The organism is Paenibacillus pinihumi DSM 23905 = JCM 16419 (assembly GCF_000422505.1).
GTDB classification, from domain to species: Bacteria; Bacillota; Bacilli; order Paenibacillales; family Paenibacillaceae; genus Paenibacillus_D; species Paenibacillus_D pinihumi.
This window is the reverse complement of the sequence record NZ_AULX01000024.1, coordinates 57672-114348: the sequence shown is the minus strand read 5'-3', so window position 1 is coordinate 114348 and position 56677 is coordinate 57672. Positions and strand designations below refer to the sequence as shown.

Annotated in this window: 66 protein-coding genes (2 of these 66 only partly in view); 11 read left to right on the top strand and 55 right to left on the bottom strand. The window is 49.3% G+C overall.

All coding sequences use genetic code 11. From position 1 onward, the window contains the following. The 8 genes from H583_RS0108145 to H583_RS0108110 all read right to left on the bottom strand — a co-directional run. Positions 1 to 603, bottom strand: the 5' portion of a protein-coding gene (locus H583_RS0108145; protein ID WP_028560036.1) for a 2-oxoacid:acceptor oxidoreductase subunit alpha. Its footprint begins 1146 nt before the window's first position; the window shows 603 of its 1749 coding nt (coding positions 1-603); its start codon is at positions 601 to 603; its stop codon lies beyond the left edge, outside the window. A 363-nt stretch (positions 604 to 966) separates the two neighbouring features. Then, positions 967 to 1914, bottom strand: coding sequence for a dipeptidase (locus H583_RS0108140; RefSeq protein WP_028560035.1), 948 nt, complete (start codon positions 1912 to 1914; stop codon positions 967 to 969). A 232-nt stretch (positions 1915 to 2146) separates the two neighbouring features. Then, positions 2147 to 2407: a stage V sporulation protein S gene (locus H583_RS0108135; RefSeq protein ID WP_005550495.1), complete on the bottom strand. Its 261-nt coding sequence runs from the start codon at positions 2405 to 2407 to the stop codon at positions 2147 to 2149. Positions 2408 to 2616: 209 nt separating this feature from the next. Beyond that, positions 2617 to 3411 carry a TIGR00282 family metallophosphoesterase gene (locus H583_RS0108130; protein ID WP_028560034.1) on the bottom strand — a complete coding sequence of 265 codons (795 nt, stop codon included), beginning with the start codon at positions 3409 to 3411 and terminating at the stop codon, positions 2617 to 2619. 252 nt (positions 3412 to 3663) lie between these two features. Next, the gene (gene rny, locus H583_RS0108125; protein ID WP_028560033.1) at positions 3664 to 5208 is read right to left on the bottom strand and encodes a ribonuclease Y; all 1545 of its coding nucleotides are present in this window, start codon (positions 5206 to 5208) and stop codon (positions 3664 to 3666) included. Between the two features lie 350 nt (positions 5209 to 5558). Beyond that, positions 5559 to 6260 (bottom strand): RecX family transcriptional regulator, encoded by a 702-nt coding sequence (locus tag H583_RS0108120; protein WP_028560032.1) that lies wholly within the window; start codon positions 6258 to 6260, stop codon positions 5559 to 5561. Between the two features lie 202 nt (positions 6261 to 6462). Further along, entirely contained in the window at positions 6463 to 7521 is a 1059-nt protein-coding gene (gene recA, locus H583_RS0108115; protein ID WP_028560031.1) for a recombinase RecA, read from the bottom strand. Between the two features lie 198 nt (positions 7522 to 7719). After that, the gene (locus tag H583_RS0108110) at positions 7720 to 8853 is read right to left on the bottom strand and encodes a M20/M25/M40 family metallo-hydrolase (protein ID WP_028560030.1); all 1134 of its coding nucleotides are present in this window, start codon (positions 8851 to 8853) and stop codon (positions 7720 to 7722) included. Between the two features lie 78 nt (positions 8854 to 8931). On the opposite strand from H583_RS0108110, the gene prli42 reads away from it, so the two are divergent. Beyond that, the gene (gene prli42, locus H583_RS36555; RefSeq protein ID WP_154665833.1) at positions 8932 to 9030 is read left to right on the top strand and encodes a stressosome-associated protein Prli42; all 99 of its coding nucleotides are present in this window, start codon (positions 8932 to 8934) and stop codon (positions 9028 to 9030) included. Positions 9031 to 9040: 10 nt separating this feature from the next. On the opposite strand, the gene lipB is transcribed toward prli42, so the two are convergent. The 5 genes from lipB to lpdA all read right to left on the bottom strand — a co-directional run bounded on the left by lipB (position 9041) and on the right by lpdA (position 14882). Beyond that, entirely contained in the window at positions 9041 to 9733 is a 693-nt protein-coding gene (lipB, locus tag H583_RS0108100; RefSeq protein ID WP_028560029.1) for a lipoyl(octanoyl) transferase LipB, read from the bottom strand. A gap of 28 nt (positions 9734 to 9761) precedes the next feature. Continuing rightward, on the bottom strand, positions 9762 to 11048 hold the full coding sequence (locus H583_RS0108095) for a dihydrolipoamide acetyltransferase family protein (RefSeq protein ID WP_036708901.1): 1287 nt from the start codon (positions 11046 to 11048) through the stop codon (positions 9762 to 9764). A 216-nt stretch (positions 11049 to 11264) separates the two neighbouring features. After that, positions 11265 to 12251, bottom strand: a complete 987-nt coding sequence (locus H583_RS0108090; protein ID WP_028560027.1) for an alpha-ketoacid dehydrogenase subunit beta — start codon at positions 12249 to 12251, stop codon at positions 11265 to 11267. Between the two features lie 2 nt (positions 12252 to 12253). Beyond that, on the bottom strand, positions 12254 to 13285 hold the full coding sequence (locus H583_RS0108085; RefSeq protein WP_028560026.1) for a thiamine pyrophosphate-dependent dehydrogenase E1 component subunit alpha: 1032 nt from the start codon (positions 13283 to 13285) through the stop codon (positions 12254 to 12256). A 172-nt stretch (positions 13286 to 13457) separates the two neighbouring features. Then, positions 13458 to 14882: a dihydrolipoyl dehydrogenase gene (gene lpdA, locus H583_RS0108080; protein WP_028560025.1), complete on the bottom strand. Its 1425-nt coding sequence runs from the start codon at positions 14880 to 14882 to the stop codon at positions 13458 to 13460. A gap of 172 nt (positions 14883 to 15054) precedes the next feature. Here lpdA and H583_RS0108075 point away from each other — a divergent pair, with 172 nt between their 5' ends. Then, positions 15055 to 15354: a DUF2627 domain-containing protein gene (locus H583_RS0108075; RefSeq protein WP_028560024.1), complete on the top strand. Its 300-nt coding sequence runs from the start codon at positions 15055 to 15057 to the stop codon at positions 15352 to 15354. 234 nt (positions 15355 to 15588) lie between these two features. Here H583_RS0108075 and spo0A read toward each other — a convergent pair whose 3' ends face one another. The 26 genes from spo0A to H583_RS0107945 all read right to left on the bottom strand — a co-directional run bounded on the left by spo0A (position 15589) and on the right by H583_RS0107945 (position 37352). Beyond that, a complete protein-coding gene (gene spo0A / locus H583_RS0108070; protein ID WP_028560023.1) occupies positions 15589 to 16401 on the bottom strand; it encodes a sporulation transcription factor Spo0A in 813 nt (270 codons plus the stop codon). A gap of 212 nt (positions 16402 to 16613) precedes the next feature. Then, positions 16614 to 17933 (bottom strand): SpoIVB peptidase, encoded by a 1320-nt coding sequence (gene spoIVB / locus H583_RS0108065; RefSeq protein WP_028560022.1) that lies wholly within the window; start codon positions 17931 to 17933, stop codon positions 16614 to 16616. 115 nt (positions 17934 to 18048) lie between these two features. After that, a complete protein-coding gene (gene recN / locus H583_RS0108060; protein WP_028560021.1) occupies positions 18049 to 19752 on the bottom strand; it encodes a DNA repair protein RecN in 1704 nt (567 codons plus the stop codon). A gap of 18 nt (positions 19753 to 19770) precedes the next feature. Further along, positions 19771 to 20220, bottom strand: coding sequence for a transcriptional regulator AhrC/ArgR (ahrC, locus tag H583_RS0108055; protein WP_028560020.1), 450 nt, complete (start codon positions 20218 to 20220; stop codon positions 19771 to 19773). A 22-nt stretch (positions 20221 to 20242) separates the two neighbouring features. Beyond that, a complete protein-coding gene (locus H583_RS0108050) occupies positions 20243 to 20713 on the bottom strand; it encodes a hypothetical protein (protein ID WP_028560019.1) in 471 nt (156 codons plus the stop codon). Positions 20714 to 21015: 302 nt separating this feature from the next. Beyond that, on the bottom strand, positions 21016 to 21840 hold the full coding sequence (locus H583_RS32280; protein WP_036708853.1) for a TlyA family RNA methyltransferase: 825 nt from the start codon (positions 21838 to 21840) through the stop codon (positions 21016 to 21018). A gap of 6 nt (positions 21841 to 21846) precedes the next feature. Continuing rightward, the gene (gene dxs, locus H583_RS32275) at positions 21847 to 23748 is read right to left on the bottom strand and encodes a 1-deoxy-D-xylulose-5-phosphate synthase (protein WP_036708850.1); all 1902 of its coding nucleotides are present in this window, start codon (positions 23746 to 23748) and stop codon (positions 21847 to 21849) included. A 112-nt stretch (positions 23749 to 23860) separates the two neighbouring features. Beyond that, the gene (locus H583_RS0108035; protein ID WP_028560018.1) at positions 23861 to 24778 is read right to left on the bottom strand and encodes a polyprenyl synthetase family protein; all 918 of its coding nucleotides are present in this window, start codon (positions 24776 to 24778) and stop codon (positions 23861 to 23863) included. Between the two features lie 2 nt (positions 24779 to 24780). Continuing rightward, positions 24781 to 25032, bottom strand: a complete 252-nt coding sequence (gene xseB, locus H583_RS0108030) for an exodeoxyribonuclease VII small subunit (RefSeq protein WP_028560017.1) — start codon at positions 25030 to 25032, stop codon at positions 24781 to 24783. Between the two features lie 6 nt (positions 25033 to 25038). Continuing rightward, complete coding sequence (gene xseA, locus H583_RS0108025) at positions 25039 to 26385, bottom strand: exodeoxyribonuclease VII large subunit (protein WP_028560016.1); 1347 nt, start codon at positions 26383 to 26385, stop codon at positions 25039 to 25041. A gap of 5 nt (positions 26386 to 26390) precedes the next feature. Next, positions 26391 to 27251, bottom strand: coding sequence for a bifunctional methylenetetrahydrofolate dehydrogenase/methenyltetrahydrofolate cyclohydrolase FolD (gene folD / locus H583_RS0108020; RefSeq protein WP_028560015.1), 861 nt, complete (start codon positions 27249 to 27251; stop codon positions 26391 to 26393). 23 nt (positions 27252 to 27274) lie between these two features. Then, the gene (gene nusB, locus H583_RS0108015; protein ID WP_028560014.1) at positions 27275 to 27724 is read right to left on the bottom strand and encodes a transcription antitermination factor NusB; all 450 of its coding nucleotides are present in this window, start codon (positions 27722 to 27724) and stop codon (positions 27275 to 27277) included. Positions 27725 to 27880: 156 nt separating this feature from the next. Continuing rightward, complete coding sequence (locus tag H583_RS0108010; protein WP_028560013.1) at positions 27881 to 28111, bottom strand: DUF2273 domain-containing protein; 231 nt, start codon at positions 28109 to 28111, stop codon at positions 27881 to 27883. A gap of 15 nt (positions 28112 to 28126) precedes the next feature. Then, positions 28127 to 28684 (bottom strand): alkaline shock response membrane anchor protein AmaP, encoded by a 558-nt coding sequence (amaP, locus tag H583_RS0108005; RefSeq protein ID WP_028560012.1) that lies wholly within the window; start codon positions 28682 to 28684, stop codon positions 28127 to 28129. 124 nt (positions 28685 to 28808) lie between these two features. Then, a complete protein-coding gene (locus H583_RS0108000; protein WP_028560011.1) occupies positions 28809 to 29222 on the bottom strand; it encodes an Asp23/Gls24 family envelope stress response protein in 414 nt (137 codons plus the stop codon). A 138-nt stretch (positions 29223 to 29360) separates the two neighbouring features. Beyond that, complete coding sequence (gene accC, locus H583_RS0107995) at positions 29361 to 30719, bottom strand: acetyl-CoA carboxylase biotin carboxylase subunit (RefSeq protein ID WP_028560010.1); 1359 nt, start codon at positions 30717 to 30719, stop codon at positions 29361 to 29363. Between the two features lie 25 nt (positions 30720 to 30744). After that, positions 30745 to 31239 carry an acetyl-CoA carboxylase biotin carboxyl carrier protein gene (gene accB, locus H583_RS0107990; RefSeq protein ID WP_028560009.1) on the bottom strand — a complete coding sequence of 165 codons (495 nt, stop codon included), beginning with the start codon at positions 31237 to 31239 and terminating at the stop codon, positions 30745 to 30747. A 198-nt stretch (positions 31240 to 31437) separates the two neighbouring features. Then, positions 31438 to 32061, bottom strand: a complete 624-nt coding sequence (locus H583_RS0107985; protein WP_028560008.1) for a SpoIIIAH-like family protein — start codon at positions 32059 to 32061, stop codon at positions 31438 to 31440. Positions 32062 to 32121: 60 nt separating this feature from the next. Continuing rightward, positions 32122 to 32757, bottom strand: a complete 636-nt coding sequence (gene spoIIIAG, locus H583_RS0107980; RefSeq protein WP_028560007.1) for a stage III sporulation protein AG — start codon at positions 32755 to 32757, stop codon at positions 32122 to 32124. Between the two features lie 50 nt (positions 32758 to 32807). After that, positions 32808 to 33533, bottom strand: coding sequence for a stage III sporulation protein AF (spoIIIAF, locus tag H583_RS0107975; RefSeq protein ID WP_028560006.1), 726 nt, complete (start codon positions 33531 to 33533; stop codon positions 32808 to 32810). Between the two features lie 28 nt (positions 33534 to 33561). Beyond that, a complete protein-coding gene (spoIIIAE, locus tag H583_RS0107970) occupies positions 33562 to 34794 on the bottom strand; it encodes a stage III sporulation protein AE (protein WP_028560005.1) in 1233 nt (410 codons plus the stop codon). Positions 34795 to 34798: 4 nt separating this feature from the next. Further along, entirely contained in the window at positions 34799 to 35194 is a 396-nt protein-coding gene (gene spoIIIAD, locus H583_RS0107965) for a stage III sporulation protein AD (RefSeq protein WP_028560004.1), read from the bottom strand. A gap of 43 nt (positions 35195 to 35237) precedes the next feature. Then, positions 35238 to 35441: a stage III sporulation protein AC gene (spoIIIAC, locus tag H583_RS0107960; RefSeq protein WP_028560003.1), complete on the bottom strand. Its 204-nt coding sequence runs from the start codon at positions 35439 to 35441 to the stop codon at positions 35238 to 35240. A 15-nt stretch (positions 35442 to 35456) separates the two neighbouring features. After that, positions 35457 to 35975, bottom strand: coding sequence for a stage III sporulation protein SpoIIIAB (gene spoIIIAB / locus H583_RS0107955; protein ID WP_028560002.1), 519 nt, complete (start codon positions 35973 to 35975; stop codon positions 35457 to 35459). After that, the gene (gene spoIIIAA, locus H583_RS32270) at positions 35975 to 37000 is read right to left on the bottom strand and encodes a stage III sporulation protein AA (RefSeq protein ID WP_051236163.1); all 1026 of its coding nucleotides are present in this window, start codon (positions 36998 to 37000) and stop codon (positions 35975 to 35977) included. The genes spoIIIAB and spoIIIAA overlap by 1 nt, the downstream gene beginning before the upstream one ends. 85 nt (positions 37001 to 37085) lie before the next feature. Further along, a complete protein-coding gene (locus tag H583_RS0107945) occupies positions 37086 to 37352 on the bottom strand; it encodes a YqhV family protein (RefSeq protein WP_028560001.1) in 267 nt (88 codons plus the stop codon). A 184-nt stretch (positions 37353 to 37536) separates the two neighbouring features. Between H583_RS0107945 and comA the strand changes: the two genes are divergently transcribed. After that, a complete protein-coding gene (comA, locus tag H583_RS0107940; RefSeq protein ID WP_028560000.1) occupies positions 37537 to 38397 on the top strand; it encodes a phosphosulfolactate synthase in 861 nt (286 codons plus the stop codon). 113 nt (positions 38398 to 38510) lie between these two features. Then, positions 38511 to 38975, top strand: coding sequence for a DUF441 domain-containing protein (locus H583_RS0107935; protein ID WP_028559999.1), 465 nt, complete (start codon positions 38511 to 38513; stop codon positions 38973 to 38975). A 142-nt stretch (positions 38976 to 39117) separates the two neighbouring features. Here the strand turns inward: H583_RS0107935 and H583_RS0107930 are convergent, their stop codons facing one another. The 5 genes from H583_RS0107930 to H583_RS32265 form a co-directional block, all read right to left on the bottom strand. Continuing rightward, a complete protein-coding gene (locus H583_RS0107930) occupies positions 39118 to 40374 on the bottom strand; it encodes an aspartate kinase (RefSeq protein WP_028559998.1) in 1257 nt (418 codons plus the stop codon). Positions 40375 to 40628: 254 nt separating this feature from the next. Continuing rightward, positions 40629 to 41186, bottom strand: a complete 558-nt coding sequence (gene efp / locus H583_RS0107925) for an elongation factor P (protein ID WP_028559997.1) — start codon at positions 41184 to 41186, stop codon at positions 40629 to 40631. A gap of 33 nt (positions 41187 to 41219) precedes the next feature. After that, positions 41220 to 42293: a M24 family metallopeptidase gene (locus tag H583_RS0107920; RefSeq protein WP_028559996.1), complete on the bottom strand. Its 1074-nt coding sequence runs from the start codon at positions 42291 to 42293 to the stop codon at positions 41220 to 41222. A 29-nt stretch (positions 42294 to 42322) separates the two neighbouring features. After that, positions 42323 to 42760 (bottom strand): type II 3-dehydroquinate dehydratase, encoded by a 438-nt coding sequence (aroQ, locus tag H583_RS0107915; RefSeq protein ID WP_028559995.1) that lies wholly within the window; start codon positions 42758 to 42760, stop codon positions 42323 to 42325. A gap of 104 nt (positions 42761 to 42864) precedes the next feature. Beyond that, a complete protein-coding gene (locus H583_RS32265; protein WP_036708846.1) occupies positions 42865 to 43362 on the bottom strand; it encodes a YqhR family membrane protein in 498 nt (165 codons plus the stop codon). Positions 43363 to 43604: 242 nt separating this feature from the next. Here H583_RS32265 and H583_RS0107905 point away from each other — a divergent pair, with 242 nt between their 5' ends. Continuing rightward, positions 43605 to 44537, top strand: coding sequence for a DUF1385 domain-containing protein (locus H583_RS0107905; protein ID WP_051236182.1), 933 nt, complete (start codon positions 43605 to 43607; stop codon positions 44535 to 44537). Positions 44538 to 44552: 15 nt separating this feature from the next. Further along, a complete protein-coding gene (locus H583_RS0107900; RefSeq protein WP_028559993.1) occupies positions 44553 to 44849 on the top strand; it encodes a hypothetical protein in 297 nt (98 codons plus the stop codon). A gap of 5 nt (positions 44850 to 44854) precedes the next feature. On the opposite strand, the gene H583_RS32260 is transcribed toward H583_RS0107900, so the two are convergent. Both H583_RS32260 and mntR read right to left on the bottom strand, forming a co-directional pair. Next, positions 44855 to 45793, bottom strand: coding sequence for a patatin-like phospholipase family protein (locus tag H583_RS32260; RefSeq protein ID WP_036708879.1), 939 nt, complete (start codon positions 45791 to 45793; stop codon positions 44855 to 44857). Positions 45794 to 46032: 239 nt separating this feature from the next. Continuing rightward, a complete protein-coding gene (gene mntR / locus H583_RS0107890; RefSeq protein WP_028559992.1) occupies positions 46033 to 46461 on the bottom strand; it encodes a transcriptional regulator MntR in 429 nt (142 codons plus the stop codon). Between the two features lie 290 nt (positions 46462 to 46751). Between mntR and splB the strand changes: the two genes are divergently transcribed. Beyond that, positions 46752 to 47825, top strand: coding sequence for a spore photoproduct lyase (gene splB / locus H583_RS0107885; protein WP_028559991.1), 1074 nt, complete (start codon positions 46752 to 46754; stop codon positions 47823 to 47825). A gap of 8 nt (positions 47826 to 47833) precedes the next feature. Here splB and H583_RS0107880 read toward each other — a convergent pair whose 3' ends face one another. The 7 genes from H583_RS0107880 to H583_RS0107845 all read right to left on the bottom strand — a co-directional run bounded on the left by H583_RS0107880 (position 47834) and on the right by H583_RS0107845 (position 54289). Continuing rightward, positions 47834 to 48541 (bottom strand): cytochrome c biogenesis CcdA family protein, encoded by a 708-nt coding sequence (locus tag H583_RS0107880; protein ID WP_028559990.1) that lies wholly within the window; start codon positions 48539 to 48541, stop codon positions 47834 to 47836. Between the two features lie 22 nt (positions 48542 to 48563). Further along, on the bottom strand, positions 48564 to 49367 hold the full coding sequence (locus H583_RS0107875) for a metal ABC transporter permease (protein WP_028559989.1): 804 nt from the start codon (positions 49365 to 49367) through the stop codon (positions 48564 to 48566). 32 nt (positions 49368 to 49399) lie between these two features. Beyond that, the gene (locus H583_RS0107870) at positions 49400 to 50212 is read right to left on the bottom strand and encodes a metal ABC transporter ATP-binding protein (protein WP_036708843.1); all 813 of its coding nucleotides are present in this window, start codon (positions 50210 to 50212) and stop codon (positions 49400 to 49402) included. 32 nt (positions 50213 to 50244) lie between these two features. Then, positions 50245 to 51252, bottom strand: a complete 1008-nt coding sequence (locus tag H583_RS0107865) for a metal ABC transporter substrate-binding protein (RefSeq protein ID WP_051236160.1) — start codon at positions 51250 to 51252, stop codon at positions 50245 to 50247. Between the two features lie 183 nt (positions 51253 to 51435). Continuing rightward, the gene (gene metG, locus H583_RS0107860) at positions 51436 to 53427 is read right to left on the bottom strand and encodes a methionine--tRNA ligase (RefSeq protein WP_028559986.1); all 1992 of its coding nucleotides are present in this window, start codon (positions 53425 to 53427) and stop codon (positions 51436 to 51438) included. 403 nt (positions 53428 to 53830) lie between these two features. Further along, positions 53831 to 54064 (bottom strand): membrane protein insertion efficiency factor YidD, encoded by a 234-nt coding sequence (yidD, locus tag H583_RS0107850; protein WP_028559985.1) that lies wholly within the window; start codon positions 54062 to 54064, stop codon positions 53831 to 53833. A 6-nt stretch (positions 54065 to 54070) separates the two neighbouring features. Next, on the bottom strand, positions 54071 to 54289 hold the full coding sequence (locus H583_RS0107845; RefSeq protein ID WP_028559984.1) for a hypothetical protein: 219 nt from the start codon (positions 54287 to 54289) through the stop codon (positions 54071 to 54073). Between the two features lie 268 nt (positions 54290 to 54557). Here H583_RS0107845 and H583_RS0107840 point away from each other — a divergent pair, with 268 nt between their 5' ends. After that, entirely contained in the window at positions 54558 to 55073 is a 516-nt protein-coding gene (locus H583_RS0107840) for a PCYCGC motif-containing (lipo)protein (RefSeq protein WP_028559983.1), read from the top strand. Between the two features lie 61 nt (positions 55074 to 55134). Here the strand turns inward: H583_RS0107840 and H583_RS0107835 are convergent, their stop codons facing one another. Together H583_RS0107835 and H583_RS0107830 are read right to left on the bottom strand one after the other, a co-directional pair. Then, complete coding sequence (locus H583_RS0107835) at positions 55135 to 55335, bottom strand: hypothetical protein (RefSeq protein WP_028559982.1); 201 nt, start codon at positions 55333 to 55335, stop codon at positions 55135 to 55137. A gap of 106 nt (positions 55336 to 55441) precedes the next feature. Further along, positions 55442 to 55897 (bottom strand): CS domain-containing protein, encoded by a 456-nt coding sequence (locus H583_RS0107830; RefSeq protein WP_028559981.1) that lies wholly within the window; start codon positions 55895 to 55897, stop codon positions 55442 to 55444. Positions 55898 to 56114: 217 nt separating this feature from the next. Here H583_RS0107830 and H583_RS0107825 point away from each other — a divergent pair, with 217 nt between their 5' ends. The 3 genes in view from H583_RS0107825 to gerPC are tightly spaced (at most 17 nt apart) and all read left to right on the top strand, a layout consistent with a single transcriptional unit that may run on beyond the window. Continuing rightward, a complete protein-coding gene (locus H583_RS0107825) occupies positions 56115 to 56354 on the top strand; it encodes a spore germination protein (RefSeq protein ID WP_028559980.1) in 240 nt (79 codons plus the stop codon). Further along, positions 56351 to 56554, top strand: a complete 204-nt coding sequence (locus tag H583_RS0107820; protein WP_028559979.1) for a spore germination protein GerPB — start codon at positions 56351 to 56353, stop codon at positions 56552 to 56554. The genes H583_RS0107825 and H583_RS0107820 overlap by 4 nt, the downstream gene beginning before the upstream one ends. 17 nt (positions 56555 to 56571) lie before the next feature. Next, a protein-coding gene (gerPC, locus tag H583_RS35195; RefSeq protein ID WP_028559978.1) for a spore germination protein GerPC crosses the window boundary here: on the top strand, positions 56572 to 56677 show its 5' portion. The gene runs 692 nt beyond the window's last position; the window shows 106 of its 798 coding nt (coding positions 1-106); its start codon is at positions 56572 to 56574; the stop codon falls past the right edge of the window.

The following is a 56677-nucleotide window of genomic DNA, read 5'->3' as shown; positions in this document are numbered from 1 at the left end:
CATGAACAGTTTTTGCTTACCGTCAGCCGCCTCCAGCCTGAATTCCTCAAGCGGTCCTCCTGCCAGCTCCAGCACGAATTCCGATCCGCGCTTGACTGCCTCTACGTTTTTCTCTACAATCGCAGGGCCTTTGCGTCCGAATTCTTCTTCCACCGCTTTATTGAATACTTCCAGCGGCAAGCCCAGCAAGGCCCAGGATGCCCCGGAAGCAACCATATTCTTCATAAGCGAAGTTCCAAGCTCCTCGGCAATCGAAGTAATCGGAACCGGGAACAGTCTTGCATTTACGCCCTCCGGCAATGCGGGATTGAACTTAGCATCCGCAACTACGACACCGCCGCAACGAAGCTCATGGGCATTCAGATCGATGCTTTCCTGGTCGAAAGCGACCAGAATATCCAGATCATCGGATATCGCTCTTTGAGGGGTCGTGCTAATCCGGATTTTATTGTTCGTATGTCCGCCTTTAATACGGGAGGAAAAGTGACGGTAGCCATATAGATAATAGCCCAGCCGGTTCAACGCGGTTGAAAAAATACGGTCGGTACTTTCAACCCCCTCCCCTTGTTGTCCCCCAATCTTCCAAGACAATTGACTAATCAAAATGCCCAACTCCTCTTTTTGGTCAACATTCACTGGTAATTTTGCTTCATAATTTCAGATGCGGCGTTTTACTCTCATAGTCATGATCGTATTTCCTGCCAGCCTCTATCAACTTGACCTCTCTCCACACCACGCTGCAGCCCATTTTTCCAACAAAACCATAACTGCATAACTGAATGAGTGCCGGATGTGATGCCTGCCGGTTTTCTTTCCAAATAAAGTTCGCGTTTTGAATAAATCACACTTCTTAATGGTCACATAAAATTTTATGTCCCCTTCCAGTAAAATGCAAGGCTTTTCAGCGTATTTCGTATAGAACTTTTAGATGAAATTGATTCTGCAAACAGATTGATGCCTAAAAGTCTATCCGGGCAGATTGTCTTTCAGAAATTGCAGCGCGTTTTCCCCGAAAAATCCGGCAATCTGTTCATTCGTGTAGTAGGGTTGAAGCGCTTCAGCAAGTCTTGGCGTCTCCCCCGGATGGGCCAGTCCGGCAATATGGGAATCGATGCCGTCATAATCCGAGCCCAACATCAGATTGGACACACCTCCCAGTTCACATACTTTTTCAATATGAGAGATGACATCTGACACCACGGCCTCCCCTGACTTTTTCACAAACCACGGCACAAATGTAATTCCGATCCTTCCGTCCACGGCAATAATCGCCCTGATCTGTTCATCTGTCAGATTGCGGGGATGGTCGCATATGGACCGGGAATTGGAGTGCGAGGCGATAAACGGCTTTGTACTCAAATCTGCAAGTTCCCAGAACCCTTTATCCGTCAAATGAGAAACATCAAGCAGCATCCCAAGCTCGTTGCACAGCCTGATGAGCCGGCGTCCTTTGGCGGTCAATCCGCCCTGCCGCGGCTCCATAACTCCGTCAGCTGCCCAGTTTGCATGATTCCAGGTTAGCCCTACCGAACGGACACCAAGATGGAATAGTATCCGAAGCGCGCTGAAGTCTTCCTGCAGACCGTCCAGCCCTTCCAGTGTGAGCAATGCTCCGAGTTTTCCCGATTGCCCTATCTCCTGCACATCTTGAGGACTGCGAATCAACTTGATTTCAGGATGCGAAAGAATACAGCGGTAGAACAGATCGACACTGCGCAGCACAGGACGCAGACCGCGCTCCATCCGCTCCGGTATGTAGATCGCAAAAGCCTGAATAAGCGCCCCTGCCTGCGTCAGGCGCTCATAGGTAACATCCAGCTTTCCGGCCGGGTCATTGTTAAAGGACAGGCTCTCGTCCTCCAGAAGCTTGCTGAGCACATCACAATGAAAATCAACCAGCGGGTAAGGTTTCATTTAAATCCTCCTCATACATGAAATGAATACACCTCGCTTCAGGCAGGAGAATCCTATCTTCCAGCACATTCAAACCACACAAAAAAACCTGCCTACGGAAATGTAAACAGGTTCGCATCCCCTGCATAACGATTGCAGCCGTCATAGTCACGACTTCGCCCGCGCACAGAAATATAAGCCTCTATCATGATCAATTTTATGTTTGCATGCATAGCAAGCCGATCTACCAACTCTATCGCGGCTCGACAATCAGCTTGATTGCGGTACGGTCTTCCCCGTCGATCACAATGTCCGTAAACGCAGGGACACAAATCAGGTCCACTCCGCTTGGAGCCACAAATCCCCGGGCAATAGCTACCGCTTTAATTGCTTGATTCAATGCACCAGCCCCGATTGCCTGCAATTCAGCAGCGCCGCGTTCACGTAATACGCCAGCCAGCGCACCAGCAACAGAATTTGGATTGGACTTTGCTGAAACTTTTAATACTTCCATGAAAAGTACCTCCTCGGGAATGATGGATGAATTCCACTACTTATTTCTATTCGAGAGAGGAGGAAAAATTCCTTCTTTTCACGGCGAACCTTTCAAACTGTTCTGAATTTTTGGACGATTCAGAGATCAATATCCGGCTAGTACTAAAAAAGTCCGTCTCCCGTGGCATAGCCCAGGAAACGGACGAGTATATTCAGTGCCCATATAGACTAGAGCATCAGCAAATCTTCTTCCACCCATCTGATCTTGCTGAAAGCTTTGGCTCTGCCTGTCGCGTCATCCAGATCGGCCAATACCGCATGGAAGTGCCAGTGGCCCTCATCCGCAACGAAACGGCTTGGCATCTGGGTTAAAAACTTGTACTCAACCGCTTGGCGCTCCATACCGAGCACACCCTCACGGGAGCCCACCATGCCCACATCCGTCAAATATGCAGTACCCTGCGGCAAAATCGTATCATCATTCGTCTGAACATGCGTATGTGTACCAACGACGATGGACGCTCTGCCATCCAGATACCATCCCATGGCAATCTTCTCCGAGGTAGCCTCCGCATGAAAATCGACAAGAATATGTTTGGTCTTCGTCTTCAACTGATCCAAAATTTCATCCGCTTTGCGGAACGGACAGTCGATCGGAGGCAAAAATACACGGCCCTGCAAGTTGACCAGACCAAGCTCCTTGCCATTTGCCTTAATGATGGTGTACCCAAGGCCAGGCGCCTCCGGCGCGTAATTAGCAGGACGAATCAGCCTCGGCTCATCATCAATCCATTCGAATATATCCTTGTTATCCCATGTATGATTACCCATTGTAATGCCATGAACGCCCCAGCTAAAAAAATCTCTGGCAATGGCGCCCGTAATTCCGCGGCCCCCTGCAGCATTCTCACCGTTGGCAATAATAATGTCAGGGTTATACTTGGATTTCAAAGCAGGAAGCACTTTCTTTAATGCATTCCTGCCTGCATTGCCAACAATATCTCCGATAAACAAAACCTTCATTCCGTACCTTCTTTCTACTCTGTACCTTCACGGTATGCTGGTATGCAGCATGCTTCAGCAATTTCGGCTAAAAATTTAAAAAGTGGCTGATGATCAGCCACTTTCTCAAGAAATATAAGTTGTATAGTTGTTCATGCTGCATCCGTTGCTTATATCTCTTTGTTAGATTGTGGCTGCCGCCGCGTTAGCGACAGCAGCTCGTACATTCTGTATCTTGTTGAAAAGACAGTCAAACAACCTGTCAGATGTTCATTATTTGGCGTATTCAACAGCCCTGGTTTCCCGGATGACCGTCACTTTGATATGACCCGGATAATCAAGCTCGCCTTCGATTTTCTTCGTAATGTCGCGAGCCAAACGGAAGGCTTCCGTATCATCAATTTTTTCTGGCTGAACCATTACGCGAACCTCGCGGCCTGCTTGAATCGCATAGGATTTTTCCACACCTTCAAACGATTCCGAAATTTCTTCCAGCTTCTCCAGACGTTTGATGTACGTCTCCAGTGTCTCTCTTCTTGCCCCGGGACGAGCAGCGGACAAGGCGTCAGCCGCGCCAACCAACATTGCAATAACGGAGGTGGCTTCACAATCACCATGGTGGGAAGCAATACTATTGATAACAACCGGATGTTCCTTATACTTCTTCGCGAGCTCCACGCCAATCTCAACGTGAGAGCCCTCAACCTCATGGTCCAGCGCTTTGCCGATATCATGCAACAATCCTGCACGTCTGGCTAGCGTAATGTCCTCACCCAGCTCTGCAGCCATGAGGCCTGTCAAGTAAGCAACCTCCATGGAGTGCTTCAGAACATTCTGGCCATAGCTTGTACGGTACTTCAGACGACCCAGAATCTTGATAAGATCCGGATGGAGTCCATGTACACCAACTTCAAAGGTAGCCTGCTCACCGTATTCACGGATACGCTCGTCCACTTCTCTGCGGGATTTCTCCACCATCTCTTCGATACGGGCCGGATGAATCCGACCGTCAGCAACCAGCTTCTCCAATGAAGTACGGGCAATTTCACGGCGGATCGGGTCGAAGCCAGACAAAATGACCGCTTCCGGTGTATCGTCAATAATCAGATCGATACCGGTCAATGTTTCCAGTGCTCGGATGTTGCGTCCTTCACGGCCGATAATCCGGCCCTTCATTTCCTCATTCGGCAGAGAAACGACGGAGACAGTCGTCTCTGCAACATGATCAGCTGCACAACGCTGAATGGCCAACGAGATAATGTCGCGTGCCTTCTTGTCAGCTTCCTCTTTGGCCTGCTGCTCAATTTCCTTGATCAATTGCGCTGTTTCATGCCGCACTTCCTGCTCCACATTCGTCAGGATTAACTGTTTGGCATCCTCCATTGTGAGGCTGGAAATACGCTCTAATTCAGAAATTTGCTGCTTGTAAATCGAGTCAATCTGATCTTGGGTTTCCTCGATTCGTTTCTCTTTGTTGGCAACTTGTTCTTCCTTGCGTTCCAGCGCTTCTATCTTCTTATCCAGCGACTCCTCTTTCTGCAACAGACGTCTTTCTAAACGTTGTATTTCATTACGACGCTCACGAATGTCTTTTTCAGCTTCGGACCGGAGTTTGTGGACCTCGTCTTTTGCCTCAAGTACCGTTTCTTTCTTTTGCGCTTCCGCTTCCTTCTTCGCATTTTCAACGATTTGAACAGCAGCTTGCTCAGCGCTTGAAATCTTGGCCTCGGCAATTGACTTTCGAATAAAATAACCAATCGCAACCCCTAAGAATATTGCGCCAACAACGAGAACGATCGTGATCAAGATATCCCCCATCTTTCTCACCTCCTCGTTGCATTCACCAAGGCAAACGCTTGGGATGTTATTGGGTTTTCAAAGCCGGTGTTCACACCGTTCATCGACATACATAAGGTATTGACGAAATAATCCATTCAAATCAATTTTTGGAAGGAAAACTGATTTAAATTAGAAAGGAATACAAGCTTATTTTATCTTTTGATAAATTCAATTGTCAAGCATTACCCCGACTTCAGACGGGGATTTGCCCCGTATCGCTCTAAAGAATGGTGCAAATGCAAATTCTATGCAGCCGGGAAACAATAAGCCTATTGTCCTGATGATCCGTTTCAGATTCCGTACTATGCTTCCGCAGCACAGGCTTTCACTTAATCCGTCCATTCCTCTTCATATTCGTCTTCCTCGTTCAGCGGCTCTGTTGCAGCTGCCTTAACGGCTTCTCTGACGACCCCGGACGGGTATCCTTTGCGCATGAGAAACATCGCCAGTTTCCTCTTCCTGTCACGGAATTCTCCCTTAAGAAACCCCCATTTTCTGCTGGCGGCTCTGACCGCCGCTGCCAGCTCCGTCTCCTCATCAAGCTCAGAGACAGCCTGGGACGCAGCTGCCTTCGAAACACCCCGCTGCTGCAGCTCCTGCTTGATCGCCAGCCTGCCCTTCGCATTGTTGCGCAAGCGCTGACTTGCATACCTCCGGGCATATTCCCCGTCATCAATCGTCTTCTCCGCCTCCAGCCGGTCGGCAACCTGCTCAATCAGCTCCGGCTCGAGCTGCTTGCGATTCAAATAACGCTCAATTTCCTTGCGTGTACGCGGCTTGGTGCCCAGATAGGCAATTGCCAGCGCGTAGGCGCTCTGCTTCTGGTCCCCCCGTCCAACTTCTTCGAGCTCAGCCTCAGTAAGCGTGCGCCCCTTCATCAAGCGGTACTGGACCAGCACATCTTCGTGAACAGAGAGCAGCGGCTCCTCACGGTCTGCCGTGCAAATCAGAAAACGCCCCTTTTGCAGGACATCCTTGCGGACGGCATCAATTTGGTAGACCTCCTGTTCACTTTTACCACTTGGCTTCACGATTCTCATCTCCTTGCTATGAACAAAATGGCTCCCTCTGTCCGTTAATAGGCAAAGTCATGCTCAAACCAGCCATCTTTTCCTATGTATATCTTCATCCACCTCCGGATGAATAGAAAAGCACCCGGTTAAGGTGCTTTTCTCAAATGATAGTATTCTATTGCCAATAACAGATTATAAAATTACTGCTTCCGTGTCATGATTAAAACAATTCTTTTTCAATATCTTCATCGTCTTCCTGTTCGCCACCGAGCGATGCGGCAGTAACAGCAGCCTCTGACAGCGAGCTCGCATTGCGCACCTCGCGCTCAATCACTTCAGCAACATCAGGATGATCCTTCAAATACTGCTTGGCATTCTCGCGTCCTTGTCCGAGACGCTCCCCATTATAGGAGAACCATGCACCGCTCTTCTGAACAATATCCATATCCGTCCCGATATCAATCAGACTGCCCTCACGGGAAATCCCTTCCCCGTACATAATGTCGATCTCCGCCTGCTTGAATGGAGGCGCCACCTTGTTCTTCACGACTTTAATCCGTGTCCGGTTACCTACCATGTCATTGCCCTGCTTGAGCGTCTCAATCCGCCGTACATCCAGTCTGACACTGGAGTAGAACTTGAGCGCGCGTCCGCCCGGTGTCGTCTCCGGGTTACCAAACATGACGCCGACCTTCTCACGAAGCTGGTTAATGAAGATCGCAATCGTCTTGGACTTATTAATAGCTCCAGACAGCTTGCGAAGTGCCTGAGACATCAGACGAGCCTGCAGACCAACGTGTGAATCCCCCATCTCGCCTTCGATTTCCGCCTTCGGAACGAGTGCTGCTACGGAGTCAACGACGATGATGTCGACCGCACCACTGCGAACCAACGCCTCAGCAATCTCCAGCGCCTGCTCACCTGTATCCGGCTGGGACAGCAGGAGCTCGTCAATATTAATGCCAAGCTTTCTCGCATAGAGCGGGTCAAGCGCATGCTCGGCGTCGATAAAGGCAGCTTGTCCGCCAATACGCTGAACCTCTGCAATCGCATGAAGCGCGACTGTTGTCTTACCGGAAGATTCCGGTCCATAAACTTCAATAATTCTGCCGCGGGGATATCCGCCAATTCCTAGTGCAATATCTAAAGCAAGTGAACCGCTCGGCACAGTCTCGACCTGCATGCCGGCGTTCTCGCCCAATTTCATAATGGAGCCTTTACCGAATTGTTTCTCTATTTGGCGTAGTGCCATCTCAAGAGCTGCGCGACGATCTGACAAACAACTCACACCCTTCACGATTTATAATCTAATTTTACCTTGTTTGTTCCCCTTTGCCAAGCTTTTTTTCGAACATACATTCGTTTTTTTTGTTCCGGCCTCCTCCGGAACGCGAAAAACCGCAGCAAAGCAAGGCTTCACTGCGGTTCTTCCGACTGATTCAATTGTACATCAAAACCAAGCATTGACGCAATCCCGTTATGCCTTCAGCTTGCCTGCTTCAGTGATGAGCTCGACAACAAGACGGGAGGTTTTAACAAGATCCTCGACCTTGATCTGCTCCTTCGTTGTGTGAATATGCTCATAGCCGACAGCCAAATTTACAGTAGGAACGCCAAACCCGTTGAAAATATTGGCATCGCTGCCTCCGCCGGACGGGAACAGGCGAGGTGTTTCCCCGATTTGGGAAATCGCTTTTTTAGCGACTTCGACAACCTGGTCCCCGTCAGAGAAATTAAACGCCGGATATATAATTTCGCTCTCAAATACCGATTCCGCGCCATAGTCCTTCGCTGCGCTCTCCAGCGCCTGCTTCATGGACTCAATCTGTCTGTCCAGCTTATCCTGAACGATGCTGCGCGCCTCAGCGTCGAGACGTACATGATCACATACGATATTGGTTGCACCACCGCCCTCAAAGCGTCCGATATTGGCAGTCGTCTCTTTATCGATCCGGCCAAGCGACATGCGCGAGATAGCTTTAGCCGCTACCTGAATCGCGCTGATGCCGTCTTCCGGATTGACGCCGGCGTGTGCGGATTTGCCGATGACCTGCATCGTGATCTTCGCCTGGGTTGGCGCGGCAACTGCGATGTCACCGATCTTGCCGTTGGAGTCCAGCGCATAGCCGAAGACCGCTTCAAGACGGGCAGGGTCCATTGCTCTTGCACCATACAGTCCCGCTTCCTCACCGACCGTAATAACAAACTGCACCTGACCGTGCGAAAGCTTCTGCTCCTGAATCACTCTGATTGCCTCAAGCATCGCTGCAATGCCAGCTTTGTCATCACTGCCCAAAATGGTTGTGCCGTCGCTGCGGATATAGCCGTCGGCATCCAACTGCGGCTTGATGCCGTTACCAGGCGTTACGGTATCCATATGCGACGTAAAGAAGATCGGCGGAGCGCCCTCTACGCCGTTCGCTGCAAGTTTAATGATCAGATTGCCGGCCCCGTGGCCGGTTACGGCTGCAGTATCGTCTTCCTCGACCTGAAGACCGAGCGCACCGAACTTTTCTTTAAGCACCCGACAAATTTCCTGTTCATGAAGCGTCTCGCTGTCGACGCGTACCAGCTCCATGAATTCTTCTACCAAACGTTTTTCTATAATCATCGACTTTCCTCCGTCCGTGTACATCGTATACAATAGTAAAATAGTTGTCCTTATTATAACCGAAAGGAGACCGCAGCAATGCAAAACAACAAATGGGTGAAAGTAGTGGTCTACCTGATCATTGCTTCCATGCTGTTATCTACATTGGTCATGAGCCTTGGAATGCTGTTTTACTAATCGCGGGTTTTCAAGCTTTCACAAGCTCCGGCAGCGCAAAACCGAAATTCCGGCAAAAATGGGGGAGCAGTTCCCCCGCCGCCCGTTCCAGGGGCATCTCCTGCCCTGACAGATCGGCAAATGAAGTGACACCGTAGGTCTGGATTCCACAAGGAATAATACCCGCAAAGCCTTCTGAAGATATGCCTGCCTTCAGATTTAGTGCAAAACCATGACTTGTCACAAAGCCGCGGCGCTGCCTGCACTTGTTGAATTTGACGCCAATGGCGGCAATTTTCAAATCTCCAACCCATACACCGGTGTATTCCTGCTTCCGGCTGCCCTCAATGCCGTAATCGGACAACCAGTCAATAATGACCTGCTCTAGCGTCCGCAAATAAGCATGCAAATCCAAGCCTACAGCATCCAGATAAAGCAGCGGGTAGCCAACCAGTTGACCGGGACCGTGATAAGTAATATCGCCGCCCCGGTCAATTTGATACAATGCAATGCCCTGCTTCTCCAACTCTTCCTTGCTTAACAGAAGATGCTCGGGATGCTGCTGGGAGCCCATTGTATATGTCGGCGGATGCTCGAGCAACAGCAGTCTGTCGCTGCTCTCCCCTTTGTCTATACTTTTGACGATCCCTTTTTGGAGCTGCCAGGCTTCCCCATAATCCAGGAACGGAATGAACCTTGCATCCAGCGATTTCATCTCTTCCATGGCTGTCCCGTCCTTTTTCGGCTTTATGTTAGTACAAAGTTGTTTCTGAATTATAGCTCTCCAGATTATCCTTCACACGCTGCAGGAAACGGCCGCAAATAACACCGTCCAAAATCCGGTGATCCAGTGAGAGGCAAATGTTCGCCATCGACCGCACTGCAATCATATCGTTAATAACGACAGGACGCTTCACAATCGATTCGAAGGTCAGAATCGCTGCCTGCGGATAATTAATAATTGGATAAGACAAAATGGAACCGAAGGAACCGGTATTATTAACGGTAAAAGTTCCGCCTTGCATATCATTGAGCGTCAGTTTGCCTTCACGAGTCTTGCGGGCAAGATCGTCGATTTCCCGGGCCAGGCCAGCGATATTCTTCTGATCTGCATTTTTGATGACCGGCGTCAAGACAGAATCTTCGGTACCTACTGCGAGAGAAATGTTGATGTCCCGCTTCACGATGATCTTGTCCACTGCCCAGACGGAGTTCATCATCGGGAAGTCCTTGATCGCGTTGACGACAGCCTTCATCAGGAAAGCCAGGTACGTCAAGTTTACACCTTCACGCTTCACAAATTCATCCTTGAGCTTGTTGCGCAATACAACAATGTTCGTCACGTCAACTTCGATCGTCGTCCAGGCATGGGGGATTTCTGTGACGCTCTGACGCATATTCCGTGCAATTGCGTTACGCATCGGAGTAACATCGATGAAATATTCACCGCGTCCCGGAATCGTTTGCTCAATCTCAATTTTCGGTATTTTTGGCGTTTCAGCCAAATGCAAACCAGATGTCCGAACAGCCAGTTTCGGGTCCATATTTACAGACTGGGGAACTGATACAACCCCCGATTTTTTGACAGATTCTACATAAGCCAGAATATCCTTGCGGGTAATTCTTCCACCCAGACCGCTGCCCGGAACCTGAGTCAAATCCACCCCGTGCTCGGCAGCAAGCTGCTGAACAGCAGGAGAAAGACGGTTGCGCATGCTGCGATCAGCAGATGAATCACCGTCGGGGCTACCCGAAGCATGATTGCTGCTTGATTGTTGAATGGTATCCGCAACGATCTGTGGAACGTCCTCATCGCTGCCAGCCGTCTCAATGATACAGACGGGGGTGCCTACATCAACCTTCTCCCCGTTCCCAACCAAAATTTTAACCAGTTTGCCTGCAACCGTTGAAGGCAGCTCCGCATTGACTTTATCGGTCAAAATTTCACAAATCGGCTCGTATACTTCCACTTCGTCGCCCGGCTGCTTGAGCCACTTGTCAATTGTGGCTGACACAAGTGATTCCGCCAGTTGCGGCATTACGATTTCCGTTAATTTACTCAAAACCTTCACATCTCCTAACCTTCAGCTGGAAGACACGCATGGCCCCGGATAATGCGAAATCGCCTGCTTGTCTTTGCATCAGTTACAACAAGACAAGCGTATCGCAGTGAAATTCAAGACTTGTACAGCTCTTGAAGCGGCTGTATATGCCCGGAATTTCCATTAATGGAGTATGCGCAGCCTTAAACTGTTTTAGTACATTGCCAAATTGCGCATGGCTTCTTTTGCTTTTTCTTTATTAAGCATGAAAAATTTCTCGCTCGGCGGATTAATTGGCATGGCCGGTACATCCGGACCGCAAAGCCGCATAATCGGAGCGTCCAGTTCGTACAGCAGTTCCTCAGCAATAATAGCCGATACTTCCGCTCCGACACCGCCTGTTTTATTATCCTCATGAACAATAAGCACCTTGCCAGTCTTTTTCACTGCTTCGCGAATGGCATCCTTGTCAAGCGGCTGAAGTGTGCGCAAATCAAGCACATGGGCGAAAATGCCCTCCTCCTGCTCCAGCTCCGCTGCGGCTTCCATTACATAATGAAGCGGGAGACTGTATCCGATGACCGTAATATCGTCACCCTCACGCAATACATTTGCCTTGCCGATCGGAACGATATAATCGTCGTCCGGCACTTCGCCTGTTACAAGCTTATAGCATTTTTTATGTTCAAAGAACAGAACCGGATCAGGGTCCCGCACTGCCGCTTTTAATAGCCCTTTGGCATCATAAGCGGAATATGGAGCTACAATTTTAAGTCCGGGTGTTCCGAAAAATACAGATTCTGTACATTGCGAATGATAGAGCCCCCCGAAGATCCCGCCGCCAATCGGAGCGCGGATAACAACCGGACAGGACCAGTCATTGTTGGAACGATAGCGGATTTTGGCCGCTTCACTAATAATCTGGTTTGTAGCCGGGAACATAAAATCCGAATATTGCATTTCGGCAATTGGCTTCATTCCATACATGGCCGCGCCAATAGCTACACCAGCAATCGCAGACTCAGCGAGCGGCGTATCGAGTACACGAAGCTCTCCGAACTGCTCCATCAAGCCCTTGGTTGTTGTAAATACACCGCCCTTGCGGCCGACATCCTCCCCAAGTACAAAGACATCTTCGTCACGCTGCATTTCTTCCTTCATCGCCAATCGAATAGCATCAATATATTCCATTACCGGCATTCTTACTGTCCCCCTTGACCTTCAGAGTCGGCATAGACATGGAGTAGAGTATCTTCAGGAGCAGGGAACGACGCTTTATCGCCATAGGAGGTCGCATCATCAAGCTGCTCGCGAAGCTGCTTCAACAAGGCCTGGTTTTGCTCCTCATCCCAAATACCGCAATCCATCAAATATTGCTTGAAGAACAAAATCCCGTCCTTGCTGCGATGCTCATCAACCTCTTCCTTCGTACGGTATGCCAAATCATTATCGGAAGTGGAATGCGGAGAAATCCGGTAAGTCAGCGCATCAATTAAAGTTGGGCCTTCTCCGCGCATCGCACGCTCACGCGCTTCCTTCACGACACGATATACCTCCAGCACATCATTGCCGTCGACTTCAACGCCCGGGAATCCGTATCCGAGGGCACGGTCGCTGATTTTGCCTGCACTTTGTTTATGAAACGGGGTGGAAATGGCATAACGGTTATTTTCGCACATGAAAATAACCGGGAGATTATGTACCCCAGCAAAGTTGCAGCCTTCATGGAAATCTCCCTGGTTGCTCGATCCATCCCCGAATGTGACGAATGAAACAAACGGCTTCTTCTTCATCTTCGCTGCAAGCGCCAGTCCGACAGCATGTGGAACCTGGGTCGTAACCGGACTTGAGCCTGTCACAATGCGCAGCTTCTTGCTGCCGAAATGCCCCGGCATCTGGCGGCCCCCGCTGTTAGGGTCCTCTGCCTTAGCAAATACAGAAAGCATCAGCTCACGAAGCGTCATGCCCACCGAAAGCACGAATCCGTAATCCCGGTAATAAGGTAAGAAATAATCCTGCTCCCGGTCAAGCGCAAAAGCTGCACCTACCTGCGCCGCTTCCTGTCCGATACCGGAAACGTGGAAATTAATTTTGCCTGCACGTTGCAGCAGCATGCACCGTTCATCGAATACTCGGGCCATCTGCATCATGGTGTACATCTCTATAACTTGCGAATCGCTTAGTCCAAGTTCATGATGTTTGAAGGTTTGACCTACTGATCCGGAATATGTCATGGAGCAACCTCCTATCCGTAGTAAGAGACGAAAGCTTCACCGTCTCAGAATCGTCTTATAAGTCAGGTGTTATAACCTGGTACTAAGACTTGGTTATATCAATTATAACGCGTTTGTCGCAAAAAAGAAACATAGCCTCTTTTGACTTCAAAAGGATGCCGGTTTGCAGGTTTTAGAAAACGAATGATCCGCCATCCACAGCAAGTGCAGCTTCACCAAGCGCTTCCGAGAGCGTCGGGTGCGGATGAATAGCCTGCCCAATTTCCCACGGGGTTGCTTCCAGTACCTGGGCAAGCACCGCTTCTGCGATCATATCTGTAGCATGAGGACCAATCATATGAACACCCAGCACATCGTTCGTCACTTCATCAGCTACCACTTTTACAAAACCATCGCTTGCGCCCAGCACTCTGGCTTTTCCAAGCGCGGAGAAAGGAATCTTTCCGATACGAACATTGAACCCTTGCTTGCGTGCTTCATGCTCAGTCAGACCGACAGATGCAATTTCAGGGCGGGAATATACACATCTTGGCACACGAGTCGCTGCTAATGGAGAAGGCTTCTGTCCACAGGCATGCTCTACTGCAATAATACCTTCATGAGCTGCTGCATGGGCAAGCTGAAGCCCGCCGACGACATCTCCAATAGCGTAAATATGCGGTTCCGTTGTTTGCATCATCCCGTTTATTTTAACGAATCCATTCACGAGCTGGATATCTGTATTCTCAAGACCGATCTGGTCGGCATTAGCTTCTCTTCCAACGGATACGAGCATTTTCTCCGCCTCAAGCAAAACAGCGCCATCTGTTGTCTCCGCAGATAGGCTAACAGTTGAATTATCAGTGTAACTGCAAGAATTCAGGTCAAGCTTGACGCTGGTCAATACCCTTACCCCGCGTTTGCGAAGAATTCGCTCCAGTTCAACCGAGATGTCCAAATCCTCCCCGGGGAGCAGCCGCGCTGCCGCTTCCACCAGCGTAACGTCAACGCCGAAATCATTCATCATCGAAGCCCATTCTACCCCGATGACACCCCCGCCGATTATCAATAACGAAGATGGGAGAGCATCCAGTTCAAGCGCATCATCACTTGATAAAATTGATTTCCCGTCGGGGGCAAGACCCGGCAAATGCCGTGTTCTGGAGCCGGTAGCAATAATCAGATTGGTTGAGACAACTGTCTCCATCTCTCCGTCTGCAAGCTCCACAGCCACGGCACCGCTACGGGGGGAAAATATCGATGGCCCGATAATACGGCCCTTGCCATTGATCACTTGAATGCCATGCTTGCGCATTAAATATTGCAAACCTGTGAACAGTTCACTGACCGTCTTATTCTTGCGTTCCTGAACCGCGCCATAACGCAGCCCAACCTCACCTACGGTAACCCCGAAAGCCCCCGACTCTTTCACCGTATGATACACTTCCGCGCTGCGCAAAAGCGCTTTGCTAGGTATACAGCCTCTATGCAAACAAGTCCCGCCAAGCTTGTCCATTTCAATAATAGCTACTTTTTTTCCAAGTTGTGCAGCACGTATCGCTGCCGTGTAGCCGCCAGGACCACCGCCCAAAACAGCAATATCTACTTCAATCGTCATCCGATAACCTCCAATTGGTATAACCTTGCTACCTACTGCTATTGTAACTGTTTTTACCGGGTATCGTAAACCGCATTGCACCGTTTAACGTGGACAGAAGGAAGCGAACAAGGTATCATAAGGATAATCATAAGCGTATAACGTTGCCGTTGCTGTCTGGAGGAAGCATGAAATGGGAGTTGTTCTTGTCAGATTTATTGCTGTGCTGCTGCTTGTAATTCCGGGAGCAGCTGCTACTGTGGGTTTTTTGAAAATGAAAGATTCCGTTTTTGATTATTTTTCAGGATTCGGAAATGATGATGGAGTTGTCCATAGTTTTGCGTGGGGCCAGTTCCTGCTTGGTGTCATTTTGTTTATTGCCGGGGTTGGATTTATAGGCGGCTGGATTTTCTTCCGTGACCGCAAACGGAACTATGTTGCCCCCCGTTTCAGAAAAAAAAGACCAAGACCAGAGAGACAGAATATTCAGTAAGATGTTGATACAGAAAAGAGTACATAGATGGAGGGCTCTGTATGAAGAAGCCATCCATCTTTTTTTATGATCATGTAAATTTTTCAGATGCTAGCTAAATATTATCGGAATTGAATCAAAAACCGCCTCCCCACTCACCCTGTAGGGTAGCAAAGAAGCGGTCTTCACTTGTATATAAACGATGCATAAGGTATGGAGACAGTTCATTTCCTAACCTTATTGATTCTTACCCTCTCAAGAAACCTTATGCTCAATGCGCAGCTTATCTGCTACCATCGCTATAAACTCGCTGTTGGTGGGTTTTGATTTACTAATATTAATGGTGTAGCCAAAAAGATGGCTGATACTGTCGATATTGCCGCGTGTCCAGGCGACTTCGATCGCATGGCGAATGGCGCGCTCGACGCGGGATGGTGTCGTTTTGAATTTTTCGGCGATTGCCGGATACAGCGTTTTTGTAATCGCACCCAAAATTTCGATGTTGTTATACACCATTGTAATTGCTTCGCGCAAATACTGATATCCTTTAATATGTGCCGGAACACCAATTTCATGAATGATGCTGGTAATATTCGCGTCAAGATTTTTACCTTTGGCAATCGGTACAACATTGGATTTCACACTTACTGCGGAGCCGGTATACGTTGACGAAGAGGTCACGACAGAATTGCCTACCAGTTGGCGAATACGATTAGCCAGAATTTCCATATCAAACGGTTTTAAAATATAATAGGAAGCACCAAGCTGCACTGCTTTTTGAGTGATGTTTTCCTGGCCGAAAGCAGTCAGCATAATAATTTTGGGCATAGGGGACAGATTCATTTCCCGCAACCGCTCCAATACGCCAAGTCCATCGAGATGAGGCATAATAATGTCCAGAATCAATACATCTGGCACTTTGCGGGATTCTTCCAGGTGACGAAGCACTTCTTCACCATTATAAGCAACCCCAATGACTTCCATATCACTCTGCTCAGAAATGTACTCGGATAAAAGATTCGTGAACTCTCTGTTGTCGTCAGCTAATAAAACTTCAACTTTTTGCAATGTTCTGGTCCTCCCTTGATTTTGAATCTCCGTTTAATATGTAATTCCTTTTCCTGTCATAACATTTTCGACACCGACTTATAAAATCCTTCTGTCGAAAATTATTTTTCTTTATTTTTTTTCTAACTTCCTTTATAATAAAAATTTTACTACAACAACCATCACTCTTCGAATGTTTTCGAACTCATTCGACAAAAAAATCTTAAGGCGCTTTAGCTCGCCTTAAGATTTGGACTTGTCCTTTTCATTAACACACCGGCGTCCTGGAGCATCCATTCAATAAAGCAGCCATAACCGGAGGTCGGATCATTTACGAATACATGTGTTACTGCACCAACAAGCTTGCCATTTTGAATAATCGGACTGCCCGACATACCTTGGACTATACCGCCAGTATTCTCAATAAGACGCTTATCGGTAATTTTGATAACCATGCCTTTAGTCGCCGGAGAAGACTGTTTCGTCACATGAACGATATCGATTTTGAACTTCTCCACTTTTTGCCCGCCAATTACCGTCAGAATTTCTGCCGGACCTTCCTTTACTTCTTCAGCGAAAGCAACAGGCAAAGGCTTGCTGTCATATCCGTGAGTAGGTACATTCTTCATCTTGCCAAAGATACCAAAAGGCGTATTACGCACGACATTGCCAAGAATTTTGCCCTCTTTAAGAAAATGAGCTCTTTTCTCGCCTGGCTCCCCGTGCTGACTTTTGTTAATTGAAGTGACACTGGATTGAAGCACCTGACCATCTTCAACTTCGATTGCAGTCTGGGTGTCCATATCTGTAATAACATGGCCTAATGCCCCATACACCCCCTGCTCAGGAGCGTAAAAAGTTAATGTTCCTACGCCTGCAGCCGAGTCGCGAATGTAAAGCCCCAGTCTCCAAGCTTGATCTTCTACATCAAATGCGGGCTTAAGCTGTTTGTCTACAATTTGACCATTACGTTTGATCGACAACTGTAGTAGCTGACCGGACTTCCCGGCTTGTTCTACAATTGGGGAAACTTTGGCAACTTCATTAATATGAGTGCCGTTAATGCGAACGATCAGATCACCGAGCTTGATTTCAGCTTGCTCACCGGGAGACTGCTTGGAGTCCTTCCCTGTAATCACCTCATGATGACCAACTACCATAATGCCCGCGGATTTAACCTTGACTCCAATTGTTTGTCCTCCGGGGATAACCTTCAGATCAGGTACCACATGTACTTTGACCGTCTTGAAGGGAATGGAGCCAAACAACTTCATTGTCATTTTGGTTTGTCCGCTTTGAAGCGGGTCAAGTGAGATCGGCTTGTTCAGATCTACATCTACCGTATTGTTTAAGGAGCCGTTAACACGCATAACCTCTGAGTTAAAGGATAGTTTGGCGTGTACCGGCATGTCGTAATTCAAGTGCTTCTGCTGTCCGGAGAACAGACGAAGCTCGCTCGGGATTGCAGCAAAATGTTGAAAAGGGGAGGATACACCAATCATGCATACGATGAGTGTGAGAATAAGACCGAACCATCGTTTACGATTATTCAATGATTTTCACGCTCCCTAGGTCCATCATCCGACGGTTATCGCCAATGGCGTACCTATAAGGTAACCGTGTCCCCTTGCTTTTATGACTTATAAAACATTCCCTGTATGGTTTGAATTACGCTCCTTTCTGGCGATCCGCCAGGTCAAGCATTTCTTGTGCATGATGTCTTGTTTTTTCCGTCACTTCCACGCCTCCCAGCATGCGGGCAAGCTCTTCTATCCGGCTTTTTTGCTGAAGAGGGGTCACAGAAGTAGCTGTTCTTTCATTTTTAACCTGCTTTTTAATTTCATAATGATGATCAGCCATACAAGCAACTTGAGGCAAATGAGTAATGGAGAATACCTGGCATTGCTTGGACAACTGCGACATTTTCTCGGCAATCGCTTGCGCAGCCCTGCCGCTCACGCCGGTATCCACCTCATCAAAAATGAGTACGGGAACCTGATCGAGCTGGGCGAATATTGCTTTGAGGGCAAGCATAATCCTTGACATCTCACCACCGGAAGCAATTTTGTTGATTGGTTTTAACGGCTCCCCTGGATTCGGGGATATGACGAAGACTGCATCGTCCATGCCTTGTGGAGCCAAGCGGTAACCATCCTCACCTTCCCGATGCTGATTCAGTTCAATACGGAATATCGTGCGTTCCATATGAAGCTGTCTCAACTCCGCTTCAACCGCTTCTGACAGCTTGCTTGCAGCATGACGGCGAAGCTCGGATAATGAGAACGCTAATTCCATCGCTTTTTTATGAAGGGCCACTTCTTCTTCACGAAGCTTGCCCAAATGTTCATCCCGGTTTTCAAGCTTGTCTACCTCATACATAATCTTATGATGGTAATTGATGATATCAGGAATAGTCTCTCCGTATTTGCGTTTCAACGTATGAATCAGATTGAGACGTTCTTCAATCTCCTCCAATTGATCCGGATTGGATTCAATCATATCGCGGTAATTGCGGAGTTGAAATACAGCATCCTCTGCCTGGTAAAAGGCTGAACGCAACTGCTCAAGCAGCGGATCAAGCTCGGCAGGATCATAAGCTTGAATTTCCTCCAGTTTGTTAATAGCTCTGCTGATGGAGTCCAAACCGCCGCCGTTATACAGCAAGGAATATGCCTCGGATGCATAATCCATCCTCCGGCCTGCATGAGTTAGTTTGCGTTTTTCCTCAACGAGCCATTCATCCTCACCAGGCTTGAGATTGGCTGTCTGAATTTCCTCAACCTGAAATTTATATAAATCAAGCATTTGCATATTTTGCCGCGAATTTTCTTCCAGTTCTCTAAGCTTTACACGAACCTGCTGATAACGGCGGAAAATCTGCCGGTATTGTGACTTCTTCTCCATTAGAGGGGCACCTGCATAGACATCCAGCCACTCAAGATGCTGCTCTGGCTTGAGAAGCGACTGATGCTCGTGCTGGCCGTGCAGGTTGACAAGATGCTCGCCCACTTCACGAAGAATCGTCAAATTAACCATTTGGCCGTTGATACGGCTCATGCTTTTGCCCTGATTGGACAACTCCCGCCTGATGACAAGCAGTTCATCGGATTTTCCGTTAATGCCATACTGGGACAGCTTCCCCCACACCGGATGAGAGGAAGGCAAATCAAACATGGCTTCAATTTCTGCACGGTCACAACCATGGCGTATCATATCGGCTGCTCCACGAGCACCAATGACCAGACCCAAAGCATCGATCAAAATCGATTTCCCCGCTCCAGTCTCCCCCGTCAAAACATGAAAACCTTTATTAAAGTGAACTACGGTGGATTCAATGACAGCCAAATTGCGAATAGACAGCTCTCGAAGCATGTTCGATTTACCTCCTCATTAATTAAGCAATGATGTTAGTCTTGATACAATATCTTCACTGTTCTGTTTGGTACGGCAAATAATTAAAATGGTGTCGTCACCGCAAATCGTACCCATAACTTCATTCCATTCCATATTGTCAAGAAGTACACATATGGCGTTAGCAGTACCCGGCAGACATTTCATAACCACCAGATTATCCGTAAAGTCAATATGCACATAATGATCAAGCATCGCACGCCGCAGCTTATGAATCGGATTGTAACGCTGCTCGGTTGGCAGCGCATATTTATAACGTCCGTCCTCTGTCTGGACCTTAATCAACTGCAGCTCCCGGATATCACGGGATACTGTTGCCTGCGTAACCTGCAATCCAGCCTGGCGCAGTGATTCAACCAGATCCTCTTGGGTTTCCACTATATCATTGGTAATAATTTCTCTTATCTTGATATGACGAATTCCTTTCATAAAACCTCCTATTGTTTTCCCATTATGCCTCTTCAGCAACTGTGAACAAGATTGTCCGGATAGATCTGGCCTTGACATCTACATATAATATGCCCTCACAATAAGGTACCAGCAAAGCAAAGACTAAAAAACGGTCTCTGATTCCTGAACCTGTCCATTCAACAGGCATACGTTCCCTCGCCGTCTTGACCACATAGGTTCTGCCGTCCTTCTCCGCGATGTATTCTATATACAGTCGGCTCTTAAGCGGCTCGCCATCGAGGTTTATCGTGACGGGAACACGATGCTTGCCAGATTGTACCGCATAACCTTCAGATTCCAGAAAATTGACGCATTCATCATCCGCATCAAGCTCCTGACCGCGATGCAGCAATAAGGAACGGCGACGACTCGCTGCAGGACTGTGAAGCCAGCGGTAAAAGCCGCGGTACATCCAAATCAGCAGCAGAACACCGGCAACAATCATGATAAATAAGTCTCCGTATTTACCCAATTGTACCTATCCCTCCTGTCCGCATAATGCAGGCATCATACCCTTTAATTCGGCAGGAGACTTTAATTTTCCTGTTCAGACAGCCAAGGAAATCAATAGGGAAAGGAACTCTCCACGTGAAGCGAACATTTGTTTGCTTAACTAAGAACAGTTTACCAAAAAGTTTTCCAAATGGCTACAGGAAAATTAAAAAAAAGAGCAAACATTTCAGACAAGGCTGGTGTTCCTGGGAATTTCCCCGGGCAACGTCAGCATACTGCCGCTGAAAGTTTACTCTTTGATTTGTATCCTATCTGCTTCTTTTAGCCCGTAAAATTGCTGCCGGCCTGGGCTACAATTTCATGAATCTGCTCAGGGCCTGGAGCATCCCGCTCTTCTCCCGGAACCCAGTTCAGATAAGCCAAAAATTCAATATTTCCCTCGCCTCCGGTGATCGGGGAATAGGTCAAGCCTTCCACCCTGAATCCCAGTTCAACTGCAAAGTTCAGTACCTGAGACAGTACCTCCCGATGCACGGACGCTTCCCTGACGACTCCGGATTTGCCCACCTTCTCCCTGCCAGCCTCGAATTGCGGCTTGATGAGCGCCACAACCCCGGCTCTTTCCCTTAGCAATCCTGCCAGTGCAGGCAGAATGATCCGCAAGGAAATGAAGGATACATCGATGGTTGCAAAATCCGGAACCGGACCACTCAAATCCTCAGGCTTTGTATATCGGAAATTGGTTCTTTCCATGACATTGACTCTTGGGTCCTGACGAATGGACCAGTCAAGCTGGTTGTAGCCCACATCAACAGCATAGACGTAAGACGCCCCATGCTGGAGAGCGCAATCGGTAAATCCGCCCGTAGACGCTCCGATATCCAGCATGACAAGCCCCTCCATTTTCAGTCCAAAAAAACCAATAGCCTTCTCCAGCTTCAATCCGCCGCGGCTTACATAAGGATGAGGCGCACCCTTTACAGTAATGCTGGCGGTTCTGGGGATTTTGGTGCCGCTTTTTTCTATTCTCTCCCCGTCAGCGATGACAAGCCCGGCCATAATAGCAGCCTTGGCTTTTTCACGGCTCTCATAGTAGCCTTGCTCCACGAGAAGCACATCAATACGTTCCTTGCTTGCTGCACTCATGTGTCCTTACCCTCTTTGTCTTTTTACATTCTGCAGGCGGCCTGACATCAGGCTGATAACCTGGGCAGCCACATGATCCGGGGTAAGTCCGATTTCCTGTCTCTGCTCTTTGATAGAACCATGCTCCACAAAGCAATCAGGAATCCCCATTAAGCGAACGGAAAGCCCGTCAATACCGCGCTGGGCGTAGAACTCCAGTACTGCGCCTCCCAAACCGCCCATAACCGCACTTTCCTCGAGCACTATCATATGCGGGTTTTCCGCCGCAAGCTTGAGCAGCAACTCTTCATCGAGCGGCTTGATAAAGCGGGCATTTACGATCTGAATGGACAACCCTTCCCGCTTCAGCAGCTCAGCTGCTTCCTCGGCAACCTGAATCATTGGGCCCTGGGTAATAATTACGGCCGATTCTCCCTCGCGTAAGGTCTCCCATGATCCGATCGGGATGGCCGTCATTTCCGGATCAAGCTCGACTCCACGTCCGTTTACCCGCGGATAGCGAACTGCAATCGGGCCGTCGTTGTAATCAACTGCCGTCTTCATCATATTGCGGAGCTCATTTTCATCCTTCGGCATCATCAGTACCAGATTCGGTACATGTCTGAGGAACGGGATATCATAAACACCGTGGTGAGTCTCACCATCCGCACCAACAAACCCTGCACGGTCAATCGCAAAAATGACATTCAGATTTTGACGGCAAATATCATGAACGACCTGATCATAAGCACGTTGCAGGAAAGTTGAATAAACCGCAAAAACCGGCTTCAACCCTTCTATTGCCAGCGCAGCCGACATTGTCGCCGCATGTTGCTCGGCAATACCGACATCAATCATCCGTCCTGGAAACAGCTCCCCAAACTTCACGAGGCCGGAGCCGCCCGGCATAGCAGGCGTTACTGCAACAATCCTCTCATCTTGCCCAGCCAGCTCAATCAATGCCTGGCTGAAAATCTCCGTGTACATCGGAGGCCCAACCGCTTTGAGCAGCTGTCCGGATTCAATCTTGTACGGGGTGATGCCGTGCCACTTATGGGAATCCGCTTCAGCAGGCTGATAGCCTTTCCCCTTTGTAGTCAGCACGTGTACAAGCACAGGTCCGCTTACATTGTTCGCCTGCTGGAATACATCAGCCAGCTTCTCGATATCATGGCCATCCACCGGCCCCAGATACGTAAGGCCGAACTCTTCAAACAGCATGCCGGATACAACCATATATTTCAGACTGTCTTTCAGCCTTTCTGCCGTTTTCGCCAGCTTGCCGCCAATAGCCGGGATTTTGTTCAGAAACTGCTGGAATTCGTCCTTGGCTTTCTGATAATGCTTATCGGAACGGATTCTTCCCAAATAATTGTGAAGCGCACCGACATTAGGAGCAATAGACATCTCATTGTCATTCAGCACAACGATCAGATTGCGCTTTTCATGTCCGATATGGTTGAGCGCTTCCAATGCCATTCCGCCTGTCAGAGCCCCGTCCCCGATAACAGCGATGACTTTATTGTTCTCGCCTTTGAAGTCACGGGCGAGTGCCATACCCATTGCAGCAGACAGCGAAGTGCTGCTGTGACCTGCCTCCCATACGTCATGCTCACTCTCGGAGCGCTTGACAAAGCCGCACAACCCTTTATATTTGCGCAGAGTATCGAACCGATCCTTGCGGCCGGTTAGAATTTTATGGACGTAGGACTGATGTCCGACATCAAATATAATTTTGTCGTTAGGGCTGTCATATAGATAGTGGAGGATCAGCGTCAGCTCCACGACCCCCAGATTGGGGGCAAGATGTCCTCCGGTCATGGACAGATTCCCGATCAGAAATTCTCTGATTTCCTCGGCAAGCTGCGGCAATTGCTCCAGATGAAGCTGCTTTAAATCCTTCGGGTCGTTAATCTTTTCAATCAGCACGTGTTTTCCTCACTTTCTTGGACTGAAAACACTGTTGTCCAATAACGTCAAAACGTTTTTTTCATTATAGCACGCCGCTCAAATAATCCCAAGCAATCTTGAATTTCTCATTTTAGCGGTCACGGTTAACCAAATAATCCGCCAACTCCAGCAAGCGCTGCGGGTTCACAAGATTGGCCGACAACAGGAGCTGCTTCGCCTCATCCGTAAGCCGCTTGATTTCAGCCTTGCTCTCATCCATACCAATCAAGTATGGATAGGTCACTTTATTCTGGTTGACATCACTGTTTGTCTTTTTGCCAATCTTCTCTTCATCACCAATCAGATCAAGAATATCATCCTGTATCTGGAATGCCAGGCCGATTCTCTGTCCGAAGCCTTCCAGAGCCTCAATCTGATGCGGCTGTGCACCGGCAATCCGTCCGCCCGCTTTGAGCGAGAATGTGATCAGATCGCTCGTTTTATGCAAATGAATATAGTTCAACTCAGCTAATGATGTACTGCCCTGCTCGCCCAATATATCCGCCGCCTGGCCTCCCACCATTCCGGCAGCGCCGGCAAGAACGGACAGATCCTCAACAATAGCAAGCGCAGTTTCTGCACTGACCCGCTTTTGCTTTGCAACAAGCGCAATACAATAGAAGGCATGTGTCAGCATTGCATCTCCTGCTAGAATAGCCACAGCCTCACCAAATACTTTGTGGTTAGTCGGCTTGCCTCTGCGGAAATCATCGTCATCCATAGCAGGCAAGTCATCATGAACTAAGGAATACGTATGAATCAGCTCGATAGCAGCGGCTACCGGGTAAGCAGCATCCACATCGGCCGGATCATTGGAAATCGCTTCTGCAGCAGCCAGAACCATAATCGGACGGATTCTTTTGCCGCCTGCTTCCAGAGAGTAATGCACCGCTTCGCGCAACTTGACGGGAAAATCCCACTCTTCGGGTATGATATGGCGCAGCGTCTCTTCCACATGCTGCGCCTGTTCTTTTAAATAGTGCTGAATTTCTTGCCGGGCTTCCGCCATGCTTATTCTCCTTTATCCTCATTAACAGGATGAAAATTGTTTCTTTGAAGACCCTGTTCGGTCTCAATCAGCAGCTCGATTTTACGCTCTACCTGGTCGAGTTTGCTGCCGCAAAGTTGTGAGAGCCTCATTCCCTCCTGGAACAGCTCGATTGCAGTTTCCAGCGGGACATCGCCATTCTCAAGACGGGATACAATGTCTTCGAGCTTCTCCATAGCCTGCTCAAAGCTCAGAACCTGATCTGTCGTTTCCATACCGCCTCACCCTTCCTTATCTAAAACCTGACAATCCAGCCTTCCGTCGGCCAGCTTCACTTTAATCCTGTCTCCGATTCCAATATCATCGACAGACTTGACGAGCACCTGCTCATCTTCCGCATACAGCAAGCTGTAGCCGCGTGACATGACTTTTAGCGGGCTAAGCGCATCAAGAGAACGGATGCTGCTGTGCAGCTCCAGCTTCCTGGCTCGCATAATCCCGTTCATGACCTGTTCCAGCCGCTGCTGAGCTGTATGCCGGCGGGTTGCAGCATATTTTAACTGTTCGCCCGGATGGGCGGCCTCAAGCCGGGTTAGTAGATGTGAATATTGTTGTTCCTTGCGCTCTTTGAAGCGAATCATCTGTGAATTAAGCCGCTCATGCAGCCGGTCAGCACGCTGCGCAGGCTCCATCAGGAAACGCCTTGGCTGCTGGAACAGCGGAGAACGCTTGATCCGCTCCAGCCTTTGCTTTCTGTCCTGCAGTTGCCCTTTTAAGGCCTGGTTAAGCCGCTGCTCAAACCGTCCAATTTGCCGTCTTAGCTCATGACTGTGCTGGACGGCAAGTTCGGCAGCCGCAGTAGGCGTGGCCGCCCTCAGGTCGGCTACAAAATCGGCGATCGTATAATCTGTCTCATGCCCAACGGCTGAAATGACCGGAATCTTGGATTCCGCAATGCTCCTCGCAACCGCTTCCTCATTAAAAGCCCACAGTTCCTCCAGCGATCCGCCGCCTCTTCCAACAATTAATACGTCAACTTCCATTAAACGATTCATAAGCTTTATGGCACGTACAATGGACGGGGCTGCTTGGGTACCCTGGACAAGCACAGGTACAACGAGGACAGGGACGGAGGGAAAGCGTCTTTCGAGTGTAATTAAAATATCCCTCACAGCAGCTCCCGTGGGGGATGTGACAACGCCGACCGCTTTTGGATAAAGCGGAATAGGCTTTTTACGCTCCGGAGCGAACAAGCCTTCTGCCTCCAGCTTCTGCTTAAGCTGCTCGAATGCAAGATAGAGGCTGCCAATCCCGTCAGGCTGCATAGCGTTCACATAAAATTGATAGTTTCCGTCACGTTCGTAGACAGATATACTTCCTCTTGCCATCACCTTCATTCCCTCTTTGGGAATGAAGGGCAGGCGCTGGTTATGGGAAGCAAACATAACACATTTCAGACGGCTTGAAGCGTCCTTAAGTGTAAAATACATATGTCCGCTGGAATGATGAATAAAGTTCGAGATTTCCCCGCGAAGCCAAATATCAGACAACACATGGTCTGACTCCAGCTTCATTTTAATATACCGGTTAACTTCCTTGATGGAAAAAATGCGCGGCCCGTCCGCCATCTCCATCACTCCTTGATTCCGTTGATCCGTTTTGCGGCAATCAGCGTATTTTGCATCAGCATGGAAATTGTCATTGGTCCAACACCGCCTGGAACAGGGGTAATATGTCCGGCAACTTCCTGCACACTGTCAAAATGAACGTCTCCTGCAAGCTTGCCTGTGTCAAGCCTGTTGATGCCCACATCAATAACGACTGCGCCTGGCTTCACATAACTGCTGTCAATTGCGTTCGCTTTGCCAATGGCCACAACGAGAATGTCAGCCTGTTTGGTCAGCTCTTTCATATTCGCGGTTCTGGAGTGGCAAATGGTTACGGTCGCATTCTCTCTAAGAAGAAGCATCGCTACAGGTTTGCCGACAATATTGCTGCGGCCGATGACAACCGCATGCTTGCCGGAAATTTCTGTTCCTGTTCTCTTAATTAATTCAATACAGCCAGCTGGGGTGCAAGGGAGCAGACTGTCATCACCAATAACCAGATTCCCTGTGCTCACAGGATGGAAGCCGTCAACATCCTTGTCCACACTAATGGCATCGATAACAGCTTTCTCTTGAATATGAGCAGGCAGCGGCAGCTGCACCAGAATGCCATGAATGGTGCTCTGGTTATTCAAGCGGTCGATTAGAGCAAGCAATTCTTCTTCCGTAGTGTTCTCAGGCAAACGGTGAACTTCTGAGTAGAAGCCCATTTGCTGGCAGGCCTTCTCTTTGCTGCCTACATAAACTTTGGAAGCGGGATCTTCACCAACCAGAACAACCGCAAGTCCTGGAACAACTCCCTTTTCTTTCAGCTGTCTGGTCTGCTCGCTAACCTCCTGGCGAATGATTTCTGAAATATGCTTACCGTCTATACGCTGTGCTGTCATCGTGATCCTCTCCTATCGGGTGATTATACCTTATTGTTGAGTTCATTTAATGCTTTGAGCAATCTGCCAAGCACACCATTGACGAACTTACCTGATTCCTCAGTTCCAAAATGCTTGGCCAGTTCAATCGCTTCATTAATAATCGCTTTGGGCGGCACATCACTTGTATACACCAGCTCATAACAAGCAAGTCTGAGTACCTGGCGGTCTACCCGTGACAAGCGGTCAACCTGCCAGCCGGTCAAATACTGCTGAAGCATATCATCGATTGCTTGACGATGCTCGGCAACCCCAAGGGTCAACTGTCTGACAAACGTATCAATTCCTTTGATGTCATCCTGCGCCGCGTCAATTTCGTTTTCCTCTCTGGCTTCCTCCAGCAGCATGTTTACCGCTTCTTCTGCAGAAACCTCATTCATTTCCATTTGGTACAAGCTCTGTATTGCAATCTCTCGTGCCAGTCTACGTTTCATGAATCCTCCTAGTCGGTCGACATTCTATTTTCAAGCTTGCCGTGTAAAAATCACTGGGCAATAGTATCAGTTACTCGTTTAGAAAAAAACCTATGATTTCCTCCCTGCCCCGAACAGCGGCCTGCCGATGTCCGGCGAACGGAGGAAATCACAGGGTCATTTGAAAATCCGCCAACGGCTCTGCAGCCAGGCCATAATTTGCTGCCACGGGATAAATGGCGGGGCAGAAATATCCCGCTGCTTGCCAAAGAAATAACCGATCCACAGCAGCAGCGCAAAGAACAACATATCCCAAAAGCCGGCAAAAAGATAAATGAAACCTAAAAAAAGAGCGGTGACAACACCTGTGATACGTCCGCCATACGTGATCCAAAGCTCCCTCCACATCGGTTTGATTCACCTCTATTCCACACGACTCTTGAAGGTTTGGGTCTGGATAATGTTCGCGACAAATACCGTTACGGATGCTACAGGAATACCTGTAACTTCCTCTACATGTTCTTTGACAGCGCGTTGAATTTCTTCTGTAAGGGCAGGAATCGAAGTCTCGCCATCCACTACGGTGCGCATCATAATTTCAAGACCAGACTCCTGAATACGGATGCGTGCCTTCAGTTCGCGGACTCCACGCTGCTTGCCGGCTGCTTTCAACGCCAAATTCTCTACTGTTTCCATTGAGATCCGGATATCGCCAAAGTCATTGCGCTGGTCAATCGAAGGACTCGAAGCGTTTCCGCGTCTAACCGAGATATAAAAGAAACGGAAACTGATCAGGAACAGCACCACAGAGGCGGCAACTACCGTAATCTGCAACCAGAGTTCATTGTATACGTCCCCGATCCACCGGCTTGCAATCTTCTCGGGAACCCAGCCGGCTCCGACGGCTAGCACTGTGACGGATAAGATGCCGACCATAAGACTAAAACAGAATAGCAGAAGCCTGTCCACAATTTTAACCACTGTTAGGTCTCCTTTCCCGGGCCTTCACAAAACGCTATTTCCTCTCAATCGGTAAAAAGCCCCCCTTGGGCCGCAGAGCGCAAAGCCCTCGCTAAGGGGGAGCATCTATTGGGCTGCTGCCGAATTACTTCACGCGATTGGACTGCAATTCTTCTTCATCACCCGGTTTTTCACTGGCTTTGAAGTGTACGTCATGAATGTGTACATTCACTTCCACTACATGCAATCCGGTCATCATTTCGATAGAGCGTTTAACATTCCGTTGAATCTCTGCAGCAATCTCGGGGATACGGTTGCCGTACTCCACGATGATGGATACATCAACAGCTGCCTCACGCTGTCCGACTTCAACCTTTACCCCTTTGGAAAGGTTCTTCCGGCCAAGCAGTTCTGCGATACCGCCTGCCAGACCGCCGCTCATGCCGGCAACCCCTGGCACCTCGATCGTAGCCAGTCCTGCGATAACCTCAATGACCTCAGGAGCAATCTGGATCGTTCCCATGTCTGTTTTTTCATAATCCGCTGCAATTGTGCTCATATTGAACATTCACCTCCATAAAGTTGCGAACTTTCCGGGCTGCCTGACTGAATGCTTATCCGCAATCTTATTTCTATACTATAACATTTGCCGTGATTTATGACAAACTTGGACAATTGTTAGATTTCCGCATAAAGTCTAGGATTCAGGGTCGTTCACATCATGCTCTTCCAGGAATTTAATGTCAAAATCCCCTTTTAGGAAACGGTGATGATTAAGCAGCTTCAAATGGAAGGGAATCGTCGTCTTGATGCCCTCAATGGCAAATTCAGACAAAGCCCGCTTCATCTTTGCAATCGCTTCTTCCCTGGTTCTTCCCCATACGATAAGCTTCGCAATCATGGAATCATAATGCGGGGAAATCGTGTAGCCCGGGTAAGCCGCACTGTCTACACGGACTCCCATACCACCCGGAGGAAGATAGAAGCTGATATTACCAGGAGATGGCATGAAATTCCGGTCAGGGTCCTCCGCATTGATGCGGCATTCAATTGACCAGCCGTTAATCTGCAGGTCCTCCTGACGGAACGACATCGGGTTGCCCTCGGCGATCGAAATCATTTCCTTGATCAGGTCCGTATTGGTAATCATTTCGGTAACCGGATGTTCAACTTGAATCCGGGTATTCATCTCCATGAAATAGAACTGTCCGTCAGGACCGAGCAGGAACTCCAGCGTACCCGCACCGGAATATTCAACAGCCAAGGCCGCTCTGACAGCCGCCTGCCCCATCCTCTCCCGCTGCTGCGGCGTAAGAATCGGACATGGCCCTTCTTCCACAAGCTTCTGACGGCGGCGCTGTACCGAGCAATCCCGCTCAAACAAATGAACGGCATTACCATGCTTGTCCGCCAAAATTTGAATTTCAACGTGCTTCATGCCCGACAGGTATTTTTCTAAATAAACACCAGCATTGCCGAAAGCCTTTTGTGCCTCCTGCTGCGCGGTAGTAATTTGCTGAATAAGGGAATCCTCATCCTCAGCAATCCGGATGCCCTTGCCTCCGCCCCCGGCGGTCGCTTTAATGATAACAGGGTAGCCAATATCGCGAGCAATCAGAACCGCTGCGTCCAAATCTTCAATCAGGCCGTCAGAACCTGGAATAACAGGCACATCGGCCTCCTTCATGGTCAGCTTCGCAACTGCCTTATCACCCATTTTGCTGATTGCAGACGGGGAAGGACCAATAAATGTAATGTTGCAGGATTCGCAAATCTCCGCAAAATCAGCATTTTCAGCGAGGAAGCCGTACCCCGGGTGAATGGCGTCACATCCGGTAAGCGTAGCTACACTCATAATGTTGGTCAGGTTCAGATAGCTGTCCTTGGACAGAACCGGACCGATACAGTAGGCTTCATCAGCCAATTTTACATGCAACGAATCACGGTCCGCTTCAGAATACACCGCGACTGTCTGGATGCCCAGCTCACTGCACGCACGAATAATGCGAACCGCAATTTCTCCACGGTTGGCAATTAATATTTTATGAAATTTCACTCTTTGAACTCCTTTCGCAAACCCGTTATTCCGGTCTGACCAGGAACAATGGCTGTCCGAAATCTACGAGCTGTCCGTTTTCGACCAGAATCTCGACAATTTCGCCGCGCACATCGGCTTCAAGCTCGTTCATCAATTTCATTGCTTCAAGGATACATACAACGCTCTTCTCGTTTACACGGTCTCCGGTATTCACAAAAGGCGCTGCGTCCGGAGAAGAAGCATGGTAGAAAGTACCAACCATAGGGGAGACGATCTGATGCAGTCCGCTTGATGCCGGGGTGGCAGCAGACTCAACAGCAGGCTGCGTCGGCGCGGACGCTGCAGATGTTGGTGGCGCCTGAGTTACAGCAACAGGCGAATATGTATGAGGAACTGAGGCTGTCTGTACATTCACCACTTCGGTCTTGCCCGGTTTACGGATAAGCAGGCGAGCCCCTTCATTTTCAATTTCGAGCTCTTGTACAGAGGTCTGATCAACAAGTTTAATCAGCTCTTTAATCTCGCTCAATTTGAACATGGATATTATTCACTCCTTAGCATTGGTAAACCTTGTCTCATTCTCGATTTGGATAACGTTAGTATTATATCATAATCGAAAAGTTTATCCTAACGCTATTTTAAGATACTGCTTTAAATAAAGCACTTTGTGTTCCTATTGAAGAAAAAAACGCCCGCCGTCAGCCGTTATCCGGCTGCTGGCAGGCGATGAAGGAGCTTAATGATAAAGCTGTACCGAAACCCGGTCAGCCGATACCTCTAGTGTGTTCATGACGAGCTGGATAATGCTGTCGGCCTGGCTTCTCTCCAGCTTATCGCCTTCCACAACTACTTTATAGCTGTTCTTTTCCTGGGCGACGACTACATTTTTGAACTCTTCACGCAGGCTGGCCTCCAGATCGTTGATTTTCTCCTCACGCTGCTCAAGCTCTCCCACCTGGTCCATCGCGCTGCTCGCTTCCTCGGAATCTTTATTCGTTGTATCCGAAACAATTCCCATCAGACGATCGTATTCCTGTTGAACGGTCTCTGTTCTCTTGAACTGCTGTTCCGTGAAATAGTCACTGAAGGAGGCTGCCTTGCTTTCTTCCTCGAATTTATCAATAATTTGCTTATCAGCCTCGGACAACACGCTTCCATCACTATGTTCAACGTCATTCACAACAATTTTCTCCGTATTTGCACCGTCTCCTTCACCTGTCAAACCAGCCGCTGTTTCATGGCTGTTAGCGGTTGTTGTCTTGGAAGGGCCGCTGTCCTCTGTAAAGAGATAATAGGCAGATAAAATGACCATCAGACTTAACATGGAAACGAGCCATACGGTTTGTCTTTTTGTATTCATGGAATAATTCATCCTCTCATCATTTTATGTCCGCTCCGGGACTTATTTTCACTTCTATGGTCAAGGCTGCTTGCTCGGCACAACCGAAATCCGGTGTGCGGGTACGCTGTAGCCTTTTTTAACAGCATCCAGGATCAACTGCCGCACCGTCTGGTTTTCCGCACCTCTGGCTACGATCAGAATCCCCCGGATATGAGGCTTGATTTTTTTGGTGACAAGCGGCGTCTGCTCTCCTGATACTTCATACAGAACAACCTGACCATCCTTGGTAGAGGAAGTGATGTGACGCTTGCCCCCGTTCTTGTCCGTCTCCTCGGTCAGCTGCTGGGTTTGCTTCTCATTTTTCTCAATGACGGATTCCTCGGTTGAATCAATGGTAATCAGCACATCCACTGTCCCGACACCTACGATTTTCTCCAGCATACCCTTCAGCCGGTTTTCCAGCGGCCGCTCTAAAGCTTCAAAGACAGAGTCTGAATCATCGCGCTGCCCGAGCAGTGTCTCCTGGGCCGCAGGCGGCTCCGTGCGGGACTGTGCTGTAGGCTCGACCTGCCTTAAGGACAGGAACGAATTGACAATCATCAGCAAGGCGCCTACGGCTCCAATGATAAGCAGCCAGCGCATTGTCCGGACGCGTTTTGGTCCTGAGGGCCCCTGCCCGAGCGCTGATTCAATTAAGCCCAGCCATTTAGCCAATGACTCTTCCCTCCTTTGAAGCTCTATCTTTAAGTCCGCCGCATGTCCGCTTAGCCGGATGCAGGAGCAAATACGTTGATAGCCTTAGGCTCCACCTGAAAGCTCTGGGATAAAATCAGGGCGACCTGTTTATACCTCCCGTCTTCTGCCTGAAGCTGATGCTTCGTGCCGCTTCGTTCAGTATTCACCATGGCTGTTTTGTCCTGCTGTCCTTCCCCTTGAGAGGCTTCAATGTCCGGAATGCCGATATGAACGACTACCGGCTGTACCGGATCGGATCCCGGGATACCCTCATCATCAGATTCTCCCTGGTCCAGACCAGTCAATACCACATCGACCTTGGCAATTCTGTTCGCTTCCCCGGCTTTGCCTCCGGATTCCAGTTTTACGCTTATTTCCGCTATAGACAGCCCTGTCTTTTGCTCCAGTTCCGCCTGCATCGCGGATGCAAGTTGACTGCCTGCCAGACTTGATGCCTGGGTCAGCCGCTGCTTCTGAAGGTCATTGGCCTGTTCACGAATCTGTTCCAACCCCGGCATCCCTGATGCTGCCGTAGACTTGTCTTTCCCCCAGCCGTGCAGCGTATCTGTGAGACGGGTTTCAAAGTCTCCCTGAAGCAAGCGCAATACCGGGGAAAGCAGTGTCAGCAGAATCAACAAACCGATGACCAGTCTGACATACCGCTGATAGGAGGAGCTTGGGACGAGAAGATCAATAATTCCCGCCAGCAGAATGACGGCGATAATTTGCCTGAGCCAATCCGTCAGCCATTCCACAGCGCTGTCACCTCCCGATGCCGCTTGTCTAGCGAACCATAATCGCGGCATTCCCTGCGGTTAATATAATCGTCACCGCGAGGAAGAACATCAGTCCTACGGCGGCAAGCGCGGCAAATACATAAATCATCGTTTTCCCAATGGTCTCCAAGCATGTTATTATCGGGCTTTCTCCCAGTGGCTGCAGCACAGCGGCACAAACATTGTAGATAAAGGCCAGTGCCAAAATTTTCACCGCAGGAAAGACGCAGAGGAAAATCAGGATGACGACACCGGCTATGCCTACCGCATTTTTGACCAGCAGTGAAGCGGACATGACGGTGTCTGCCGCATCTGAGAACGCCCGTCCGACCACCGGAACGAAATTGCCGGTAATAAATTTTGCCGTTTTCATTGTAACGCCGTCTGTAACGCCCCCTGTCGCCCCCTGCACTGATATGACGCCCAGGAAGACTGTCAGCAATACGCCGAGCAACCCGACCGCACATTTACGGATCAAATCGGCAAGCTGCGTGACTTTGAAGCGGTCGCTTATGGCGCTGGCGATGTATAACACCGCTGAGAAGAACAAGAGCGGGAAGACTACAGAATAAATGAGTGTGCCCACCGTATTAATCATAAAAATAATGAGCGGGTGCATAACCGATACGGTAACGATGCTGCCCATCGAAGCGAGCAGTGTAAGCAGCAGCGGAATCATCGCCATCATGAACTGAATCATTCCGCTAATGGCCGCTTTGGCATAGCCGATGGCAACATAGAAGCTGTTGACTGCCAAAATGATAAGCACCATATACGAAATCGCATAAGCAACCTTGCTGACCGCCTTGCGCTCAAACGCATTTTGCAGTGTCTCCAGAATCATGCTGAATACGGTGAGCATGACGATTGTGACGAGAAGCCTGCCGTTATAGAGCACCTCATGCAAAATGTATTTGACAAGCCCCGCCAGGATATCCATCAGCTTCAGCCCGTCCCCTCCGGACTTGAGCATATCTGTAAAGCCAGGCAGCTTTCCGCCTGGAAAGTAGCCGCCGTATTCATTCATCAACTCTGTCCAGTAAGTCTCCACCGAGCCTGTCTCAATCATGCGCAGCTGCTCTTGCACCAGCCGGTCGGCAGACTGCTCGAGAGAGCCTTCCGGACTTTCCTTCCCGGGCAAGGCATTGGCATTCCCGTATACCATTGCGGCGCAGCTGCCTGACACCAACAGGAGAAGCAGTGTCAGGACAGCAAGCCTCCAAACAACGTAGCGGGTCATTCGTCTAACCTCCCGCCGGGAGAAGATTGAGCACCGTTTCGACAATGATGCTGATGATCGGCACAGCCATCGCCAGAATGAGCACCTTCCCGGCGAATTCGATTTTGGAGGCAATGCTGTCCTGTCCGGCATCACGGATAATCTGCGCCCCGAACTCTGCGATATAAGCGATGCCGATAATTTTTAAAATCGTGGACATGTATACAGTTGGTATGCCCGAACGATTGGCAAGGTTCTCCAGTACCTTGATAACCGTATCAATCTTGCCAATCAGGAACAAAAACAGATAAATTCCGGTAAAGGCAGCCAGCACAAAAGCGAATATCGGCTTCTGCTCGCGGATGACAAGAATGAGTATAGTTGCGATTAGACCTATGCCGACAATTTGAATGATTTCCATGCTGGCTCACCCCGGTACGGTTCACGGCCGATATTTAAGCCGCCTACTGAAACAGAAAAATCGTCTTGATCTCTTGAAATAATTCGTTCAGCAGCCGCACAACCATAAAAAGCACGACTACAAAACCGATCAGCGTCACCCAATGTGCCATATCCTCTTTGCCCATCTGCTTGAGCACCGTATGAATCATTGCAATCATGATTCCGATGCCTGCAATTTGAAAAATAGCGCTGATATCCATATTCATTTTTCCGGCACCCCATTACATCATCAGAATGACGATCAGCGCAGCAGAGAGCAGACCCAGGCTTTTGCTCATCTTTTCGTACTTCGCCTGGTCTTCCCGCGCCGCATCTTCCTCCGATTTGAGCTGCAGCAGCGCCAGTCGCAAATGCTTCATCTGATCCTCCCGGTCGCTGATCCCAAGTGCAGAGCCCAGGCGAATCAATATCGTTTTCTCATTGTCCCGCATTGCGGTGTACGGCCAATGCTCGGCAATTGCCGTCTCCCAACTGTCGCGAAACGGCTCATCCGGCTGTTCCGATAGCAGTGCTGCTGCTCTGTGAAGCAAGCCTGCAACCGGCTCTGCCGATGCTCCAGCTGAGCGCTCCAGCGCCTCAGGCAGCGGTGTAAAGCCGTAGCTGATCTCTGTCTCCAGCCGCTGCAGTCCATGTGCAAGCTGCCTAAGCTGGCGCGGCCTGGCAGCAAAGCGCCCCGCCTGGTAAAAGCCAATCATCGTCCCTGCAAACAGTACCAGCAGCGCTCCAATGATTTTGAGCATTATGGCTGCCCCCTGGCAATAGCCTGCCTGTTCTGCTGTTGATCTGTTGTCGGCTCCCTGGCTGCAGGCGCAAGCGTCCTCTGCATCGTAATCGTATGGGCCGTTGTGCCGGCTGCTGTTCTGCGAATGGCAGCTACTGCACCAAACACTCCCTCATCGAGCAGTGAACGCAGCACCGGACGCCCTCTGGCATCCTCCAAATCATAGGCGTGAGCCGTGGCAATCACAGTAACACCACCATGAGCTGCTTCCCGAATGGCATCCGCATCCTCTTGTCTTCCAATCTCATCTACGATAAGCACCTCTGGAGACATCGAGCGAAGCAGCATCATCATCCCCTCCGCCTTCGGGCAAGCGTCCATGACATCCGTTCTCGGACCAATATCAAAGGAGGGAACACCTCTGACGCTGGCGGCAATCTCTGAACGCTCGTCCACGATGCCAACCTTTCGCCCGGGCCAGTCTGCCGCCGCGGGATGCTGCCATTTGCCATAGCTGACACAACGGGCGATTTCCCGGATGATGGTCGTCTTGCCTGTCTGCGGAGCTCCTATAATCAGGGACGGAAGCAGCGATTTGCGCGGCCAGTTCAGCAGTTTCGGCAATAGAGTGCTTGCGGCGCCTGTTACCTCTCTGGCAATTCGGATATTAAAGGCGCCAATATCCCGCACCGCTTTCACAGCTCCGTTCTCCAGAACTGTCCTTCCTGTCAAGCCTATCCGATGTCCCCCGTCTACGGTTATATATCCTCTTTTGAGTTCTTCCTCCATCGCATACAAAGAATGGTTCGTTATCCGTTCCAGAAGCTTGCGGCAGACCGCATGATGAGGTCTGTAGGCTGAATCAGGCAGGCTGTCCAATGCTCCGTCAGGCGTCACAAAACGGAAGCCCCCGCCGAAGCTGACTTCAAGCGGACGCGCCTCCCGAATGCGGATTTCCTCAAGTTCCTGCTTCACCTGTTCCGGCAGCTTTGTCAGCACCTGCTGCAGCTCTTGCGGCAGCAGGTGAATTATGCGGGTCATCATCATTAGCCCCTCCCGGATGTTTGTCCTTGCTTATCTCATTTCTATGAAATTTCCTCATAGAATATGACAAGCTTTTGGGCTATTATCATTTCTTTAATATCCCGATCATCAGGCAGGTAATACCAACAAGTACCCACACGAACTTGTCCAGCGAAAGCTTGTCTGACAGCCCTACCAATCCGATTGTTGTGGTGGAAATCAGTATAATCGGACCTACCAGTGCAAGAGATGAATTAACGACAAGTGCCTTGTCAATCTGGTTCAGTCTGAGCATAATAATGGCTGCAATTATCTCCAGGCTCCCTGATATCAAACGTAGTGTCGCCATGCTTAGTACAATTTTATTTAACATCCGCTTCCCTCCCCAAGACCAGCAGCCTGCTTTTCTCCCGTTGGCTGAAGCTGCCTGGTTACATCCTATGCAGGCTTGTCTGTTTTTAGGCATAACGGCACCCGCCCGGACGGCAATGCATATACTGGGCTCATGGTTGGAAGCTTTCCATCCTCAACACTTACAAAGTAAGGGGAATGGGCACATGGAGTTCACGAAAGGGATGCTATGGCACCCTCAGCTTAGCGACCCTAAGGGCGATCGCAGCGCCAGGAACCGCAACAGAGCTCGGCTTGGTCATGAACAGCGGACCAAAGCAGGCGGAATCACGATGGTCATCGACAAAGGGATCGGCAGCAATGCTTATGCAGATTTTCTGGAGACAGCCTCGCCTTATGTAGACTGTATTAAGTTCGGATTCGGGACGGCAGTTCTCTATTCAGACGAACTTCTGCTTTGCAAGACGGCACTTGCCCGCAATCACGGCATAGCTGTCATGACTGGCGGAACCCTGCTTGAAACGGCAGTTCAGCAAGGGGTTGTCTCTTCTTTTTTTGATTCGATATGCAAACTGGGATTTACGGCGGTGGAGGTATCAGACGGAACTATTGAGCTTCCCCGCCACAGAAGGACGGAGTTAATAAAAGAAGGGGTACGACGCGGCCTGCGTGTCTTTACGGAGTACGGAAAAAAACTTGAAGGCTCGCTTATTCAAATTCCCGAGCTGATACGCACCTTTGAACAAGACAGAGAAGCCGGAGCGGAGCTGCTGACTATTGAAGCAAGAGAATCGGGGATGGGAGTCGGTTTGTTCGACCGCGAAGGCAAATGCCGCCGCGATACGCTGGAGAGTGTTGCAGCCTGTCTGCCGGAGCAGCATATTTTGTGGGAAGCCCCGCTTAAATCTCAGCAGGTAGAACTCATTACATCCTTCGGTGCCAATGTCAATCTGGGCAACATCGTACCCGGAGACGCCATTACATTGGAGGCGATGAGACGCGGACTTCGTTCTGATACATTCCCCTCCCCTTCGGTATCCGAGGAAGCTATCGTGTATATGATCTAGCCAGCGCCTCCCGGGCCGTTTGCGAGGGGTTGTCTGCATAAGCAGAAGAGCAGCCGCATAGATTGAACCAAGGCTGCGCGCCTAAGACAAGGGCGAAACGGGGAGAATGCTGTATGAGCGGAGATATTATTCTTGTCGCACTTATCATAATCGGAATAGCTGGCAGATCCCCGATTATCGCTACTGCAGCGTGTGTGCTGCTTGTCGTCAAGCTGGTCCATCTTGACCGGTACCTGCCAGCCATTGAGCGGCGGGGTCTTGAGCTGGGACTGCTGTTTTTAACCTTTAGCGTTCTGGTTCCTTTTGCTTCCGGCAGAGTCCAGATGAAAGAAATCATCGGTGCTCTAAGCTCCTGGCCGGGATGGCTCGCTCTCGCAGGAGGGGCGCTGGCCACCTATGTCAACGGCAAGGGACTCGATCTGCTCAAGCTTGATCCGCAGTTGATAGTCGGCCTGGTAATCGGCTCCATTCTGGGCATTCTCTTCTTTCGCGGAGTTCCCGTCGGGCCGCTAATGGCAGCGGGCATTACGGCTATTCTATTCAAGCTGTTCACTTTGATCAGCGACCGGATTGGATAATCTGTGCGGTCCCTATTGCTGACAGCACTAATCAGGATGTCTGACAGACTTTTTCGTCGAGACATCCTTTTCATATTAAAAAAGCCGGCAAGGAATTTCCCTGCCAGCTTGTATTTCGAATATATAAAATTGCCTTGTCTTACTATTCGCGACGGTCTTCCGGGCCGCCAACAAACACCTGATCTGCTGTGTCCAGACCATATGCGGTATGCAGCGCTCTTACTACATCCTGAAGCGGTTCTGCTGCGATCACACAGGATACTTTAATTTCAGAGGTGCTCACCATTTTGATGCTGACACCCAATTTGGAGATCGCATCGAACATGGTTGCAGCAACTCCCGGGTTGCTTACCATACCTGCACCAACAATCGATACTTTAACCAATCCGTCCTCAGAGGTAGTCTCACGGTGAGGCACTGCGTCACGGACACTTTCAATGACTTGAATCGCTTTGTCCTTGTCGCTTGCAGACAAAGTGAAGGAGAAGTCCGTTTTACCGTCGGACACGCCGCTTTGTACAATAATATCCACATTAATGCCGTTTTGAGCTAAAGAACCAAATACGTTCGCGAGAACACCCGGCACATCTTCAACGCCCAAAATACTGATTCTTGCCACGTTTTTATCAAATGCAATGCCCCGTACAACTACGCCCTGCTCCATAACCGTTTCCTCCTTAACGAACGTTCCTTCATTATACGTAAAGCTTGAACGGACAACCAGGCACACCTTGTTGTGCTTGGCGTATTCCACCGCTCTCGGATGCAATACTGCCGCACCCAAGTTAGCCAGTTCAAGCATCTCATCATACGAAATTTCATTAATTTTTCTAGCGCATTTTACAACACGCGGGTCCGTCGAGTAAACGCCGTCCACGTCGGTATAAATTTCACACAAGTCAGCTTTGATAGCAGCCGCAAGAGCAACCGCTGTCGTATCCGAGCCGCCGCGGCCAAGAGTTGTAATCTCTCCATCAGCAGATATCGCCTGGAAACCAGCTACAACGACAATATTGTCCTTATCCAGCGCTTTGAAAATACGCTCCGGCCGGATATCCTGAATGCGCGCCTTGCCATGATTATCATCCGTCACAAAACCAGCCTGCCAGCCTGTGTAGGAAAGCGCCTTTCCGCCCAGCTGATGAATGGTCATGGATAATAAGGCAATAGAAATCTGTTCTCCGGTCGTCAGAAGCATATCCATCTCGCGTGCCGGCGGATTCGGATTCAGCAGCTTGGATTGATCAATCAAATCATCGGTTGTATCTCCCATAGCGGAGACAACAACTACAATTCGATGTCCTTCTTGCTGTCTTTCAATAATCCGCTTTGCAACCCGCTGCATCCTCTCCGGCGTGCCAACGGAGCTTCCCCCGAATTTCATCACTATTAACGACAACGCAGTTCACTCCTAACCTATACTTTAACATACAATGATACATTATATCATAACTGGCCTGAGCAGGCATTAAAAAGATAACCTCAATGGGCGAGGAAAAGCACTCAAAACAACAAAAAAACACCGCCCCTAATGAACGGAAGCTCTACGGTTAGAACATGTCTAAACATTGAGGTCACTTCATTAGGAACGGTGTCCGTCCCCGACAAGCCTATTTGAATAATCCGGCCGAGATTTAATTCCCTTGCAGAAAACTATGCGCGGGAGATGTATTTTCCTTCGCGGGTGTCAATCAGAAGCACGTCGTCTTCATTGATGAAGAGCGGAACCTGAACGTTCAGGCCAGTTTCTACTTTGGCATTTTTAGTAGCACCTGTAGCCGTATTTCCTTTAATGCCCGGCTCAGTTTCTACAACTTTAAGTTCAACGCTGTTTGGCATTGTAATACCGATGATTTCGCCTTGGTAGCTGGCAATGTTAACATTCATGTTTTCTTTCAGAAAGTTAACTTCCCACTCCAGCTGTTTCTTTTCCAGGTTGAACTGGTCATACGATTCATTGTCCATGAACGTATACTCGTTACCGGAGTTGTACAGATATTGAACCTCACGGTTTTCGATGATGGCACGGCCAATTGTCTCGCCTGCACGGAAAGTTCTTTCAACCGTGTTGCCGTTGCGCAGGTTTTTCAGTTTGGAGCGTACAAACGCGGCACCTTTGCCTGGTTTAACGTGTTGGAAATCCAATACTGTAAAAATATCGCCGTCTACCTCGACGGTCAAACCTGTCTTAAAATCGTTAACTGAAATCACTGGGTAAGCCCTCCATTTACTTGTCTTCCGCTATTAAGCCAGCATCATAAAATGCTTGGGGGAAGCCGTTAATATTTTAATCCCGTTATCCGTTATGACAACATCGTCCTCGATACGTACTCCCCCAAAACCGGGGAGATAAATGCCGGGTTCAACCGTCACCGTCATGCCGGGTGTTAAAACAGTGTCACTGAGCTTGGAAAGCCGGGGAGATTCATGGATCTCCATCCCCAGTCCATGCCCTGTACCATGTCCAAAATGATCTCCATAACCATACCTTGTGATGATATCTCTCGTCAAGGCGTCAGCCTCCCGTCCCGTCATTCCCGGCTTGAGATGTTCAAGCGCATGGAGTTGGGCTTCCAGCACAATATCATAGATCTCTTTATGCTTGGCTGTCGGTTCGTTGCCGACAAACACGGTACGAGTCAGATCAGAGCAATAGCCATGGTAATAAGCGCCGAAATCCAGCTTGACCAGCTCATTTTGCCGAACAATCCGGTCGCTTGCCACGCCATGAGGGAGCGCAGAACGCTCGCCCGAGGCTACGATTGTATCAAAGGAGGAAGAGGTTGCCCCTCTGCTCCGCATGAATACTTCCATCTCCAGCGCGACATCGGATTCCTTAATGCCGGGCTTCAATATGCCGATAATATGGCTGAACGTATCGTCAGCCAGCTGGGCTGCCTCTTGCATCACTGCAATCTCAGTCTCATCTTTAATGATGCGAAGCTGCTCAACAATCGTGGAAGCCGGCACAAGCTCAATGGAGCCCAGCGCCTCGGACCAAGACTGATAATCAGCAAATACGACCTGATGCTGCTCGAAGCCGACCTTGGAAATACCTTGGCCATCCAGCAGCTCCTTGACCGTATCCATAAACCGCGGAGCATGCTCGACCACTGTGAAAGCCGGCGCCTGCTGCGGAGCCTGCGACATGTAGCGGAAATCCGTAAGCAGCCAGCTATGGCTGGAGGTGACCAGCAGATAGCCGGAGGAACCGGTAAATCCACTGACATAACGGCGATTGACAGGATGACTGATCAAGAAAGCCTCAAGGCCATTCTTTTCCATATGTTCCCGCAGCTTTTGAATGCGTTGTTCCATCCTACCATCCCCTTAAACGTTGTTATTCGTTAGTTCCGAATATGATTGAGCAGAGCTCTGAGTCCCAGTTCGTAGCCTGCATAGCCAAATCCGGCAATTTGTCCAATTGCGATTGGCGCAATAACAGAGACATGGCGGAATTCTTCCCGTTTATGTATATTCGACAGATGAACCTCCACGACCGGGAGATCAACCGCGCTTAGCGCATCGCGCAGCGCGTAACTGTAATGCGTGTACGCACCCGGATTAATCAGAATCCCATCTGCCTGCTTGAAGGCACCATGAATCCGGTCAATCAGTGCGCCCTCATGATTGGATTGAAAAAAATCCAGCTCTACGTCCCAATCTTCTGAAGCCTTTCTCAAGGATTGCTCAATATCCTTAAGCGTTGTCGAGCCATACACCTCAGGCTCCCGAATGCCCAGCATATTGAGATTCGGACCATTGATGACAATGATTTTCGCCATATTCGCCATATGTGAACTCCTTCTTTCATTCAGACAACCTTCTCAAAGCTTGCAAAGTCACTAGACATTTTACCACATAACAAAGACATTTGAGAAGTGCCTCCTTACCCTGCGTTTGCAGGCTCCCGGGAGGCTTCATCATGGAATTCGAAAGCAATTGTATAGCCGATAAATATGCCCCATATCAAAAAGATGCAAAACTCCGTGGTAATAGAATCCCATCCAAGCTTGTTAAAGGGAAGGACCATCCCCCAGAACGGGCCAATGCCCAGAAATATAACCGCCCACCAGAACATGCCATAAAAAAGGCCCGGCCATGGTCCGCGGTATTGACCAAGCGTGAGCATATAAAGATAAGTGGCCAGGATAGAAAATACAATATAGGCCCCGATACCGGCAGCTACCCCCCAGTAGGACAACAGAAAGCTTCGCTGCATAAACGAATCGAGCAAAAATCCGGGCAGAACCCTTGTAAAATTAATGGAGTACAGCAGCCAATGAAACAACCCCCAGATCAAGCCTGCAAAAAAGCCCGTATTCAGTCCATAAAGCCAGCGGTTCGTCTTATGCCCATGGTACGGGGAATCACCTGTTTTTACCATAGATGTCGATCCTCCAAGTTCAGTATAGATACCTTTATTATGCGATGCAGTTTCCAGTCCTATGCCTTTCCTGGAGGGATAGTAAGGGGACAATGGCGTTCACCTAGCAATGAGCTGGAGAATCAAGTACAATAGTAAGAAAGCCGCTGCTGCGAGTCAGCAGCCAATAATACAAGGAAGGTGAGGCACCCTTGTCGCAGAATAAAAGCATTTACGGGGGACAAGCCGTAATCGAGGGCGTAATGTTTGCGGGGCAGCATGTCAATGTTACCGCAGTACGGCGCAAGAACAATGAAATTGTCTACTATGAAGTGCCCAGAACAACCAAGCCGTGGGTGCAGAAGCTGAAGAAGATTCCACTGGTCAGAGGCGTGGTCGGGATTGTTGAATCCAGTGCCAAGGGCTCGCAGCATTTGAATTTTTCGTTTGAAGCTTATGCGGAGGACGAGACTGAGGAAGAAGCTAAAAAGAATCCCGAGAAAGTCAAGCAGCAACCCAAGGAGAAGGAAAACTCCGGACTCAGCCTCACTATGATTTTTGGAGTAGCAATTGCCGGGATCATCTCCTTTATATTCGGCAAGCTTATTTTCACGCTGACCCCTGCAATTGTTGAGGAGTTCCTTTTTCAGAATGCATTTGACAATGTCATTCTGCATAATCTGATCGAAGGAATCATTAAAATTTTATTTTTGCTGGTCTACCTGTACATTATTTCGATGACCCCGATTATCAAGCGGCTCTTCCAATATCATGGCGCAGAGCATAAGGTCATCAGCGCGTATGAGGCCGGACTTGAGCTTACGGTTAAGAATGTACAAAAATTCAATACGCTGCATTACAGATGCGGCAGCAGCTTTATTGTGTTGTCCGTCATTATCGGCGTCATTATTTATTCGTTCTTTCAATGGGACAGCTTATGGGAGCGGGTATACATCCGTATTCTGCTTCTGCCGGTTGTACTCGGAGCATCCTATGAGGCGCTGCGCCTCACAAATATGCTAAGAGACACGCCTGTACTTCGAATGCTGGGCTATCCGGGTCTGTGGCTGCAAAAGCTGACTACGAAAGAACCGACTGACGAGCAAGTGGAAGTGTCCATCGCTTCCTTCAACCGGATGAGGGAGCTTGACAGCCAAATCGCCGCTCAAGCAATCAGCAAACGTTCGGCAAGCTAAAGGAGGAAATTTGCTGTGAGAAGAAAGATGAGTCCTGCTTTAATTGTGATTATCGCTCTGGCCGTCATCGGCATCGCCGCGAATGTGCAAAATTATTTGATTCCGGTCGTTGTGCTGGGCCTGATTTTCCTGCTGTACTACGTGGGAGTCTATCGCAAAAATCCGAGCAGATACAACACAAAAAAAACAGCCGTCAAATCCCGAACATCGCAGCAGTCCGCCAAATCAAAGTCTACACGCAAAAACATCCCCTTCCGAGTCATTGAGGGAGGCAAGGATGATCATGATGATGATGTGCCGAAATATCATTAATCTGGTTAAGGCTTAAACGGAGCTGACTTCCGCAAAAACTTCTCGGCGGCGGCGGCCCCGGACGCGAACAGCTTCTCGCTCGTTTCGTGGGATAAGTGAAATTGTGTAGTCCGGATGCCGAGCGTCGGAATTTTGATTGTGCGTTCCCAATCATCCTTCTCAATATAACGCTGGTCATGCGCCAGCATCATCGTCTCCATCATCGCTTGAAACATGGAAACCGGGCCGCGAATTGTTCGCGGCTCGGTTTTATTTTTACCGACCATCTGAAACCCCACCACAGGCAGCCGCGCTTCTTTGATCTGTGTATTTTGCTTTTCATCAAACAGCCAAAGCGGAAAGTTGCTCAGCAGACCTCCATCGACGATATACGCGCTTCTGCGATGCAGCCGCAAGCCTTTGATCCGGCTGTTAAACTCTTTATCTTTTATCGTAACAGGGTCAAAAAAATAAGGAATACTGGCGCTCATCCGCACCGCTTTGGCAATTTCCAGCCTGGAAGGCTGTATTCCGTAATAAGCTATATCATCAGGCAGTACGAGCAGCTTGCCATTTGTAATGTCCGAGGCAACCAGCTTCAGCTTGCCCGGAGGCAGATCTGCAAACGTGTAGACTCCCCTGCTGCCAAGCAGCGTCCAGATCCATTCCTCAAGCGCATCTCCTGAATATAGCCCCTTGCGCAGCAGCAGACGTACAGCAGAACCAATCAGCTTAATATTGAAAATCGGAGACCGCTTCATTAAGGAGGCAAACGAGGTGGATTGAATGATGGGCTTCATCTGCTCAGCCGTATAGCCTGCTGCCAGCAGTGAAGCTACAATGCCTCCGGAGGAGGTTCCGGCAACACGGTGAAATTCATACCCTCTCTGCTGCATGACCTGGACAGCACCAACCAGCGAAATACCCTTCATTCCGCCGCCCTCAAATACGGCATTGACTTTCAGGGAGATTCCCCCTCTCATATTCCTTCGACTTGAATGATATCCCCCACTATATGCAGCATTATCGTGATTAAGCACGTTAAAGATTACTGTTATCGAGTGTTCATGGATATGCTCCACCCGAGGCAGTGCCGGCTGAATGTAATCGTATACCACATCCAAGCCGTACATAAAAAGGCAGCGACCACGCTTATATGCATGATCGCTGCCTTTTAGTTCTGCCTTATGGCTGTCTGCTTCGGTTACGTTATATCACTTTCCAGTTCGGAGCGCACCTGGGCAAGCTCCTTAATCCGGTTCTCATCCCTGCGGAAATACTCGACAAGCGTCTCGATACAAGTAATCGAATCCCAACTCAAGTGGTGCTCGATTCCTTCTACATCCTGATAAATGTTCTCATCCTGAACGCCAATTACAGTCAGAAATTGTTCGAGCAGGTGGTGGCGGTCAACAAGGCGCTTACCCATTTTTTTACCTTTGTTGGTGAGCACAAGACCGCGATATTTTTCATAAATGAGATAATTATCCTTGTCCAGCTTCTGGATCATTTTCGTTACGGATGAGGGATGTACCTCCAAGCCTTCGGCGATGTCAGAGACGCGGGCGTACCCTTTCTCGTCGATAAGTTTGTAAATCCTCTCCAAATAATCTTCCATGCTCGGTGTAGGCAATGAAAGCTCCCCCTAACCTGCTTCATTCTTCCTGTTATAGGCTGTTTCTTCTTAGTTGTCTTAGTTATCATACAATGACTTGTACCCTTACCGCAACTTGATGCGGCTTTTTCTATTGTTTTTTCCCGCCAGAATGCTGATTTTGCGGATTAATCGCCCGTGAATACAGCCTCTCACTGTATTAATCAGCGGTTTGCTTCTGATTGTTTCCACGAAATTGAAGCATTGATTCTGAGCAATTCTGCACACACTAAAGAGCATGTAAAAACTCATTCATAGGAGGCATCGGCATGGCTACTTCCACCGAGCATCCCCCTGTAAAACGCAAACCGCCCTCCCGTCCTTCCTTTGTGCCCGAGCTCGTTTATTTCGAGCCGGGAGCATTGGACTATGAGAAAGGGCAGCGGATTTACAAATGGGTGCAGGAGCAAGGTATTCCGCTGCGAATGACTACTTCGCACAACCGCATCACCAATCTGCCCGGAGACAGTGAGCTGGAGCAGTATAAAATTGCTAAGCGGACACTTGTCGTCGGTGTACGCAAAACCTTAAAATTCGATACTTCCAAGCCCTCAGCGGAGTACGCAATCCCCATTGCCACAGGTTGTATGGGCCACTGCCATTACTGCTATTTGCAAACTACATTGGGTGCCAAACCATATATTCGTGTATACGTGAATACCAAAGAAATTATGGAGGCCGCCCAAGGCTATATCGACGAGCGCAAGCCTGAAATTACCCGCTTTGAAGCCGCCTGTACGTCCGATCCCGTCGGACTTGAACCGATTACCGGAAGCCTGGCGGAACTGATTACGTTTATGGCGGATCAGGAATACGGGAGACTGCGCTTTGTCACCAAATTCCATCATGTCGATTCATTGCTTGGCCTTGAGCATAATGAACATACCCGTATCCGGTTTAGTGTGAACAGCAAATATGTCATTAAACATTTTGAGCCAGCCACTTCCCGGTTTGAGGAGCGCATCGAGGCTGCCGGCAAGGTAGCGCGTGCCGGTTATCCGCTTGGTTTTATTATTGCACCGATTATCTGGCATGATGACTGGGAGCAGGGATACAGCGAACTTATCGAAGAACTGGCCAAAACATTGCCTCCAGAGGCAGCCAAAAAATTAACGTTTGAACTGATACAGCACCGCTTTACCAAAACAGCCAAAAACGTTATTGAGAAGCGTTACCCCCGCACAAAGCTGGAGATGGATATTGAAAAGCGCAAATACAAATGGGGACGTTGGGGACAGGGCAAATATGTCTATCCGGATGAAAAAGCCGATGCGCTCCGCCTGTTTTTGTCGGAGCGCATCTTTGAGCATTTCCCTGATGCTACAATTGACTATTTCACCTAGCAGTTGGACTAGCCCAAATTTGCAGGAGCAAACTGGTTTAGCCAAATTGTAATTTTGGTCATTTGATCGGTAAACAGCAATATTCCCATTACAATCATCAATGCGCCGCCAATTTTCATAATCGTATTGGAATATTTCAGCATCCATCTGGTGGACCCGATGAAAAAGGCCAAAACGAAGAACGGGATCGCAAAGCCGAGAGAATAAGCGGCAGTTAATTGAAACCATGTTCCCGGATTCGAAGTTCCAAGCAGCAGAATTGCAGCAAGGATCGGTCCTACACAAGGTGACCAGCCGGCAGAAAAACCGACACCGAACACGAAGGAAGCGGCATAACCGGATTTTTTCATTTTAAAATCAAACTTGCGTTCCCTCATCAAAAGCTGCGGTTTGAATACGCCAATCAGGAACAAACCAAGCAGGACGATCAGAATTGCTGAAATCTGACGAATCAGTTCTTGATAATCACGGAAGAAATCTGCAAAGAGATTTGTTCCGTAGCCCAATGAGAAGAAGACGAATGAAAAGCCAAGCATAAAGAAGAAGGTATGGGTCATCGTGCGGATGCGCACTTCTGAGGTACGGTGATCCGCCTTCAAATCTTTGACCGAAATTCCTGTTATGTACGACAAATAGGATGGATACAACGGCAGGCAGCATGGGGATACAAAAGAAGCGACACCCCCGGCGAAGGCCAGCCAAATATTAACGTCCATAGCTCAAGCGCCTTCCTTCAATTCATATTTTGAAGCCGCGTTTGACAAGCAGAAGCAAGATCAGCATGCAAATCAAAAGCATAACAATCGTTCCGCCTGGCGCCAGATTCCATACACCAGCCATGACTAATCCAGCTATAACGGCAAGCTCCGCTATAACAATAACCGTAATGATCGTCTGTCTGAAGCTGCGGGCAATGATCAGACTGCAGGCTGCAGGAATGGTCAGGAGCGCAGATACAAGCAGCGCACCGACAATTTTAATGGAGGCGCTAATGACAAGTGCGGTCAATATACTAATCATAATATTAAAATACTTTACTGGCAAACCGTTTACAGCGGCGGCGTCCTCGTCAAATGTGAGCAGGAACAGCTCCTTGAAATGAATTTTCACCGCAACCAGCACAATAATCGTCACAATCGCAATAACCAGCAAATCTTCATTGCCCAGCGTATAAATACTGCCAAACAGATAGCTGGATACGTTCACATTAAAGCCGCGTCCCATTGTAAACAGCAGCGAAGCCAGCGCTACACCGCCTGACATAATGATAGCGATCGACAGCTCCGCATAGGTCTTGTAAGCCTTCCGCAGCTTCTCGATTGCGAAGGAGGCTGCCAGGGCGAACAACAAACCGACCCCGATCGGAAATACATTAATCAGAAAACCAAGCGCAACACCCGCAATTGAAACATGCGCCAATGTATCCCCAATCATGGACAATCTGCGCAAGACGAGAAACAGCCCCATAAGCGGAGCCGTAATGCCGATCAAAAGGCCGCCGATTAGCGCCCTTTGAAAAAATTCAGTTGTGATAATTTCCAAGCCCGATACCCTTCCTTTCTTGTTGCAGCCAATCAGACGACGAATGAAGCGCGGCGGTCCATAGACTTGCGCAAATCCTTCAGCGAATGCGTCAAATCATTCTCCACACAGTCTTCCAGCTCATGGGAATGCTTCACATAAAACTTGAGCTTGCCGTTCATTTGGACTGGCTCCTGCCCAAGGTAGGAACGAATCCAGTCCATATCATGGGAGACCATAAGGAACGTAATATTATGATGCTGATGCATATGCCGAATCATATGAAAAAAGCCCTCCTGCGTCTCCGCATCAATCCCCACTGTCGGCTCATCCAGAATAAGCAGCGCCGGATTGTTAATGAGCGCTTTGGCCAAAAACACACGCTGCTGCTGGCCGCCGGACAGCTGGCCGATGCGCTTGCCGGCGAGATCCTCAATGCTCATGGCATGCATCGCATCCTCGGCTTTGGCAGCCTCCGCTTTTGTAATACGGGAGAACAGCTTGCTGCGTCCATACAGCCCGGACAGCACTACCTCGCGGACAGTAGCAGGAAATAACGGGTTAAAGGAGTTTTTTTGCGGTACGTATCCGATGCGCTCCCAGTTTTTGAATCGCGATACCGGCTCCCCGAACAGTGAAATCTTCCCCTGCTCCGGCTTCAGCAGACCGACAATCATCCGCAGCAGCGTCGTCTTGCCTGCACCGTTGGAACCAATCAGGCCGACAAAATCCCTTTCCTTGATGGAAAAATTCAAGCCGTTGATTACTTGCTGCTGCTCATAAGAAAACGATACATTTTCTACCGTAACAATATCCCGATGGCATGCTGCTGTTTGTATAGTCACAGCATTCTCCCCTTTCTTCATTTATTGTCCAAGGTCCTTATTATAAATTGCCTCTATTGCAAGGCTTTCACAAGATTTTGCAGATTCGCTTCCATCAGGGAAATAAAGTTCTCTCCAGCCTGTTCCTGCTTTGGTGTCAGCCCTTCGATCGGATTGAGCACCAGCGTTTCAACGCCTGCTTCTCTTGCCAGTGTATCAGCCAGTGTACTGGTTACCAGCTCCTCAAAGAAAATATAACGCACATCATTTTCCTTGACAAACTTGGAAATCCGCAAAAGATCCTGCGCCCTCGGCTCTGCATCTGGCGATAAACCCATAATTGCTACCTGATTCAAGCCATAATCACGGGCCAGATAACCAAAGGCTTGGTGAGAGACAACGATATCCTTGCGCGGGGCTTGACCAATCTCGGCCTGGAATTTGCTATCAAGCCGGGTCAGTTTGTCTTTCAGCTTTTCATAGTTTGCCTCATAATCGGCCGTATAAGCCGGATCAACCTCAATAAGGGCATTCTTAATATTGCCGGCCATTACCATAGCGGACTTGGGACTGACCCAAGTATGCGGGTCGGTGGTCAGTGAACCATGATCATGATGTTCTTCCCCGTCCTCATGACCGTCGTGCTCATGCTCACTTCCGTCAGCCTCAATCAGTGCAATTCCAGTGCTCACCTGTACGGGCTTGACCGCCTTGTCTTTGCCGAGTCCCTTCAGGAATCCATCGACCCATCCTTCCAGGCCGGCTCCATTATAGAGAAACAGGCTTGCCTTGGACGCCTCATTGAGCTCTCTGCTCTTCGGACTCCAGTCGTGAGGCTCTACGCCAGCAGGAATAAGGTTAATGACGTTGGCGTGATCTCCGCCAATCTCCCCGGCCAAATAATAGATCGGATAAAAGCTGGTGACGACACTGATTCTCCCGTTTGCAGCCTTGCTCTCCTCTACGGACGGGGCAGTTGTGCTTCCACATGCGGAAAGAAACAGCAGGCAGAGCGCTGTTATGATAATGGTGAAATGACGTTTTTTAAGTATTCTGAAGGTATTGCTCAAGGTTCGTTTCATTGTGATGCTCCTATCTATTGCATTCATAATCGTAACTATTACGTGAAAATTATATAGGCAAGCAGCAGGTCTGTCAAACGTGACATCGCTTTATTGTGAGTAATGAAGCGTGGATAACTGACAAAAAAGCAAAAAGCCCATCCGATGCAGCTTGCACCGGATGGGCTAAAAAGATGCCAAATCTTATTTGACAATGGCGCCGTTAGGCATGTTGTCAGGGACGGAAGCAAGTGTCAACTGGTCGCCCTGCGAAGCCGCCAGAATCATGCCCTGGGACAACTCGCCGCGCAACTTGACCGGCTTGAGGTTGGTCACGCAGATCAGCTTGCGTCCCACAAGTTCCTCCGGCTTGTAGTGCTTGGCAATGCCGGATACGACCTGGCGCTTCTCAAAGCCCAGATCAAGCTGGAGCTTGAGCAGCTTATCCGCCTTCTTGACCGGCTCGGCAGACAGCACCTGGGCGACGCGCAGCTCTACCTTGGCAAACTCGTCAATACCAATCTCCGGCAAACGTTCTACTTCCTCAATCGCCTGCTCCGCATTACCGGATGCAGATGCGCTTTCTGCTGCTGGAGCAGCCGCCGGAGCCGTTGCAGCCATTGAAGAAGCAATGAAAGCTACCTCGTCTGCCGCCTCAAGACGCGGGAAGATCGGATCACCCTTCGCGACTTTCGTTCCTTCAGGCAGTCTGCCAAAAGTCTTGGTACTCTCCCAGCTTGTCAGCTCGCCTTGCCCGATCCCAAGCTGCGTCCAAATGGCATGCGGGGCATTGGTCAAGAATGGTTGAAGCAAAATGGATACAATTCGAAGCGATTCTGCCAGATGGTACATAACAGAGGCCAGTTCGCCTTGCTTTTCATCCGACTTGGCCAGTACCCATGGCTGGGTCTCATCAATATATTTATTTGTGCGGCTCACAAGCTGCCAGATCGAGCTGAGTGCCACGGAGAATTCCATCTTCTCCATCGCATCTTCTACAACTTGTACGGTATCGGCTGCCAGACTTTCAAGAGACGCATCGAACGGTGTTACCTGATCTGCATAAGCCGGAATTACGCCTTCAAAATATTTGTCAATCATGGCGATGGTGCGGTTGAGCAGGTTGCCGAGGTCATTGGCCAGATCAAAGTTGATCCGCTCGACGAAATTCTCCGGCGTGAACGTACCGTCTGCACCAAATGGAACCTCGCGCAGCAGATAATAACGAAGCGCATCCAGTCCGTAACGGTCAATCAGCAGCACCGGGTCCACCACATTACCCTTGGACTTGGACATTTTGCCGTCCTTCATCAACAGCCATCCATGGGCAAAAACTTTTTTCGGCAGCGGGAGATCAAGAGCCATCAGCATGATCGGCCAGTAGATGGTATGGAAGCGGACGATTTCTTTTCCGACAAGATGCACATCGGCAGGCCAGAAAGTCTGATACTTGGTGTCATCCTCCGAGCCGTAGCCAAGTGCAGTAATATAGTTGGACAAAGCATCGATCCATACATAGATAACATGCTTCGGATCTCCAGGCACTTTGATACCCCAGTCAAAGGTGGTACGGGATACGGCCAAGTCTTCAAGGCCCGGCTTAATGAAATTATTGATCATCTCATTCTTCCGCGATTCCGGCTGAATGAAGTCGGCATTCGCCTCATAATGGGCAACGAGACGATCCGCATATTTGCTCATTCTGAAGAAGTAGCTTTCTTCCTTGACCAGTTCTACCGGACGTCCGCAATCCGGGCAGTTGCCGTTGTCCAGCTGCCGCTCCAGAAAGAACGATTCACAAGGTGTACAATACCAGCCTTCATATTCCCCTTTGTAAATATCCCCTTGGTCCAGAAGCTGCTGGAAAATCTTCTCGACGCTCAGCTTATGGCGCGGCTCGGTAGTCCGGATGAAATCATCATTGGAGATATCAAGCTTCTTCCATAGTTCCTGAATTCCGACGACAATCTGGTCAACGAACTGCTGCGGGGTCTGGTTCTTCTCTTGGGCCTTGCGCTCAATCTTTTGCCCATGCTCGTCCGTTCCTGTCAGGTACCATACATTATAGCCGCGCAGACGCTTATAGCGGGCCATTGCATCTCCGGCAACGGTAGTATACGCATGCCCGATATGCAGCTTGTCACTCGGGTAGTAAATCGGCGTGCTAATATAAAATGTCTTCTCTTTTTCTGTCATGCCTGATTCCTCCTGTTTTGGATTATCTTCTGGATTTTCAAAATCTGCAGCAAATAAAAAAAGCCCCCGTCCTCATGGGACGAAAGCTTGTAGCTCACGCGGTACCACCCAAATTCCTTCCTGCCGCCACAGGTAAACCATCACCTATGCCAGAAAAAGGCTCTTGATGCCGCTGTAACACGGCATAGTCATTATCGCCGACTCTGCGCCTGGCCCTTACCGCTTCAAATACATGCGGCTCGAACCCGGGTCCTCCGGGACCATCTTCCAAAACGTCCGCATACCGGTTCACAGCTGCCCCGGCTCTCTGAAATGCGTCTTGTGTCTTGTACTCATCCGTTCAATGGACTTATATTCAATTGTGTGATATTAGTCAAAATATACCGGATTCTCCCCCGTAATGTCAAGTCTGCTCTCCGCCCCCGGGCTCAGGAACCGGATCAAATCCACCCGGGTGAAACGGATGGCATTTGCTGATCCGGCGAGCGGCAAGCCAGGTCCCTTTGAGCGAGCCATGCTTCTCAATCGCTTCCAGCGCATAGGCCGAGCAGGTTGGATAGAAGCGGCAGGTCGGCGGCTTAAGCGGTGATATATACTTGCGGTACACATGAATGGGGAGTTGGAGCACTTTCCGCATGTCAGGTCACCCGTTCAGTCTCATATTTGCCAAAAAACTGGCCGACATTGCAACGAATAGAATAAGTGTCAGCGCAAACATCGCATTTCGGAATCTGCCCAGTCTCTGCAAGCGCTCGGGCGCACTTCCCTGCTGCTTCGCCTCACTGAAGGAACGATGGACAAACAGCATGACGATCAAAGAACCTACGAAAAAAATATTAACAGCAAACCATACCAACTGCATCGGCCAAACTCCTTTTTTTGTTCAAATCAGTTGTCTTGCACATACTGGACTTCACCAGTTTGTCAGGCTACACTTATTATAAATCAATTTGCTCCGCTCCTGCATCATTTAGACAATATATGAAGTTGACCGAAGGATTTTTCGGGGTAAGTGTGAAATTGTCGAAAATCATTTCACACTTTAGCGGCTGAATTTCGTATCTTTCGCTCAACTTATATAAATTCGCGGACTAATTGATTTACTCTATGACAGAAAGAAGGCTGTTTTAATGAAACGTTTTGCCCTCTCCAGGGTCTTTGTCTTCCCTCTTATTGTTGCAGCCTGTCTCCTTGTGCTGGCCGCTTGCGGCACCACAGGCGGGACCAACAACGCTCAGCATGAAGGGCATGTACATACGGAAATGGCCAATGGCGATCTTCGGGAAGAGACCGCATCTGCAAAAATCCTGCCTGAATTTCTGAACGGAAAACAAAGGGAACTGCAAAAAATGTATCTATTGGCGGCTGAAGCCTCCGACGTGCTCCAGTGGATTCCTTGCTACTGCGGCTGCGGAGCGTCGGCGGGGCACAAAAGCAATCTGGAGTGCTTCGTACATGAACAGCGTGAGGACGGAACCATTGTCTGGGATGATCATGGTACCCGCTGCGGCACGTGCATTGATATCGCATTCCAGTCCGCCAAGCTGACCAAGGAAGGCAAAAGCATCAAGGAAATTCGGGAGTGGGTTGATCAGCGCTACAGCAATACCGGGGCTGAGCCTACACCTACACCTTCTCCAATGTAACGATTTCTTGTGAACATAAAAGACGGTGCAGCCTGCAAACAGAGCGCACCGTCTTTTATGTTCACACAAACCATGTATCCAATACGATCGCGAAGACGACTCCGCTGACCACTGCACCGGCAAATGACATCCAACCGGCCTTGAAGCGCAATTGGAACATCCGCAAAATACCAAAGCTGAGCAGCCCGAACACGAGCAAAATAAATACTACCCCTGTTAAAAACAAGCCCAGGCTGACGTCGCTGATATTAACCAGAGACACGGGACAACACTCCCTCAAGTAAGATTACTATTTGCATTATAAGGGAATTTTCTGCCCGTTGCCAGTCCCAGGGCAAATATTTATACAATCCGCCTTGATTCCGCAATCAGGTCCAGCGGATATAAGCTTCCACATATCTGCTGCTTAGAGGCCGCTTGCGCAGCTTCACCTGCAAAATTTCCTCCTTATATAGAGCACGGCAGCTGTCGGGAAGAACAATGGCGGGGAGGAGAACTTCCTCATTCCGGCCGTCAGGAAGCTCAACCTTGACCCTGTCAGGGCGAATGAACAGACGCAGTTCCTCCGGCTTGACTTTCTGCCTGAATTTGAATTTTACAAAGACAAAATGATGGGTCTCAAAGCTTTTGCTCTGAGACTTTTTTTGTCCCAATGACGGAGTCACAGCAGGTACCGCGTTGCTGATCATATCATTGACGTAGCTCTCAATAAGCTTCGGCTGGCGGATGAGATCCATTGCCTTGGGCAAGCCGGACTGCTCCATCCACCCGTCAAGCTGGCCCCAGTCAAAGGTATTGCCGTCCTGATCTGGCCGGTCTGCCATCTCCCCTCCCCCTTCCTTCATGCATAAGGCTGTTTGATGTATTCTATGCGGCTGCCCATAATCCCGACACTGCCGGCAGCGTTCCCTGAAGTGGAACCTCTGGGCGGATGCCGCATAGAATATGGCATGGATAGCCGTATACAACGGGAATTGCAATTGTTGCCGCCGGCTATTGTACGTGCACAAGAAAAGTTTGAAATACAAAGGAGAGGTTTATATGCCTGCTATCGTCGGCTTCGTCAATGTTGTCAGCGTAGGCTCAAGCGCTATCGTTCAATTCGGCGACGCTGTACAGCTGTCTCCGTCCAGCAACTCCAAAACCTATGCCGGCTCCGGATCATTCCTGACCGGAAGTCTTGCCAATGCAAACAATGCGGTCAGCGCTACCAACACACTTGATCCTGATGTGCAGGATTCAACTACAAATGATTTGGCAACCGGAGTGAATGTCATATGACGTTCACCGTCTATCAGCATATTACAATCGGCCAGCTGAGGGTCGAAAATGTCTCCAACTCGTCTGTCCTTCAGGTTGGCAGCTCGGGTTCCATACGTGCCTTATCGCAGCTTTTCAATACCGGGGGTTTCACGGAGCCGGCTCCTCAACTTGGAGCCGAATCTCCGCTTTCCTTCGTTCCGCTCCCAAGTCCAACCTAATATGGGGAGGGTTATGTATGAATCAGCCTCCATCCTCTGTCTGGAATGCCTGGTACAGCTGGGCGCAGGATACGCAAACGCAAATCCGCCAGCTCCAGCAGCAGATCGTACAGCTCCAGCAGC

Excerpts from the sequence above, each read along its gene's own strand:
- H583_RS0108140 (WP_028560035.1), bottom strand. The coding sequence starts at position 1,914 with ATGAAACCTTACCCGCTGGTTGATTTTCATTGTGATGTGCTCAGCAAG.
- H583_RS0108135 (WP_005550495.1), bottom strand. The coding sequence starts at position 2,407 with ATGGAAGTATTAAAAGTTTCAGCAAAGTCCAATCCAAATTCTGTTGCT.
- H583_RS0108130 (WP_028560034.1), bottom strand. The coding sequence starts at position 3,411 with ATGAAGGTTTTGTTTATCGGAGATATTGTTGGCAATGCAGGCAGGAAT.
- rny (WP_028560033.1), bottom strand. The coding sequence starts at position 5,208 with ATGGGGGATATCTTGATCACGATCGTTCTCGTTGTTGGCGCAATATTC.
- H583_RS0108110 (WP_028560030.1), bottom strand. The coding sequence starts at position 8,853 with ATGATTATAGAAAAACGTTTGGTAGAAGAATTCATGGAGCTGGTACGC.
- prli42 (WP_154665833.1), top strand. The coding sequence starts at position 8,932 with ATGCAAAACAACAAATGGGTGAAAGTAGTGGTCTACCTGATCATTGCT.
- lipB (WP_028560029.1), bottom strand. The coding sequence starts at position 9,733 with ATGGAAGAGATGAAATCGCTGGATGCAAGGTTCATTCCGTTCCTGGAT.
- H583_RS0108095 (WP_036708901.1), bottom strand. The coding sequence starts at position 11,048 with ATGCCGCAACTGGCGGAATCACTTGTGTCAGCCACAATTGACAAGTGG.
- H583_RS0108090 (WP_028560027.1), bottom strand. The coding sequence starts at position 12,251 with ATGCCGGTAATGGAATATATTGATGCTATTCGATTGGCGATGAAGGAA.
- H583_RS0108085 (WP_028560026.1), bottom strand. The coding sequence starts at position 13,285 with ATGACATATTCCGGATCAGTAGGTCAAACCTTCAAACATCATGAACTT.
- lpdA (WP_028560025.1), bottom strand. The coding sequence starts at position 14,882 with ATGACGATTGAAGTAGATATTGCTGTTTTGGGCGGTGGTCCTGGCGGC.
- H583_RS0108075 (WP_028560024.1), top strand. The coding sequence starts at position 15,055 with ATGGGAGTTGTTCTTGTCAGATTTATTGCTGTGCTGCTGCTTGTAATT.
- recN (WP_028560021.1), bottom strand. The coding sequence starts at position 19,752 with ATGCTTCGAGAGCTGTCTATTCGCAATTTGGCTGTCATTGAATCCACC.
- ahrC (WP_028560020.1), bottom strand. The coding sequence starts at position 20,220 with ATGAAAGGAATTCGTCATATCAAGATAAGAGAAATTATTACCAATGAT.
- H583_RS32280 (WP_036708853.1), bottom strand. The coding sequence starts at position 21,840 with ATGAGTGCAGCAAGCAAGGAACGTATTGATGTGCTTCTCGTGGAGCAA.
- H583_RS0108035 (WP_028560018.1), bottom strand. The coding sequence starts at position 24,778 with ATGGCGGAAGCCCGGCAAGAAATTCAGCACTATTTAAAAGAACAGGCG.
- xseB (WP_028560017.1), bottom strand. The coding sequence starts at position 25,032 with ATGGAAACGACAGATCAGGTTCTGAGCTTTGAGCAGGCTATGGAGAAG.
- xseA (WP_028560016.1), bottom strand. The coding sequence starts at position 26,385 with ATGGCGGACGGGCCGCGCATTTTTTCCATCAAGGAAGTTAACCGGTAT.
- folD (WP_028560015.1), bottom strand. The coding sequence starts at position 27,251 with ATGACAGCACAGCGTATAGACGGTAAGCATATTTCAGAAATCATTCGC.
- nusB (WP_028560014.1), bottom strand. The coding sequence starts at position 27,724 with ATGAAACGTAGACTGGCACGAGAGATTGCAATACAGAGCTTGTACCAA.
- H583_RS0108010 (WP_028560013.1), bottom strand. The coding sequence starts at position 28,111 with ATGTGGAGGGAGCTTTGGATCACGTATGGCGGACGTATCACAGGTGTT.
- H583_RS0108000 (WP_028560011.1), bottom strand. The coding sequence starts at position 29,222 with ATGAGCACAATTGCAGCGGATTATGAAAAAACAGACATGGGAACGATC.
- accB (WP_028560009.1), bottom strand. The coding sequence starts at position 31,239 with ATGTTCAAATTGAGCGAGATTAAAGAGCTGATTAAACTTGTTGATCAG.
- H583_RS0107985 (WP_028560008.1), bottom strand. The coding sequence starts at position 32,061 with ATGAATACAAAAAGACAAACCGTATGGCTCGTTTCCATGTTAAGTCTG.
- spoIIIAE (WP_028560005.1), bottom strand. The coding sequence starts at position 34,794 with ATGACCCGCTACGTTGTTTGGAGGCTTGCTGTCCTGACACTGCTTCTC.
- spoIIIAD (WP_028560004.1), bottom strand. The coding sequence starts at position 35,194 with ATGGAAATCATTCAAATTGTCGGCATAGGTCTAATCGCAACTATACTC.
- spoIIIAC (WP_028560003.1), bottom strand. The coding sequence starts at position 35,441 with ATGAATATGGATATCAGCGCTATTTTTCAAATTGCAGGCATCGGAATC.
- spoIIIAB (WP_028560002.1), bottom strand. The coding sequence starts at position 35,975 with ATGCTCAAAATCATTGGAGCGCTGCTGGTACTGTTTGCAGGGACGATG.
- spoIIIAA (WP_051236163.1), bottom strand. The coding sequence starts at position 37,000 with ATGATGACCCGCATAATTCACCTGCTGCCGCAAGAGCTGCAGCAGGTG.
- H583_RS0107945 (WP_028560001.1), bottom strand. The coding sequence starts at position 37,352 with ATGTTAAATAAAATTGTACTAAGCATGGCGACACTACGTTTGATATCA.
- comA (WP_028560000.1), top strand. The coding sequence starts at position 37,537 with ATGGAGTTCACGAAAGGGATGCTATGGCACCCTCAGCTTAGCGACCCT.
- H583_RS0107935 (WP_028559999.1), top strand. The coding sequence starts at position 38,511 with ATGAGCGGAGATATTATTCTTGTCGCACTTATCATAATCGGAATAGCT.
- H583_RS0107920 (WP_028559996.1), bottom strand. The coding sequence starts at position 42,293 with ATGGAACAACGCATTCAAAAGCTGCGGGAACATATGGAAAAGAATGGC.
- aroQ (WP_028559995.1), bottom strand. The coding sequence starts at position 42,760 with ATGGCGAAAATCATTGTCATCAATGGTCCGAATCTCAATATGCTGGGC.
- H583_RS32265 (WP_036708846.1), bottom strand. The coding sequence starts at position 43,362 with ATGGTAAAAACAGGTGATTCCCCGTACCATGGGCATAAGACGAACCGC.
- H583_RS0107905 (WP_051236182.1), top strand. The coding sequence starts at position 43,605 with ATGTTTGCGGGGCAGCATGTCAATGTTACCGCAGTACGGCGCAAGAAC.
- splB (WP_028559991.1), top strand. The coding sequence starts at position 46,752 with ATGGCTACTTCCACCGAGCATCCCCCTGTAAAACGCAAACCGCCCTCC.
- H583_RS0107880 (WP_028559990.1), bottom strand. The coding sequence starts at position 48,541 with ATGGACGTTAATATTTGGCTGGCCTTCGCCGGGGGTGTCGCTTCTTTT.
- H583_RS0107870 (WP_036708843.1), bottom strand. The coding sequence starts at position 50,212 with ATGAAGAAAGGGGAGAATGCTGTGACTATACAAACAGCAGCATGCCAT.
- H583_RS0107865 (WP_051236160.1), bottom strand. The coding sequence starts at position 51,252 with ATGAAACGAACCTTGAGCAATACCTTCAGAATACTTAAAAAACGTCAT.
- metG (WP_028559986.1), bottom strand. The coding sequence starts at position 53,427 with ATGACAGAAAAAGAGAAGACATTTTATATTAGCACGCCGATTTACTAC.
- yidD (WP_028559985.1), bottom strand. The coding sequence starts at position 54,064 with ATGCGGAAAGTGCTCCAACTCCCCATTCATGTGTACCGCAAGTATATA.
- H583_RS0107845 (WP_028559984.1), bottom strand. The coding sequence starts at position 54,289 with ATGCAGTTGGTATGGTTTGCTGTTAATATTTTTTTCGTAGGTTCTTTG.
- H583_RS0107840 (WP_028559983.1), top strand. The coding sequence starts at position 54,558 with ATGAAACGTTTTGCCCTCTCCAGGGTCTTTGTCTTCCCTCTTATTGTT.
- H583_RS0107830 (WP_028559981.1), bottom strand. The coding sequence starts at position 55,897 with ATGGCAGACCGGCCAGATCAGGACGGCAATACCTTTGACTGGGGCCAG.
- H583_RS0107825 (WP_028559980.1), top strand. The coding sequence starts at position 56,115 with ATGCCTGCTATCGTCGGCTTCGTCAATGTTGTCAGCGTAGGCTCAAGC.
- H583_RS0107820 (WP_028559979.1), top strand. The coding sequence starts at position 56,351 with ATGACGTTCACCGTCTATCAGCATATTACAATCGGCCAGCTGAGGGTC.